Annotated in this window: 51 protein-coding genes (2 of these 51 cut by a window edge); 33 read left to right on the plus strand and 18 right to left on the minus strand. The window is 48.3% G+C overall.

Annotated elements, in window-relative coordinates; all coding sequences use genetic code 11:
* The 15 genes from WKR14_RS07120 to rfbA all read left to right on the plus strand — a co-directional run.
* Nucleotides 1-159, plus strand: partial view of an O-antigen polymerase gene (locus WKR14_RS07120; protein WP_339087550.1) — the final stretch only. The gene continues 1,056 nt to the left of window position 1, outside the view; the window shows 159 of its 1,215 coding nt (coding positions 1,057-1,215); the start codon falls outside the window, past its left edge; it ends in the stop codon at nt 157-159.
* Nucleotides 160-192: 33 nt separating this feature from the next.
* Entirely contained in the window at nt 193-1,503 is a 1,311-nt protein-coding gene (locus tag WKR14_RS07125; RefSeq protein ID WP_339087551.1) for a glycosyltransferase, read from the plus strand.
* 34 nt (nt 1,504-1,537) lie between these two features.
* Nucleotides 1,538-2,713 carry a glycosyltransferase family 4 protein gene (locus WKR14_RS07130; protein ID WP_339087552.1) on the plus strand — a complete coding sequence of 392 codons (1,176 nt, stop codon included), beginning with the start codon at nt 1,538-1,540 and terminating at the stop codon, nt 2,711-2,713.
* A 9-nt stretch (nt 2,714-2,722) separates the two neighbouring features.
* Complete coding sequence (gene gmd, locus WKR14_RS07135; RefSeq protein WP_339087553.1) at nt 2,723-3,841, plus strand: GDP-mannose 4,6-dehydratase; 1,119 nt, start codon at nt 2,723-2,725, stop codon at nt 3,839-3,841.
* Nucleotides 3,842-3,925: 84 nt separating this feature from the next.
* A complete protein-coding gene (gene fcl / locus WKR14_RS07140; RefSeq protein ID WP_109277568.1) occupies nt 3,926-4,885 on the plus strand; it encodes a GDP-L-fucose synthase in 960 nt (319 codons plus the stop codon).
* Nucleotides 4,886-4,891: 6 nt separating this feature from the next.
* The gene (locus WKR14_RS07145) at nt 4,892-5,410 is read left to right on the plus strand and encodes a GDP-mannose mannosyl hydrolase (protein ID WP_339087554.1); all 519 of its coding nucleotides are present in this window, start codon (nt 4,892-4,894) and stop codon (nt 5,408-5,410) included.
* 2 nt (nt 5,411-5,412) lie between these two features.
* Nucleotides 5,413-6,825, plus strand: coding sequence for a mannose-1-phosphate guanylyltransferase/mannose-6-phosphate isomerase (locus WKR14_RS07150; RefSeq protein WP_339087734.1), 1,413 nt, complete (start codon nt 5,413-5,415; stop codon nt 6,823-6,825).
* 3 nt (nt 6,826-6,828) lie between these two features.
* Nucleotides 6,829-8,247 (plus strand): phosphomannomutase, encoded by a 1,419-nt coding sequence (locus WKR14_RS07155; protein ID WP_339087555.1) that lies wholly within the window; start codon nt 6,829-6,831, stop codon nt 8,245-8,247.
* A gap of 32 nt (nt 8,248-8,279) precedes the next feature.
* Complete coding sequence (locus WKR14_RS07160) at nt 8,280-9,446, plus strand: nucleotide sugar dehydrogenase (RefSeq protein ID WP_339087556.1); 1,167 nt, start codon at nt 8,280-8,282, stop codon at nt 9,444-9,446.
* Nucleotides 9,447-9,819: 373 nt separating this feature from the next.
* Complete coding sequence (gene wecA, locus WKR14_RS07165) at nt 9,820-10,911, plus strand: UDP-N-acetylglucosamine--undecaprenyl-phosphate N-acetylglucosaminephosphotransferase (RefSeq protein WP_339087557.1); 1,092 nt, start codon at nt 9,820-9,822, stop codon at nt 10,909-10,911.
* A 40-nt stretch (nt 10,912-10,951) separates the two neighbouring features.
* Nucleotides 10,952-11,932 carry an IS5-like element ISEc68 family transposase gene (locus WKR14_RS07170; protein WP_000082736.1) on the plus strand — a complete coding sequence of 327 codons (981 nt, stop codon included), beginning with the start codon at nt 10,952-10,954 and terminating at the stop codon, nt 11,930-11,932.
* Nucleotides 11,933-12,034: 102 nt separating this feature from the next.
* The gene (gene wecA, locus WKR14_RS07175) at nt 12,035-12,970 is read left to right on the plus strand and encodes a UDP-N-acetylglucosamine--undecaprenyl-phosphate N-acetylglucosaminephosphotransferase (protein ID WP_339087558.1); all 936 of its coding nucleotides are present in this window, start codon (nt 12,035-12,037) and stop codon (nt 12,968-12,970) included.
* A gap of 153 nt (nt 12,971-13,123) precedes the next feature.
* Nucleotides 13,124-14,167 (plus strand): UDP-N-acetylglucosamine--undecaprenyl-phosphate N-acetylglucosaminephosphotransferase, encoded by a 1,044-nt coding sequence (gene wecA / locus WKR14_RS07180; protein WP_339087559.1) that lies wholly within the window; start codon nt 13,124-13,126, stop codon nt 14,165-14,167.
* Between the two features lie 71 nt (nt 14,168-14,238).
* Nucleotides 14,239-15,123, plus strand: a complete 885-nt coding sequence (galU, locus tag WKR14_RS07185) for a UTP--glucose-1-phosphate uridylyltransferase GalU (protein WP_251767141.1) — start codon at nt 14,239-14,241, stop codon at nt 15,121-15,123.
* Nucleotides 15,124-15,236: 113 nt separating this feature from the next.
* Complete coding sequence (gene rfbA, locus WKR14_RS07190) at nt 15,237-16,118, plus strand: glucose-1-phosphate thymidylyltransferase RfbA (RefSeq protein WP_251767140.1); 882 nt, start codon at nt 15,237-15,239, stop codon at nt 16,116-16,118.
* A 256-nt stretch (nt 16,119-16,374) separates the two neighbouring features.
* Here rfbA and WKR14_RS07195 read toward each other — a convergent pair whose 3' ends face one another.
* Nucleotides 16,375-17,544, minus strand: a complete 1,170-nt coding sequence (locus WKR14_RS07195; RefSeq protein WP_144167885.1) for a site-specific integrase — start codon at nt 17,542-17,544, stop codon at nt 16,375-16,377.
* Between the two features lie 514 nt (nt 17,545-18,058).
* A complete protein-coding gene (locus tag WKR14_RS07200; RefSeq protein ID WP_339087561.1) occupies nt 18,059-18,328 on the minus strand; it encodes a hypothetical protein in 270 nt (89 codons plus the stop codon).
* A 99-nt stretch (nt 18,329-18,427) separates the two neighbouring features.
* Here WKR14_RS07200 and WKR14_RS07205 point away from each other — a divergent pair, with 99 nt between their 5' ends.
* Both WKR14_RS07205 and WKR14_RS07210 read left to right on the plus strand, forming a co-directional pair.
* On the plus strand, nt 18,428-19,522 hold the full coding sequence (locus WKR14_RS07205; RefSeq protein ID WP_109248997.1) for an ISAs1 family transposase: 1,095 nt from the start codon (nt 18,428-18,430) through the stop codon (nt 19,520-19,522).
* Nucleotides 19,523-20,361: 839 nt separating this feature from the next.
* Nucleotides 20,362-20,553 carry a hypothetical protein gene (locus tag WKR14_RS07210; protein ID WP_339087562.1) on the plus strand — a complete coding sequence of 64 codons (192 nt, stop codon included), beginning with the start codon at nt 20,362-20,364 and terminating at the stop codon, nt 20,551-20,553.
* 245 nt (nt 20,554-20,798) lie between these two features.
* Here WKR14_RS07210 and WKR14_RS07215 read toward each other — a convergent pair whose 3' ends face one another.
* The 4 genes from WKR14_RS07215 to WKR14_RS07230 are packed head-to-tail and all read right to left on the minus strand — an operon-like array spanning nt 20,799 to nt 27,058.
* Entirely contained in the window at nt 20,799-22,055 is a 1,257-nt protein-coding gene (locus WKR14_RS07215; protein ID WP_339087563.1) for a hypothetical protein, read from the minus strand.
* 30 nt (nt 22,056-22,085) lie between these two features.
* A complete protein-coding gene (locus tag WKR14_RS07220) occupies nt 22,086-24,947 on the minus strand; it encodes a hypothetical protein (protein ID WP_339087564.1) in 2,862 nt (953 codons plus the stop codon).
* A gap of 1 nt (nt 24,948) precedes the next feature.
* The gene (locus tag WKR14_RS07225; protein ID WP_339087565.1) at nt 24,949-26,535 is read right to left on the minus strand and encodes a hypothetical protein; all 1,587 of its coding nucleotides are present in this window, start codon (nt 26,533-26,535) and stop codon (nt 24,949-24,951) included.
* The gene (locus tag WKR14_RS07230) at nt 26,528-27,058 is read right to left on the minus strand and encodes a hypothetical protein (protein WP_144167578.1); all 531 of its coding nucleotides are present in this window, start codon (nt 27,056-27,058) and stop codon (nt 26,528-26,530) included. Before WKR14_RS07230 ends, WKR14_RS07225 begins: the two co-directional genes overlap by 8 nt.
* A gap of 443 nt (nt 27,059-27,501) precedes the next feature.
* On the opposite strand from WKR14_RS07230, the gene WKR14_RS07235 reads away from it, so the two are divergent.
* The 3 genes from WKR14_RS07235 (at nt 27,502) to rfbB (ending at nt 31,400) form a co-directional block, all read left to right on the plus strand.
* On the plus strand, nt 27,502-29,013 hold the full coding sequence (locus WKR14_RS07235) for a Fic family protein (protein ID WP_107006252.1): 1,512 nt from the start codon (nt 27,502-27,504) through the stop codon (nt 29,011-29,013).
* Between the two features lie 93 nt (nt 29,014-29,106).
* Entirely contained in the window at nt 29,107-30,087 is a 981-nt protein-coding gene (locus WKR14_RS07240; RefSeq protein WP_000082736.1) for an IS5-like element ISEc68 family transposase, read from the plus strand.
* Nucleotides 30,088-30,272: 185 nt separating this feature from the next.
* Entirely contained in the window at nt 30,273-31,400 is a 1,128-nt protein-coding gene (gene rfbB, locus WKR14_RS07245) for a dTDP-glucose 4,6-dehydratase (RefSeq protein ID WP_335909216.1), read from the plus strand.
* Here rfbB and WKR14_RS07250 read toward each other — a convergent pair.
* Nucleotides 31,397-32,602 (minus strand): RNA-guided endonuclease InsQ/TnpB family protein, encoded by a 1,206-nt coding sequence (locus WKR14_RS07250; protein ID WP_165564833.1) that lies wholly within the window; start codon nt 32,600-32,602, stop codon nt 31,397-31,399. The genes rfbB and WKR14_RS07250 overlap by 4 nt on opposite strands.
* Before the next feature lie 45 nt (nt 32,603-32,647).
* Here WKR14_RS07250 and tnpA (WKR14_RS07255) point away from each other — a divergent pair, with 45 nt between their 5' ends.
* Nucleotides 32,648-33,064 carry an IS200/IS605 family transposase gene (gene tnpA / locus WKR14_RS07255; RefSeq protein WP_335909953.1) on the plus strand — a complete coding sequence of 139 codons (417 nt, stop codon included), beginning with the start codon at nt 32,648-32,650 and terminating at the stop codon, nt 33,062-33,064.
* A 356-nt stretch (nt 33,065-33,420) separates the two neighbouring features.
* Here tnpA (WKR14_RS07255) and WKR14_RS07260 read toward each other — a convergent pair whose 3' ends face one another.
* Nucleotides 33,421-34,797, minus strand: a complete 1,377-nt coding sequence (locus WKR14_RS07260) for an L-serine ammonia-lyase (protein WP_215774196.1) — start codon at nt 34,795-34,797, stop codon at nt 33,421-33,423.
* Nucleotides 34,798-35,093: 296 nt separating this feature from the next.
* Between WKR14_RS07260 and nagZ the strand changes: the two genes are divergently transcribed.
* The 3 genes from nagZ to WKR14_RS07275 all read left to right on the plus strand — a co-directional run bounded on the left by nagZ (nt 35,094) and on the right by WKR14_RS07275 (nt 37,322).
* Nucleotides 35,094-36,110, plus strand: a complete 1,017-nt coding sequence (gene nagZ, locus WKR14_RS07265; RefSeq protein ID WP_339087566.1) for a beta-N-acetylhexosaminidase — start codon at nt 35,094-35,096, stop codon at nt 36,108-36,110.
* 82 nt (nt 36,111-36,192) lie between these two features.
* Complete coding sequence (ycfP, locus tag WKR14_RS07270) at nt 36,193-36,753, plus strand: alpha/beta hydrolase YcfP (RefSeq protein WP_039035109.1); 561 nt, start codon at nt 36,193-36,195, stop codon at nt 36,751-36,753.
* Nucleotides 36,754-37,049: 296 nt separating this feature from the next.
* On the plus strand, nt 37,050-37,322 hold the full coding sequence (locus WKR14_RS07275) for an acylphosphatase (RefSeq protein ID WP_335910984.1): 273 nt from the start codon (nt 37,050-37,052) through the stop codon (nt 37,320-37,322).
* On the opposite strand, the gene WKR14_RS07280 is transcribed toward WKR14_RS07275, so the two are convergent.
* The 3 genes from WKR14_RS07280 to WKR14_RS07290 are packed head-to-tail and all read right to left on the minus strand — an operon-like array spanning nt 37,323 to nt 42,567.
* Nucleotides 37,323-38,453, minus strand: coding sequence for a CsiV family protein (locus WKR14_RS07280; protein WP_335910983.1), 1,131 nt, complete (start codon nt 38,451-38,453; stop codon nt 37,323-37,325).
* Nucleotides 38,453-41,917, minus strand: coding sequence for a transcription-repair coupling factor (mfd, locus tag WKR14_RS07285; RefSeq protein ID WP_335910982.1), 3,465 nt, complete (start codon nt 41,915-41,917; stop codon nt 38,453-38,455). Before mfd ends, WKR14_RS07280 begins: the two co-directional genes overlap by 1 nt.
* Nucleotides 41,918-41,970: 53 nt before the next feature.
* Nucleotides 41,971-42,567 carry a hypothetical protein gene (locus tag WKR14_RS07290; RefSeq protein ID WP_335910980.1) on the minus strand — a complete coding sequence of 199 codons (597 nt, stop codon included), beginning with the start codon at nt 42,565-42,567 and terminating at the stop codon, nt 41,971-41,973.
* 96 nt (nt 42,568-42,663) lie between these two features.
* Here WKR14_RS07290 and WKR14_RS07295 point away from each other — a divergent pair, with 96 nt between their 5' ends.
* Genes WKR14_RS07295 through lolE form a run of 3 tightly spaced genes read left to right on the plus strand, consistent with a single transcriptional unit; the run spans nt 42,664 to nt 45,861 of the window.
* Entirely contained in the window at nt 42,664-43,896 is a 1,233-nt protein-coding gene (locus tag WKR14_RS07295) for a lipoprotein-releasing ABC transporter permease subunit (RefSeq protein WP_071477435.1), read from the plus strand.
* Nucleotides 43,889-44,605 carry a lipoprotein-releasing ABC transporter ATP-binding protein LolD gene (gene lolD, locus WKR14_RS07300; protein ID WP_339087568.1) on the plus strand — a complete coding sequence of 239 codons (717 nt, stop codon included), beginning with the start codon at nt 43,889-43,891 and terminating at the stop codon, nt 44,603-44,605. Before WKR14_RS07295 ends, lolD begins: the two co-directional genes overlap by 8 nt.
* Complete coding sequence (lolE, locus tag WKR14_RS07305) at nt 44,602-45,861, plus strand: lipoprotein-releasing ABC transporter permease subunit LolE (protein ID WP_339087569.1); 1,260 nt, start codon at nt 44,602-44,604, stop codon at nt 45,859-45,861. The genes lolD and lolE overlap by 4 nt, the downstream gene beginning before the upstream one ends.
* 177 nt (nt 45,862-46,038) lie before the next feature.
* Here the strand turns inward: lolE and WKR14_RS07310 are convergent, their stop codons facing one another.
* Nucleotides 46,039-46,545, minus strand: coding sequence for a DUF2062 domain-containing protein (locus tag WKR14_RS07310; RefSeq protein WP_100142371.1), 507 nt, complete (start codon nt 46,543-46,545; stop codon nt 46,039-46,041).
* Between the two features lie 77 nt (nt 46,546-46,622).
* Between WKR14_RS07310 and WKR14_RS07315 the strand changes: the two genes are divergently transcribed.
* The 5 genes from WKR14_RS07315 to WKR14_RS07335 all read left to right on the plus strand — a co-directional run bounded on the left by WKR14_RS07315 (nt 46,623) and on the right by WKR14_RS07335 (nt 53,015).
* Nucleotides 46,623-48,974, plus strand: coding sequence for a DNA internalization-related competence protein ComEC/Rec2 (locus WKR14_RS07315; protein WP_339087735.1), 2,352 nt, complete (start codon nt 46,623-46,625; stop codon nt 48,972-48,974).
* Nucleotides 48,975-49,007: 33 nt separating this feature from the next.
* Nucleotides 49,008-50,807 (plus strand): lipid A export permease/ATP-binding protein MsbA, encoded by a 1,800-nt coding sequence (gene msbA / locus WKR14_RS07320; protein WP_101056686.1) that lies wholly within the window; start codon nt 49,008-49,010, stop codon nt 50,805-50,807.
* Nucleotides 50,808-51,836 (plus strand): tetraacyldisaccharide 4'-kinase, encoded by a 1,029-nt coding sequence (gene lpxK / locus WKR14_RS07325; RefSeq protein WP_251767129.1) that lies wholly within the window; start codon nt 50,808-50,810, stop codon nt 51,834-51,836. It begins immediately after the preceding gene.
* Complete coding sequence (locus tag WKR14_RS07330) at nt 51,826-52,005, plus strand: Trm112 family protein (protein WP_039035097.1); 180 nt, start codon at nt 51,826-51,828, stop codon at nt 52,003-52,005. The genes lpxK and WKR14_RS07330 overlap by 11 nt, the downstream gene beginning before the upstream one ends.
* Before the next feature lie 284 nt (nt 52,006-52,289).
* Entirely contained in the window at nt 52,290-53,015 is a 726-nt protein-coding gene (locus WKR14_RS07335; RefSeq protein WP_025888719.1) for a phosphotransferase, read from the plus strand.
* Nucleotides 53,016-53,055: 40 nt separating this feature from the next.
* On the opposite strand, the gene WKR14_RS07340 is transcribed toward WKR14_RS07335, so the two are convergent.
* From WKR14_RS07340 to WKR14_RS07355, 4 genes are all read right to left on the minus strand, one after another.
* Nucleotides 53,056-53,310, minus strand: a complete 255-nt coding sequence (locus tag WKR14_RS07340) for a hypothetical protein (RefSeq protein WP_234500867.1) — start codon at nt 53,308-53,310, stop codon at nt 53,056-53,058.
* Entirely contained in the window at nt 53,303-53,563 is a 261-nt protein-coding gene (locus tag WKR14_RS07345) for a hypothetical protein (protein ID WP_234500868.1), read from the minus strand. Before WKR14_RS07345 ends, WKR14_RS07340 begins: the two co-directional genes overlap by 8 nt.
* A complete protein-coding gene (locus tag WKR14_RS07350) occupies nt 53,556-53,942 on the minus strand; it encodes an MBL fold metallo-hydrolase (protein WP_234500869.1) in 387 nt (128 codons plus the stop codon). The genes WKR14_RS07345 and WKR14_RS07350 overlap by 8 nt, the downstream gene beginning before the upstream one ends.
* A 101-nt stretch (nt 53,943-54,043) precedes the next feature.
* Entirely contained in the window at nt 54,044-55,249 is a 1,206-nt protein-coding gene (locus WKR14_RS07355; RefSeq protein ID WP_339087570.1) for a transposase, read from the minus strand.
* 45 nt (nt 55,250-55,294) lie between these two features.
* On the opposite strand from WKR14_RS07355, the gene tnpA (WKR14_RS07360) reads away from it, so the two are divergent.
* Nucleotides 55,295-55,711 (plus strand): IS200/IS605 family transposase, encoded by a 417-nt coding sequence (gene tnpA, locus WKR14_RS07360; RefSeq protein WP_037426855.1) that lies wholly within the window; start codon nt 55,295-55,297, stop codon nt 55,709-55,711.
* 62 nt (nt 55,712-55,773) lie between these two features.
* On the opposite strand, the gene WKR14_RS07365 is transcribed toward tnpA (WKR14_RS07360), so the two are convergent.
* Together WKR14_RS07365 and WKR14_RS07370 are read right to left on the minus strand one after the other, a co-directional pair.
* Nucleotides 55,774-55,920, minus strand: a complete 147-nt coding sequence (locus tag WKR14_RS07365; RefSeq protein WP_335909954.1) for a hypothetical protein — start codon at nt 55,918-55,920, stop codon at nt 55,774-55,776.
* Nucleotides 55,917-57,671: the 3' portion of an efflux RND transporter permease subunit gene (locus tag WKR14_RS07370; RefSeq protein ID WP_339087572.1), read on the minus strand. Its footprint extends 1,494 nt past the window's final position; 1,755 of the gene's 3,249 nt are visible here — the last part of the coding sequence; its start codon lies beyond the right edge, outside the window; its stop codon occupies nt 55,917-55,919. Before WKR14_RS07370 ends, WKR14_RS07365 begins: the two co-directional genes overlap by 4 nt.

The following is a 57,671-nucleotide window of genomic DNA, read 5'->3' on the forward strand; positions in this document are numbered from 1 at the left end:
GCGCCACATTTGAGGCTTGCATTACTTTTATATATTAATGTCTCTCTCTTTTTTAGTCTTTTTCAGAGTGCGGTGTTTGAAATTGGCTTTCAATTTTCTCTTGTGATTATATTACTTTACTCATTTTTTTATAATTTCTATAGAAAGCGCAAGTTTTGATAGGTTTTTAATGAAATTTAATTAGGTAGATTTATGAGTTTGTTTAGTTGTAATACACCACTAGTTACGATAATTACCGCTTGTTATAATGGTGAAAATAGTATATTGAATGCAATATGTAGTATTGAGTCACAATCATATCCTAATATTCAGTATATTATTATCGATGGTGCGAGTACGGACCGAACGCTTGAAGTGGTCAATAATAAGCGTCATCTTGTTGATGTCCTAGTTTCAGAACCTGATAATGGAATTGCGGATGCTTGGAATAAAGGTCTAGCATTAGCTAAAGGTGAGTTAATTGGTTTTTTAAATGCTGATGATGTCTATGACAATGATGTTGTAGAAAAGGCAGTCAATACATATTTAGGTAGTAACCGAAATTGTTTGATTTATGCAAATTGTTGTTTTATAGATAATGGAGTTTACAAATCAACAAATTCTTCTGAATTTGATCCAGCTAGATTGAAGAAAGGGCTGGGATTTGGATTTGTGCATACTACCTGTTTTGTTCCAAAGTCTGTCTATGAGTCAATTGGATTTTTTTCAACTCGTTATAAAATTGCGATAGATACTGATTTTTTAGTTAGGTGTTATGTTAATAATATACAGTTTATAAAATCAAATTATACTGTTTATATGTCATTAGGAGGTGTAAGTGATAGGTATGCATCTAGAGCATATTCTGAGTTTTTAAATGTGTTAGAAAATCATAATATTATTCAGTCTAAAACGAAGCGATTTTATTTGTTTTTTTATAGTGTTTATTCTATTTTTAGACCAGTATTTAAATCTGAATTTTTAAAATTTAATTTGAGATGGATTAAGCATAATTTATGTTTTCTAATGAACTTTATTTATGCTGTAATACCAACTTTTTTCCTTAAGAATTGCTATTTGAAATTATTGGGTTTCTCAATTGGTAAATGTTCTTATATTTTAAAGGGTGTGAAGTTTTACCGCCCCGGTAACGTCGATATTGGCAATAATACTATAGTAAATAGAGATTGTCTTTTAGATAATCGTGGTCGGATAACTATTGGTAGTTGTGTTTCGATTTCTCACCATGTATCTATCTACACAGCAGGACATAGGATTGAATCTTTATATTTTGACTACTATCAAGAAGATGTTTTTATCGGTGATAAAGTATGCATTTTTCCTCATGTTTTAATTCAACCCGGTAGTACTATTGGTGAAGGTGCGGTAATTCTTCCTGGAGCTGTAGTTAGTGGTAACGTTGAAGAATATGGTATTTATGGTGGAGTACCCGCAAAAAAAATATCAACTCGCAAAAGAGATTTGAGATACAGCTTTAATTATCCATTTTGGCGAGCATTATGATAGTCGTTGCACTAATATTGTTTAAGGTTTCTAAATGTCAAAAAAGAAATTGTTAGTTATCACTTCAAGGTTTCCATTTCCTGTTGTAGGTGGTGAACGTTTACGTATTTACAAAGTTTGCGAAGAACTTAGTAATAATTTTGATATTACTTTACTCTCTTTGTGTGAGGCAAAAGATGAGTTACATTTTGATGTCGGCGATGATAAGGTTTTTAAAGAGATCAAAGTTGTTTATCATCCTAGGTGGAAAAGCTATTTTAATTGTATTTGTGCATTTTTTTCAAAAAAGCCTCTTCAAGTTGCATATTATCAAAGTAATGATTTTTCCAAGCTTGTGACTGATGTTGTTGATGATTTTGACTTTGTTTTGTGTCATTTAATTAGAATGTCGGACTACGTAAAAGACGTAAATAAGCCTAAGGTTCTTGAAATGACTGATGCAATCTCTTTAAACTATTCGAGAGTTAGAGATAAGCTTGGTTGGTCTAGCATAATGGGGGTTATTTACGGTTTTGAATATTCTAGAACACTACGTTATGAACAGAGTATTACAAAAAAATTTGATAAAAGTTTTTTAGTCTCTGATGTGGATTTTTCATATTTAGTAGAAAATGGTGTTGAGAGGGAACTGCTAGGTATTAGTTCAAATGGTGTTGATGATGCATTATTTAAGTTTGATTATAATCCAGATAAAAGAACTATTATTTTTATTGGTAATATGACGTCAGTTCAAAACTATGATGCTGCAGTTTGGTTTGCATCTTCTGTTATGCCTCTCTTACTTAAACATGGTGATTACATATTTAAGATTGTTGGCCGAATTGGAGAAAAAAAGAAATTACAACTTGAAAAGTTTTCTAACGTTGTAGTTACCGGTTCTGTTAATAGCATAATAGACAGTTGCGATGGTGCTTTTGTCGGTGTTTGCCCTGTGAGAATTGGTGCAGGCGTACAAAATAAAGTTTTAGAATATATGGCACTTGGAATACCTGCAATAACTTCAACAGTTGGTCTAGAGGGTATTGGTGCAATACCTGGTTATAATATTTTGACTTCCGATACGCCAGAGCAATATGTAGAGACTATTCTTAGTTTATTATCACACGATTACGCTTCTCAAATTGGTCTGCAAGGAAGACAGTATGTTATGACTAATCATGTTTGGTCTTCAAAAGTAGAGCCGATTACGAAATTTTTAACTATGAGATAAGAAGAAAAAATGAAAAAAATTGCTTTAATAACTGGTGTTACAGGTCAGGATGGTTCTTATTTAGCTGAACTATTATTGGATAAAGGTTATATCGTTCACGGCATTAAACGCCGCGCTTCATTGTTCAACACTGAACGCGTTGACCATATCTACCAGGATAGACACGAATCTAGTCCAAATTTCTTTCTACACTATGGTGATTTAACTGATACCTCTAATTTAGTGCGGTTGGTACAAGAGATTCAACCCGATGAGATTTACAACCTGGGTGCGCAGTCGCATGTGGCTGTATCGTTTGAGTCGCCGGAATACACGGCGGATGTAGACGCCATGGGCACCTTGCGCTTGCTTGAGGCTATTCGTATTTGTGGACTTGAAAAGAAGACGCGCTTTTATCAGGCTTCTACTTCAGAGCTCTATGGTCTGGTGCAAGAAATACCCCAGCGGGAAACTACGCCATTTTATCCGCGCTCCCCTTATGCAGTGGCTAAAATGTACGCCTACTGGATTGTGGTGAATTACCGTGAATCCTACGGCATGTATGCCTGTAATGGTATTTTGTTTAATCACGAGTCACCACGTCGCGGTGAAACCTTTGTGACCCGTAAGATTACTCGTGCTATTGCAAATATTTCCCAAGGGTTAGAGAAGTGTTTATACCTAGGTAATATGGATGCTCTGCGCGACTGGGGCCATGCCAAAGATTATGTGCGTATGCAGTGGATGATGCTTCAGCAAGATGTGGCCGAAGATTTTGTGATTGCCACGGGCAAACAAATTTCGGTACGTGAGTTTGTGCGTATGTCAGCGGCTGAGCTCGGTATTACCCTTGAATTTAGTGGTAAAGGGGTGGATGAAATCGCTACTGTTATTGCGATTGAAGGTGATAACGCTAAGGCACTTAAAGTCGGCGATGTGATTGTTAAAGTTGACCCTCGCTACTTCCGCCCTGCAGAAGTTGAAACTTTATTAGGGGATCCGTCAAAAGCTAAATCCAAGCTTGGCTGGGTGCCTGAAATTACGGTTGAGCAAATGTGTGCAGAGATGGTGCAAAACGATTTGGATAAAGCTAAACAACACGCCATCCTTAAGCGCCATGGCTATGATATCAGCGTATCCGTTGAGTAACTTAGCCTGATTGTATTTTGCTAAGTGATTGTGCTTTAGCAGAGATTATGATCTCAGCTTTTTTATTGTTTGGTGGGTTTAAACATGAAAAAAATATTTGTTGCTGGTCATCGCGGTATGGTTGGTTCTGCCATTGTTCGTCAATTACTTCAAAAAAGTGATGTTAATGTTGTGACTTGTGGCCGTGATGAGCTTGACTTGCTTGATCAAGCTGCGGTGCGGCATTTTTTTGCAGTTGAGAAAATTGAACAAGTTTACCTTGCAGCTGCAAAAGTGGGCGGCATTATTGCCAATAATACTTACCCCGCTGAGTTTATTTTTGAAAACCTCACTATCCAAAATAATATTATCCATAGTGCGCACCTCGCGGGCGTACAGGATTTATTGTTTTTAGGCTCATCCTGTATTTACCCCAAACTTGCTGTCCAGCCTATGACAGAGTCAGCATTGTTAACTGGTACTTTGGAGCCCACGAATGAACCCTATGCTATTGCCAAAATTGCTGGTATTAAAATGTGCGAGTCTTACAATCGCCAATATGGCCGCAATTATCGCTCAGTGATGCCAACCAACTTGTATGGCGAAAATGATAATTTTCACCCAGAAAACTCCCATGTAATCCCAGCATTACTGCGCCGCTTTCATGAAGCAAAATTGAAAAATGATTCACAAGTGGTGGCATGGGGCTCTGGTGCGCCGATGCGGGAGTTTTTACACGTTGATGATATGGCCGCAGCCTCTATTTATGTAATGAATTTAGACCAGGCGACTTATGAAGCCAATACCGAGCCTATGTTAAGTCATATCAATGTGGGAACTGGCGTCGATTGCACTATTCGTGAATTGGTCGAAACCGTTGCAAGAGTGGTGGGTTTTACCGGTGACATTGTATTCGATGCCACTAAACCCGATGGTACGCCGCGTAAGTTGATGGATGTATCACGCCTAAAATCTTTAGGTTGGCAGGCCTCGATAACCTTGGAGCAGGGATTACAGACAACCTACCAATGGTTCTTGGCTAACCAAGATAACTTTAGAAAGTAGGTCTGCATGTTTTTAGACCAACCTACTTTTTCAACTGTTATTGCAAGTACGCCTTTAGTGTCCATCGATTTAGTGGTTACCAACTCAAATGGACAAGTGTTACTTGGCCAGCGCTTAAATCGTCCCGCGAAGAATTATTGGTTTGTACCCGGTGGTCGCATATTAAAGAATGAACCACTTGCAGAGGCCTTTAAGCGTTTAACCCGTGATGAGCTTGGCCAAGAGTTTACTATTGACCAAGCGACTTTACTCGGCCCATTTGACCACTTTTATACTGATAATGTCTTTAGTGATTTTAGTGATAGCGTCTTCAGTGGCAATGTTTCCGCGACTGATAATACAACCCATTATGTTGCTATAGCGTATTATTTAAAGCTTGATAGTCAGTTAGATAATTTACCGCTGGCCATTCAGCACGGCGGTTATAAATGGTTTGATGTGCCCAGTTTGATGATTGATGATAACGTACACATTCATACTAAGTGGTACTTTGACAAAGCTTATACCGATTTAATTAAGGAATAATGATGATTTTACCCGTAATCATGGCAGGAGGCTCTGGCACACGTTTGTGGCCGCTGTCACGTGGCAATTTTCCTAAACAGTTTTTATCGCTTTCTGGCAACGCCACTATGCTGCAAAACACCATCAGCCGCTTAAATGGTATTGAGCATGCACCTGCGATGTTGATTTGTAATGAAGAGCACCGCTTTATTGCGGCAGAGCAGGTAAGGCTGTTAGGTGTTAAGCATAACGGTATTTTGTTAGAGCCTGTTGGCCGTAATACTGCGCCAGCGATTGCTTTGGCTGCTTTTAAAGCGGTTGAGTTAGGACAAGATCCTTTGTTATTGGTGTTAGCGGCCGACCATGTAATAGATGATGTTGCTGCATTTCAACAGTCGGTTAGTAAGGCCGCTGAGTTAGCTGCTACGGGGAAGCTAGTCACTTTTGGTATTGTGGGTGATAAACCTGAAACGGGTTACGGTTATATTAAGCGTGGCGATGCTTGTCAGCATGGTTATGTTGTTGATTGCTTTGTTGAAAAGCCAGATTTAGCAACCGCTAAGGCGTATATTGCCAGTGGTGATTATTACTGGAATAGCGGCATGTTTTTATTTAAAGCCAGCCGTTATCTTGATGAATTAAGAGTTTATCGTCCCGATATCTACGCTGCCTGTGAGCTTGCTATGCAAGTGCAAAATAATGACAGCGATTTTATTCGTATTGACAAAGCTGCGTTTGAAGCCTGCCCCGACGACTCTATTGACTATGCTGTGATGGAACACACTAAAGATGCTGTGGTTGTACCCATGGATGCGGGTTGGAGCGATGTAGGCGGTTTTGCGGCTTTATGGGAAGTCTCTAGTAAAGATGCCTCTGGTAATGTGTTCAATGGCGATGTTAAAGCTGTTGATACGAAAAACACCTTAGTATTTGGTGGCAATAAGCTTATCACCACAGTGGGGGTTGAAGACTTAGTTATCGTAAATACTAAGGATGCGGTATTAGTTGCCCATAAGGATCAATCACAACATGTAAAAGCGATTGTCGGCCAGCTTAAAGCGGAGCAGCGTAGCGAGGTGACTTTCCATCGTGAGGTATATCGCCCTTGGGGTAAGTATGACTCCATCGATAATGGTGAGCGTTTTCAGGTTAAGCGTATTACCGTAAAACCCGGCGCTAAGTTATCGGTACAAATGCACCATCACCGTGCGGAGCATTGGGTTGTGGTATCCGGCACAGCCAAAGTGACGAATGGCGATAAGGATATTCTGTTAACAGAAAATCAATCGACTTATATTCCAGTAGGTGTGATTCACGCGCTTGAGAATCCCGGCAAAGTTGATCTTGAGCTGATTGAAGTTCAATCCGGTTCTTACCTTGGTGAAGATGATATTGTTCGTTTTGAAGATAGATACGGACGAGTAGAAGGGAAGTAGTTTATGCCGAGCACTAGTTCAGTTTTATCGGAAAGTGTTATTGCTTTTGGTACTAGTGGTGCCAGAGGGTTAGTCACTCACTTTACGCCGCAGGTTTGCATGGCTTTTACTCAAGCCTTTGTTGGCGTGATGCAGCAGAATTTTACATTTGATAGTGTTGCTATTGCGATAGACAATCGGCCGAGTAGCTATGCAATGGCACAGGCTTGTGCCAGCGCCTTGATAGCATTAGGCGTGCAGCCCATTTACTTTGGTGTTGTGCCAACGCCTGCATTAGCTTTTATGGCAATGCAGCAAAACATTCCTGCCATTATGGTTACGGGGAGCCATATTCCATTTGATCGTAACGGCCTTAAGTTCTATCGTCCCAATGGTGAAATCACAAAAGCTGATGAGTTAGCTATTCTAGCTGCGGACTCTGAGTTGGTTCAGGCTGAGGTTTGCGATTTACCCGCCGTTTCTGATGTAGCTGTAACGTCTTACATTGGCCGTTATCTTGATTTATTTAGTCCTACTTTATTAGTGGGTAAACGTATCGGTATTTATGAGCATTCCAGTGCAGGGCGCGACCTCTATCCTAAGTTATTTCAGAGGCTAGGTGCTGAGGTTGTTAGTCTTGGTCGTAGCGATCAATTTGTACCGATAGATACTGAAGCTGTGAGTTCGCAAGATATTGAAATGGCACAGCGTTGGCAAAAAGAGTATCAATTAGATGCGGTTTTTTCCACTGATGGTGATGGTGACCGACCTTTGTTATCTGATGAAACAGGTACTTACCTTCGTGGCGACATTTTATGCTTACTCGCAGCTCAGTTTTTAGAAATCGAGGCGCTTGCTATTCCTGTTAGTTGCAATTCTGCAGTTGAAGCTTGTAATTCTTTTAAGCAAGTTTTACGTACTAAAATTGGCTCGCCCTATGTGATTGAGGCTTTTTCAGCATTGCAGACTCAATTCTCCCGTGTAGCTGGTTTTGAGGCTAATGGTGGTTTTTTGCTAGGGTCTGATATTGATTTAAATGGTGTGAACTTAAGTGCATTGCCTACACGTGATGCTCTGCTTCCTGCTCTTGCTGTGTTAGCGATGGCGGCTAATGCTCCTATCTCTAAGTTAATAGCACAGCTCCCTCCAATTTTTACGGCAAGTGATCGAATTCAGAATTTTGCAAGGGAGCGAAGCCTTGCGCTGATTGCACAGGGCATTGCATCGCCAAAAGACTTACTAACTAAGTTATCGCTCGGCCAATTTGAGGTACTATCAGTTAATACAACTGATGGACTTCGAATCACACTGACAAATGGGGATGTTGTCCACTTACGGCCTTCTGGTAACGCTCCTGAGTTACGTTGTTATGTTGAGTCAAATTCTAGCGAAAAGGCTATTTCGCTTGTTAACTTGATTTTGGGATGTGTAGTCGATATTTAAGTCGTCATCTTTTTTACGTATATGAGTTAAAAATGAAAATTGCTATTGCTGGTACTGGTTATGTGGGCCTTTCTAACGCTGTTTTATTAGCTCAGCACCATCAAGTTACTGCTGTTGATGTTATCGCGGATAAAGTGGAGTTAATTAACGCTCGCAAATCACCGATTGTTGATGCTGAGATTGAAGACTTTTTAGCGCATCGTGAGCTTAATTTAACTGCAACCTTGGATAAACAACTTGCGTATGAAGATGCTGATTTTGTAATTATTGCTACGCCAACGGATTACGATCCAAAAACGAATTATTTTAACACTTCTACTGTCGAGTCGGTTATTCAAGATGTATTAGCCATTAACCCTAAGGCGGTGATGGTAATTAAATCTACTGTGCCTGTAGGCTTTACTGCTAAGATCAAGCAAAAGTTTAATTGCGATAATATTTTGTTCTCGCCTGAGTTTTTGCGTGAGGGTAAAGCGCTTTACGATAACTTACATCCATCACGGATTATTGTCGGTGAGCGCAGCGAGCGCGCAAAGGTATTTGCTGATTTATTAGTGCAAGGTGCAGTGAAAAAAGATATTCAAGTGTTATTTACTGATTCTACTGAGGCTGAAGCGGTTAAATTATTCTCTAATACTTATCTTGCGATGCGTGTAGCTTACTTTAATGAGCTTGATACTTATGCTGAGACACATGGTTTAGATTCGCGACAAATTATTGAAGGTGTGTGTTTAGATCCGCGTATTGGTAACCACTACAATAATCCCTCCTTTGGTTATGGTGGTTACTGTTTACCTAAAGATACTAAGCAACTGCGGGCAAATTATGCTGATGTGCCAAATAGTATTATTGGTGCGATCGTTGAATCAAACACGACCCGTAAAGACTTTATTGCTGAATCTATTTTAAGTCGTAATCCTAAGGTCGTGGGCATTTATCGGCTTATTATGAAATCAGGCTCGGATAACTTTAGGGCCTCGAGTATCCAAGGGATCATGAAGCGCCTTAAGGCCAAAGGCATTGAGGTGATCGTGTATGAGCCCGTGCTGAAAGAGAAAACTTTTTACCATTCCCGCGTAGTAAATGATCTTGTTGAGTTTAAAGCCGTTGCCGATGTGATTGTGAGTAACCGTATGGCCAAGGAACTCGCTGACGTTGCAGATAAAGTGTATACACGCGACCTGTTTGGCTCCGACTAATTACCTTGAATAGGTAAACGTTGGTATTCACCTACCAATCGTCAAGTTATTGGGGTGTGATTGGTTTTATTCCTACAAATCAATAGCATGCTAAAGTTAGTGAGACAGTTTTGAGACACTATTTCGAGACTGTCTCACTTTCGTTCTTAAGTGCCTCTAATAGATTCTTTTATTTGTATTTTTATGGTGTCACCACCAACAGATCCTATTGGGGGTGTTTTCCTGCATTTCGCTTCGGATCAACGTGAAAGTGTCTCATTATCAAGTAACTAATTGAAAGATAAGTGATGTCATTTTTGTCCGAGATTGTTGTTGTTGTTGTGAGTACCGCTTTTCAATTATCATTTTGTTTTAGACTTCAATCGAGTTCAGTATGTCGGTAAGCTTATCGTTCGTCAGTGTATTTTTAAGTTCATTTATCTGTTTATTCGTGTTTCGTAAAATGGCTAAAAAAATTGGTTTGGTTGATAAGCCTAATGAGAGAAAACACCATACTGGTCAGATCCCATTAGTGGGAGGGATCTCGGTCTTTTGTACCATGATGTTGGTTTTGTTCCTGCATTCTGAATTATTGCTAGCTCCACAATTGTATGCCGGATGTACTTTTATCCTCGTAATTATCGGTGTGGTTGATGACCGCTATGATATTAGCTTTAAGCTGCGCTTAGTGATCCAAGCAGTGGTTTCTATTGCGATGATTGTGCTGGGTGAACGGAGTTTACATAATCTTGGCTACTTAATGGGTAGTGATGCGATACGAATCCCTGAAGTTGCTAGTTATGTGTTAACCGTGGTTGCAGTGATTGGTGCTATCAACGCGTTTAATATGGTGGATGGTATCGATGGTTTACTCGGTGGTTTAGCATCTGTCACCTTTGGTGGTTTGGGGATCCTTTTTTATTTGCACGGCATGGCCAATTTTGCACTTTTTTGTGCCTTATTAGTAACAGCCATGCTGCCTTATATCATGTTGAATTTAGGCTTTCCATTCGGTAAGCGTTTTAAAGTGTTTATGGGCGATGCTGGCAGTATTTTCATTGGTTTTACCGTGATTTGGTTGCTGATTGTGGCTAGCCAAGGTGAGCGGGCTACGGCTATTCGCCCTGTTACGGCACTTTGGTTAATTGCGTTACCACTTATGGATATGGTGTGCATCATGATCCGCCGTATTCGTAAAGGACAATCTCCTTTTAAACCAGACCGTGAGCATTTGCACCATATTTGTCAACGTCTTGGGTTGTCATCCCATATGTCACTCTTCGTTATTTGTACTGGAGCTGGCGTTATGGCGGCAGTTGGTATTTGGTCTGAACTTGCAAAAGTGAATGAAAATATTATGTTTTTAGCATTTTTAGCCACTTTTACATTGTATTTTACCGTTATAAATAACATTTGGCGGATAACCGCTTTTTTACATAGGCAACTCAATTTTACTAAGGAAGGTGCGAATAAGTCCGAGATGTGAGATCATCGTGTTGTAACCTGAACCCAGAATGAGTAACCGGATGAGCCAGCAACTGACTTTTGCCGACAGTGAGTTTTCCAGTAAACGCCGCCAGACCCGCAAAGAAGTTTTCCTTGGCAGAATGGATGACTTGCTTCCCTGGGACAAATTACTTGGCGTTATCGAGCCTGTGTATCCCAAGGCCGGTAATGGTCGCAGGCCCTATCCGCTGGAAACCATGCTGCGTATTCACTGCATGCAGCAATGGTACAACCTGAGCGATGAGGCCATGGAAGATGCCCTCTATGAAATCGCCTCCATGCGACAATTTGCTCGCCTGTCACTGGATAAAGCCATTCCAGACCGCACTACCATCATGAATTTCCGGCATTTGCTGGAGCAGCATGAACTGGCCCGCAAAATCTTCAGTACCGTTAATCACTGGCTAGCAGAGTGTGGCGTTCTAATGACCCAGGGCACCTTGGTGGATGCCACCATCATTCAAGCCCCCAGCTCTACCAAAAACAAACACAACAGCCGTGATGAAGACATGCACCAGACCAAGAAAGGTAACCAGTGGTACTTCGGCATGAAAGCGCACATTGGCGTGGACGCCAAAAGTGGCCTGACCCACAGTCTGGTGACCACGGCGGCTAACGAGCACGACCTCAATCAGGTTGGCAAGTTACTGCATGGCGATGAAGAATTTATCTCAGCCGATGCTGGTTATCAGGGGGCCGAAAAGCGCGATGAGCTCAGCGATGTCAGCGCAGACTGGCTTATCGCCAAGCGTCCCGGCAAAGTGAATGCATTGAAGCAACACCCGCGCAAGAACAAGCTGGCCATCCGTTACGAATACCTGAAAGCGAGTATCCGAGCGAAGGTTGAGCATCCATTTCGGATAGTAAAATGTCAGTTTGGTTTCGTCAAAGCCAGGTACAAGGGGCTGGCTAAAAATGACAGTCAACTGGCGATGTTATTCACCCTGGCGAACCTGGTTCGAGTTGACCAATTGATACGGGCACAGGCGAGATCTACCTGAAATGAGGAAATTGGCCTGAAACAGGGCCAAAATCAGCCACGAAGAGACGATTTTGGGCTGAAAATTGGAAAATTGAGCCACAGGACGTCGATAAAGGACGGTTTGGGGCGTCATATCGGGAGCTGCGGACCACTTAATCGCAGCTTCCTTAGTCCTACTTTGTTAATGCAACCTCTTTTGTATGCTGGTTGTGCTTTTATCTTAGTGGTTATCGGTGCAATTGATGATCGCTATGATATTAGCTTTAAACTTCGCTTAATTATTCAGGCTTTAGTGTCTATAGTGATGATAGTTATTGGCGAGCGTAGCTTACATAACCTTGGTTATTTGATGGGCGTTGAGGCGTTAAAAATACCAGAAGTCGCCAGTTATGTGTTAACTGTGGTTGCGGTTATTGGCGCGATAAATGCATTTAATATGGTCGATGGTATTGACGGGTTGCTGGGTGGTTTAGCCTCTGTTACCTTTGGCGGCCTAGGTATTTTATTTTATCTGCATGAGATGGCCAATTTTGCACTTTTTTGTGCCTTTTTAGTTACCGCTATGCTGCCTTATATCATGCTTAATTTAGGTTTTCCGTTCGGGCGACGTTTTAAGGTGTTCATGGGGGATGCGGGGAGCATTTTTATCGGCTTTACTGTAATTTGGTTGCTGATTGTGGCCAGTCAGGGTGAGCGAGCTACCGCCATTCGCCCGGTTACCGCATTGTGGCTAATTGCTTTACCGCTGATGGATATGGTGTGCATCATGTGGCGCCGCATCAAGAAAGGTCAATCACCGTTTAAGCCCGATAGAGAGCATTTGCATCACATCTGTCAACGTGTCGGGATGTCGCCGAGAGTATCATTATTGGTGATTTGTTTGATTTCGACCATGATGGCGGCTGTAGGCGTTTGGTCTGAGTATCTCGAGATTAATGAAACCGTGATGTTTGTCTCATTTTTGTTGGTGTTTGCTTTGTACTATCTCGCGATAAGTTACGTCTGGCGCATTACCGCATTCATGCATCGATGGTTTAAATTTACAAAGCCATTGTAAAATATGCCTGGCTTGAGGTACAAAGTTACAGTGTTTTATGTTGAACCGTTTTTACCTTGTCATATAGAGGTTATACTGTATGACTGGTAGTTGTTGGCGGTAGGGACCGGTATGGTTCCTCGTCATTCTATATGGGCTTAGGGAAGAGAGTTTATGGAATACTTTATACCGTTTGTGACGGTGTTTTGCTTAACGTGTGCAGCGATTAAGTTGTTTCACCCAATTGCGGAGAAAATCGGCTTAGTAGATTTACCCAATGAAAGGAAAACACATGTTGGTGCCATACCGTTAATTGGTGGGGTGGCAATATATTGTAGTGTCTTACTTGTTTCCAGTATCGTGTTTGAACAAAATCAGGTATTTTACCTTTACTTGATTTCTGCAGCGCTCATATTGTTTTTTGGGGTATTGGACGACAAATATGATTTGTCTGTCCGCGTTAGAATCGTGGCGCAAGTGATCACCGCTTCGATCCTGGTCTTTGGTGCTGGGTTTTATCTTACATCACTGGGTCATATCACTTATTTCTTTGAGTTAAAGCTAGGATATTTAGGTGTTTTTGTCACTATACTGGCCGTTATCGGTGCAATAAATGCCTTTAATATGGTGGACGGTATTGATGGCTTAGCCGGGATGTTGAGTCTCGTCACCTTTACGTCTCTGGCATTGCTGTTTTACGTTGCCGGTAATGATTGGTTTGTTCTTCCTCTACTTTTCATCGGCGCAATAATTGGTTATTTGATATTCAATTTGAGATGGCCTTTTGAAACCGTTCAAAAAATCTTTATGGGCGACGCAGGAAGCATGTTGATTGGGTTGACAGTAGTATGGCTGCTCGTATTGGGTGTTGAAGCTGACGTTCGGGTATTTGCCCCCGTTACTGCGCTGTATCTGATTGGTATTCCGTTAATGGACATGGCTGCAATCATGTACCGCCGAGTTAAAAAAGGGATGTCACCTTTTAAGCCTGACCGGGATCACCTCCACCATATATTTGAAAGAGCGGGTTACAGTCGAAAACAAACGCTGGTACGGATCTCTTTTGCCTCTATAGTGCTAGCTGCACTAGGTATTTCCGGAGAATGGATGCATGTGCCTGAATGGATCATGTTTTTGGGTTTTGTCGCGATTTTTGTGGCCTATAATTGGGCATTAGCACACATTTGGCAAATATTAACCTGGCTTCGTAAAGCTTAGCTTATTGAGTTATTGGGGAAAAATCCTCTCATGAGGATTTTTTTTGTGCGTTTTATATTATCGGATTGTTTATGAAAGTTGTTATTCCCGTAGCGGGTCTTGGTACCCGTATGCTTCCTGCGACTAAGGCTATCCCGAAAGAGATGTTGCCGCTTGTTGATAAACCACTTATTCAATACATAGTTAATGAATGTGTAGCAGCCGGTGTGAAAGAGATTGTGCTGGTGACTCATGCCAGTAAAAATGCGATCGAAAACCATTTTGACACCTCATATGAGCTTGAGTCGACGCTTGAGAAGCGAGTAAAGCGTCAGTTGCTCGATGAGGTGCAATCAATTTGCCCTAAAGACGTGACTATTATGCATGTTCGTCAGGGTGAGGCTAAGGGGCTTGGTCATGCGGTGCTTTGCGCAAAACCTTGTATAGGCAACAGTCCTTTTGCGGTTGTGTTACCTGATGTGATTTTGGATGAGTATAGTGCCGATCAGAGCTCTGAAAACCTTGCGGCAATGATTAAACATTATAAAGCGACTCAAGCTAGCCAAATCATGGTAGCGCCAGTGGCGCTAGATGAAGTAAACAAATACGGGATTGTCGATTGTGGTGGAGTGGATATCGAACCTGGTGAATCATCAGTCATTAAGGCTATGGTCGAAAAGCCAGCCATTGGTGAAGCCCCATCTAATCTTGCTGTTGTAGGTCGTTACGTTTTGTCTGAAAAAATCTGGGACTTGCTGGCTAAAACCCCCGCTGGTGCAGGGGATGAGATCCAATTGACAGACGCGATTGATATGCTTATTGAATCTGATACTGTCGAAGCCTTCAATATGACAGGTAAGTCTCATGATTGTGGCGACAAACTTGGTTATATGACGGCTTTTGTTGAGTATGGCCTGCGTAATGAAAAGCTGGGTAAAGAGTTTCGTCATCAGTTAGAGAACTTGCTCGGACAATAATCTAGGTCCGAATTTTAATGCCCACTTTGGCTTGTCGAAGTGGGCATTTTTCATTTCAGGGTAATGTATTATCTAATGAGAGCTTTAAGCTAAGACTAAATGAGAGCGATATAGTGAAAGGTATTTTATTAGCCGGTGGTACTGGCACGCGGTTATATCCCATCACACGTGGCGTATCTAAGCAGCTGCTACCTGTGTATGACAAGCCGATGATCTATTATCCGCTTTCTGTTCTTATGCTGGCGGGGATCCGCGATATTTTGATCATCACGACCCCTGATGAACAGATGTTGTTTCAGCGCTTACTCGGTGATGGTAGTGATTTTGGTATTTCGCTTGCCTATCAAGTACAGCCAAAACCTGAAGGGATCGCACAGGCCTTTATCATTGCCGAGGAGTTTATTGGTACCGACAGCGTGTGTTTGGTGCTGGGAGATAACGTTTTTTATGGGCAGGGTTTCAGTCTCACGCTGAAACAGACTGTAGCTGAACTCAGCAATGCAGATTCGGTAGGGGCGACTATCTTTGCCTATCAGGTCGACCAAGCAGAAAGATTTGGCGTGGTGGAGTTTGATGCTGATTTCACCCCCTTGGCAATCGATGAAAAGCCAGTTTTACCCAAATCTAACTGGGCGGTCACCGGACTCTATTTTTATGACAATCAAGTCGTCGACATCGCTAAAGGATTAACGCCCTCAAAACGTGGTGAGCTTGAAGTCACGGAAATTAATCAATCCTATTTAAAGCGCGGTGAACTTAAAGTCGAATTATTGGGACGTGGTTTTGCTTGGCTAGATACCGGTACGTTCGACAGTCTGCAGCAGGCTTCATCTTTTGTTCAAACCATAGAAACTGTGCAGGGTCTAAAAGTGGCTTGTCTTGAAGAGATAGCCTGGCGTAATGGCTGGCTGACCAATGAGGATATTCATCGTCTTGCCAAGCCTATGCTGAAAAACAGCTATGGTCAGTACTTACTTTCACTGGTGACCCCATAGGGCTTAGTAAAGGAAAGCTGTGCTAGGTTTGTATTAGTCATGAGGGAGCTGAGAAAGCGACTGGCTAAGACTGCTGACAATGGATATTAGTGCTTGCTTCAATGTTTTGCATAGGACTCGTTGAACAGTCAGCTTTGTCGGTTGCGCCACCCAAGTACAAGCCACTCATTTAGTGTTCGGTGGGAGAGGGGAACCAACTGGAACAATTGCCCACTCAATTTCAGTGAGCAATTGAATAAACCAGTTGATTGCGGATTTACGACGCGACGGCTTCTGAGCTCATGAGTTGATCAAAAGCGTTGCCGTCATTGCGAGACGCATTTACGACATAAGGGGCGTAGACGTCAAACAGTAACCGTGTATCACTGTGGCCCAGCAGCTGCGATATGTAGAGTGGATTTTCAAGGGCAGCGATATGTAATACCGCAGCCGTATGACGGGTTTCATAGGGGCGGCGCTTTTTTAACCCCGCGCTTTTCAATGTCGGGTACCATAATTTTCGACTGACATAGTGGGTTTGCAGTGGTGTACCTGAAGGCCCTGTGAACACAAAATTACTGCCTGAGCGATTGGCGGCTTTGATCCGCTTAAATGCATCATACACAGTGTCGCACATTTTCAGATCTCGACGCGATTTCGGTGTTTTCACATCACATACCACCCCGTTGACCCAGTTTTGTCGAATACGGATCAATCGGTGCTCAAAATCGATATGTTCCCATTCCAATCCATGCACCTCACAGCTTCGCATTCCAGTCCAAAACCGAATAATGAAATAGTCTTTCCACTGTTTAGGAACCACAGAAAGAAAGCAGCGCACTTCGGCAATGGTCATGGGGTAAGACTCTGCTTTTTCTTCTTTCAAGGAGCGGTAACGCCTCAGTGGGTAATCAAACTTAAACTCTTCAGATGCTAGGCTGGTAATGGCGATGAGTGGCCACAGAATGTTATTCACGCGGCGATTGGAGAGTTGCCTGGTACCATCTTCCTTCTTTATATCCAGTAATTTCTGACGAAAGAAATCAATTTGAGTCAGACTGACTTCATTGACTAAGGTATTGCCAAACTCTGGGATGAGATATTTTGTCAGCGCTTTCCGAACACTGCCTTGATAACTTTCTTTCCACTTGGCCTTTTGGCGTTCAAACCATTGGTTGGCGTAGTTATCAAAGAAAGGGTACTGACGGTCGGGATGTCGCGTCCGTTGCAGTTGTTCAAACAGTGCGACCTTTTTACTGTTGGGGAAGTAGTCTCGGTACTGAAAGCTACCTAAGTCTATCTCAGCATTCATCTGCTTTAGGGTGGTTTTAGCACTGGCTAAGTTTTTCGGGGTGGCCATCATTTTGGTGCCTTCACGAAAGCGTTGGCCGTAGAGGTGTAGGTCGAACTGAATACGCCCATTAGGGCGAATACGAATATGAGCCATAATCGTCTCCATCAAATAGATCTGTCCCTATCCGATGGAATTCGTTAAGATCTCGCCATCGGCTGGGTCTCTGTTAATAGCTAGTGCAGCCGGTACGGGGCAGGGTGGTTGCCGCCATCCTGTCCCAACTGCTTCTTTATCAGGTTAACCGGGTTATTAAAACCCGCAACTGCACCTGAAACGCCTCATTTCCCAATAGTCCGCACATTGCAAGTATTGGTTAAAAAGACAGCTTTCAATATATCAACTACTGGTTGTTTGTCCAGTAGTTTCTGCTTGAATTAATCACTTAATAATGACTTTTCTAATACCGAAACGGTGCGATAGATCAGCGCTTGAAAATAAGCCTAAGCAAACACCCTTCGATGACTTCAGTACTGGCTTGCAGACCCTAACAGAAGCGATCAAGTGCCACTTACCCTCAATCATGACCCTATCGCTGCTGCAATTTAAAGCAACGAAGGGATGACGTTTCATTTCTGAGCGGTAAACGCTGATCAACTAGCATCTGATTTTATTCTTGCTTGTGCAGTACACTCGCTGGTAAACCGTATACCGCAATCACATCCAATACTTTAAGGGAGTACTTGGTTTCATATACTGCCCTACCCATCAGTTTGCCGTACATGGTGCCAGCCTCATTGGAAGATAAGCCGCTTTTTGAGAAGTCGAAGTTATTGATGGGCATTTGTCTTATTTGTTCGATATAAAGCTGGTCTATCACTTTTTGGCTTTCACTGCGTAGGTCCTCTTTTTTATAACCCCAGCTTTCTTTTGCTATCACGCCAACGGGTAGGTTGGATCAGGGCGGGATCCCACTTTAAATTGAACTTTTACGGTTGGTCATGATCTGATCTGCCTTGCCCTTAATCCACAGATGACCATGACCCTTTTGAAACAACTAGAACAGATTACCGATCCCCGTAAGGACATCAATCTAAAGCATAATTTAGTGGATGTGGTGTTCCTGACACTCAGTGCTATCCTCAGCGGTGCGACTGGGTGGAAGTCCATTCAGGAATTCGGAGAAGAACAGCTAGATTGGCTCCGTCTGTACCGAAAATTTGAAAATGGCATCCCTAAAAGGCATTGTATCAGTAATATAATCAAAGCATTGGACAGCGAACTGCTCCTTCAAGCCATATTTGGCTGGATCAATGAGCAACGGCAAACGGAAGGGAAAACCGTTATCGCGCTGGATGGAAAAACCCTGCGCGGGGCGTGGAGTGAGGATGCTAAGAATGCACTCCATGTTGTCAGCGCATTTGATGTCGGCAACGGCATTACACTTTACCAAGACAGTTCACATTCTAAAGGGAAAGAAGCTGAAGTCGCCCGCAACATGATTGATGCTATGGCACTGGATAATGCCGTTCTGACGCTGGATGCACTGCATTGTCAGGTGTCTACCATGAACAAAATTAAACAGGGGAACGGTGATTTCATTATTCAGCTCAAGTCGAACCAGCCGGGATTATTTGAAGCAGTCAAAACCAGCTTCAGTAAAGCGTATGAGCAGCCAGAACTGGCTATATTTGAGCAGTTCAACATGGGTCATGGCCGCAGGGAGCGCCGAACAGTCATGCAGATAGAAGCAGAATTATCAGCGGAACTTAAGAAAAAGTGGCCGCACATCACCTCATTTATCGAAGTTGCCAGTGAACGGACAGTCGATGGAATAACATCATGTTCTTCACGCTGGTATGTCAGTTCCTTACCGCTCAATGCCGAAGAGGCCGCGAGGACTATTCGAGAGCATTGGGGGGTAGAAAATCAGCTCCATTGGGTGCTGGATGTGGTCTTCCGCGAAGATGCGCTGAAGGTAACGGATCCTGATGGCGCAAAGCATCTCGCCCTATTTAACCGAGCGGCTCTGAGTGCGATAAGGCAGCACCAAGGCAAAAAAGACAGTCTGGCAGGTAAGCGCCGCCGTGCTGGTTGGAGTCCTACATTTCGCTCAGAGTTGTTATTTGGTTAAGATATAAGCAAAGTGGAATCCCGCCCTGTAGGTTGGATAGGTCGTAAATTTTACTATCTCTAAGAAAGATCTCTGCTTGTTTCAATTTATAATCGCGGTGTTCATAGTTGAGTGGTATAGCACCGTTCATGAGAGCGTTCGCTAAAATGACTGTGGCTAGACTGAGCATGGTAGGATCCTTTTAAGCTGATAAACATTGCGAACTCAATCATAGAGGCAAGTCAAGATCCGGCAACTGTGTGGAAAGTCAAACGGGTAGGCTTCTCTTTATTCTGTTAGGTTGGAAGGATAGGTCAGGGGTAATCCAATCCCCTCTATTAACCATTTAAAGTAGTACTACCATGTTGCTCCCATTCTAAGCGTGTGTATAATTAACCCAGACCGTACATGTGCTCTATGGTCGTTAAAGAAGATATTGATGAAAATCAATGAGCCCGAGCGTGCACCGTCAAGCGAGGTCAAACCATAAGGGTTAAATATCGCTATGTTAGGCATCGGCTAACACCATAAAGACATTAAATTGCAAAAGCCCAGACGTTCCTGGGCTTTTGGTTATCTGCGCATTGTACCAAAGCCTTTCGGTGTGCTCTGTTAGAGCTCCTTTCATCAATAGCGTGTCCAAGTTACATTAGTCGCATTTACCGCCGCGGTGGGTAAATGGTGGGTAATCAAATCGGTGGAATCAAGCTAAGGCTGATTCCCTATATTTAATTTCGTGATAACCGAATGTATGTGAAGCACATTGTGGCTCATACTGAATATGCGATGTTGACCCACCAATACAGGTGAAATAAGGAGTACCTGATGACGTCTCGTGGTGTGAACTTATCAGAGAAGCTTTGATAGATGCTCCCTACTTTGCTGAAGTTCGTAACCAGGCGGACTGCGATCGTGCCCTGAATACCATGGACGAAATGATAGATGATTATGACGCCAACGCCGGGGCAATTACTCTGTTGGCGAGGGCTATCGAATATTGGGAAGATCAAGCAGACGAATTTGTTGAGTTTAACCGTACGATTGCCCAGTGAGATAACGGGATCGTATTGGTTAAAATGTACTAGCTCAGATCAGGTCTGAGCTAGTACAAATAAGTTAGATCTCAGTACCACTATATTTAGCATTTACTCATCAAGAAAACGTCTACAGCTTTGGCAATCTTCCCCTGATCCAGTGACATAATCTAGGGCTGCGATTGCTCATGTCCCTATCTGAACTAGCCGCAGCACTATTTCACTGACTGCTCTTATGGTGGGCGGTTGAAAAGTGTACAGCGCTATACATCCCCAAAGCCAAACATATCACCTTGGCTATCTTCATCGCCTGCTGCATCTTGTTGTTTTAACTTTGTTTCTAACTTGTTTTTTGATTGCTGTACCAGATCCATTTTGGGGGAGGCGTATTCGATATCAGTGATACTTTGACAAGGAGCAGTATTATCTCGGTTGTTATAAAAACCCAGCTTTAGATCACCTTGACCATTCACAAGTACCGCGATTTTCATGTGGTCAGCACTGGTAATATCTTTGATCTTCACCTTACTCAGCTGGCTCAGATTGATACTGTATAACATGGGCTTATCACATTCGATATGCTTAGTACGGATAAAACGGTTACTACCGGTTTCTTCAACTAAACTGGCAAGCATGACATAGTCTTCATTGACATAGAGTAGGGCTTGATTGGCTTTTTTTAACGGCGTAATTGACAAGTATTTTTCGAGATCTTCCTTAAAATCATAAATGTTGATGGTCATTTTCGCCTCTGTGCGATATGAGGTTGCTTTTTTTAATCGATATTCGCGTAACGATGCCAGTGAGCTTGAGCTCACGAAGTTGTCGTTACTAAATATCGCACGCTCATCATCAAGGTAATACAGGATCTGTTCTGCATCAGTGTTGTGGCAGATCCTATCTAGTTGTAGCATGCTTTGTTTGTTGAGCAATATCCCATCGGTTACTTGCATATTCTCAGGCAGTGCACTGATTTGAATGTTATTGTCACGCTCAATGCGGACTTTTTGTTGTTCTTTATTGAGCTCAAACACGTCGAAAGGTCGATGCGCATCAGCTACCTCAAGGATCATCCTGGCGGAATTTGTGGGTAAAGCTTGATAAGCTAGATTTTTATGTTGTTCAAGAAAGGTGAGATGTTTCTCTATTGGTGGTTTAGCTTGAATATATAGAAGTGATACTTGTGCCATGAGACCGTTGATCAAAGGTAACTTTGGCTGTTTACCGTATTCAACTTCAAGGTTCATTGGCGGGTGGTCTTCGGTGTTTTTTAGCTCAGCCAGCCACCAAGTCTTAAAACTACTGGCACATAATGACCATTGACCCTTTTTGAGCACCCAGTCGCTGTTAAGGGGTAACTTAACTAGCATGGGGAAGTCGCTCGGGCCACCGATCAAATAGCCTTCCTCTCGGCTTTCTATCACAACCGTGACATACGCAATAGGATCTTTATGGCTGATCGCATCGACGAGGTAGCTTATGCCTTTTTTACTGTCAGCATGAAATTCAAGTTTTGCCATGATGGTTTCCTTTTAAACGTCGATAGTTAATCAATCTGCAAAATACTGGGCGAGTGGACGCTGAAATATTGCTGCGGATAAGGGAGTGTGCAGTGTGATGTTAAGGCTGGTGTCACCAGTCGGTATCACGTTATGCAACACGGTGTCTTGTTTGCGAGCAAAACAGCTTTTAACTAATGCGAGCTTATGACTATTAAGACTTTTCCGGTTGTGGATTAAAGTCAGTGTCGCAGCGAAATATTTAAGTGGGCCGTGATGGCATAAAGTCTCAAATGCTTTAAGCGTGCGTTGGTTACAAGGGCAGTTAAATACAATATCTAGCTGGCGTGGTTCGGTGCGCCTTGCCGCGTTTTCACTCGTGAGCGCTTCAACGAACGTTGCTCCGCCAAGATGATTAATCGCTGTACGCTGCTTTTTATTAACAACCAACCCCTGATGTCGTCCTAAGTCTTGCCACGCTTGGCTAAGGGCCTTCATCGTAAGCTCACCAGTTGTTAGCATGCGCAAAGCCTGTGCATTCATAAGTTGAAATGTTTGATCGCTATACCATTGCTTCGGTGTGTGAGTTGTCCATTGCTTCAACCACTCATCGTCACTCCAATGCTGCTTATGACGAGACACAGGTAGATTGGGAACGATCCTTTGCAGTAGTTGCGCCTCGCTGAAGCAGGGTTGATAAGACTTTTTGTCTTGTTCGGACAATGCTGCATAGTCCGGGCTGAGCTCCGCAAGCACTCTGGATACATCATTAGAGCCTGCAGGCATATCCAACAGATAGCGCAACTCGTCGCGGCTATAGTGACGTTTGTGGGGTTTAAACAGTGGAATGATCCGTTCAAGCCCGTGCAAATAATGGCGACGTGTGGTTGCATAGTGTGCATGACCGAATTGAGCGCTGATCACATCAAGAAGCAAGCTGTCGTTGACCTGGCTAAAATCGCGGCCCTCGAGCCAAAATTGAAAGCGTGCCAAGCAACTCGTTTTAGTCAGCATGGTTTGCATCGCTTTGTCATCAAGTATTGAAGCCAAATGGTTATCTTCCCGTTCATATGCCAAATGCAACCCTTGCAGGTAAGTAAGTTCAACACCTGAGTGACGTAAATGATGAAAGCGTACTTGTTGTCCGAACAACCCTTTGAGTACTTGAGTCACGGGGTATAAATAGTGATTTGCGCGTGAAGTGATAGACTCACCGCATAATGCCAAAAGCGGTTGGGCATTATCACTCTCTGCATGCACCTTTAGCACAATACGTATAAGTTTTGCCGCAACTTCGGGCATGACGACATATAAGTGCCGTGTTTTCCGGTCTTTTGTTTCCCCCTCTATCGTCCCGGTGATCGTCAGCTGAAAATGGTTTGCCTGATTGACGACTTGACGAATATCCCCCACTCGAAGACGTAATACCTCTCCTCGGCGTAAGGCGCCGTAAAATCCGAGTAACGCGGCGACACTGGCAAACAGTCTTTGCAAAGGATGACCATTGCTAGATGACAGTAAATAGTCGACAACGTGATGTACCTGCGAGACGCTGAGTCTGAAAGCGTCAATTCGTGCGGGTAAACTTGGCTTTTCAAATTGACTCAAATCGAGATGATCGGTTAAAGGCTGCTGTGCCACACTGCGTAAAAATTGGTAGAAATGCCACTGCTGAGAATCTTTGGTCTCAAGTGTTTCAAAAGCTTGCTGTGCCCAAAGCGCTAATTTTTCCGGCTCACAGGCTGTCTCATAGGAGAGCGGAGCAAGGTTTTTATAGAAGTTGCTGTAACGATCGACGGTATTAACCGGTAGGTTGTCACGTTTAACCCCGCCTTCGATGAACAACGACTCACAAAAGTGAAACAGCAGTTTGGGCAGGATGTTATCTTGACGCCAACAGGGCTCCGCTGGCACTACGTCAGATCTGTTGTTTTTACTGCGGTAATACTTGATTAAATCTTTGTGTGGCCAATGAGTTTTGCCAGAGTTTGATTGACTACCGTCCTGGTTTTCTTGCGTATGGAATACGATCGGTTGATAGAGTGTTTTTTTGATTGCGAGTGGCAGCTTGGGGCTGCAATGTTGAGGTAACGTGGCGACATGCCGTTGCGGATCGGAAATATCGCGCAGCAACTCGACTGGTACTTGATACTGGTGGTGCCACAGTGATTGAAATGTGCGCTGCCATTTCGCCGCTGTGCGTGCAGCGAGATAATAAGGCTGTGCTGATAATGCATGATTTAACGCTTGTAACAGTGCATTCGTCGTTGGCCCTTGGGTTTGCTGCTGCATATATTGGTGTAATAGTCGATAAGCAAACAGCGACAGTGGCAAGCGAGTAAAACTTGGCTGAGTGTTGTTAGCAAAGGCGGCGATAGGTGTTGGGTGCGGTACCTTAAGGGTATATTGACCTTCGAAAAACTCAATCGGCTCAGCACTACTGAGAACCGCTTGCCAGTAGCTTAATGGCAGCGGCGCGACTTCGATATAGAGCACGGTAAGTAACCAAGCAAGGTCATTTTTAAGTTCGTTTTTGGGGTCAACGATAAAGTGTTGGCGAAGTTGTTGGTAGCTTCGTAGTAACTTGCCGGCATCGTCGTTGAACACTTGTATTTCGCGGTTCCATTTGAGTGCACTATCTTGACAACGTGACTCTTGCTTTGATGGCAGGGTCCAATCACAGACATCAAAAAGATATTGTAAGACTTGATCTCGTGCTTGCTTAAGTCGACGTTGTCGCCCTGTGGGAATGTTGCTTATCGCATGATTAATTTGCTTGAGACTTTCTTCACTGAGTTGGCGTTGGCTTGAGTGTTGCTCAAGTTGTAGACATACCCATTTGATATCAGTGCGAGCTGCTATCGTTAGTCCTTGGTCGTCAAGATAGCGTTGTAGCGTGTTGTGATCGAGCATATCAGTAGTCCGTGGTGAGCGGTATTAGCTGTAAGAAATCACTAATGCCGTTTAGGTGCTTAGTGAGCTTTTTTTGTGATGCAGGGAAATGCATGTCACTGCCGAGATGTTCACCGAAAGAAGAATGCCCCATGAGTTGATCTACATCTTGAGTCGATAACACGGGATCGAGCGCCGCTCTCGCATGCTGCGCAAAAAAGTGCCGCAGTTGGTATGGCACCACATGATCGTTTGGGAAGCATTCAGACCAGTGTTGCATCATAAATTGACGTAGTGATTTTGCGTTGAGTGGCTGCGGCTCCCCCTGGCTATTGATTTGAAACCACTGCAAAGACGGGGGAGTATGCTTGGGGAAAAGTTGAATAACTTGATGTTTGAGTTGTTCAAAACGCTCAATTGCTTGCTGCAGATAGTGCGGTAATGTCACACTTCGCCAGCGGCCTTTGTCTCTAACAATAGCGTGTTGAAAGTTAAAGCAATAAGTTTGTTCAAGCGTAATAGCATGAGTCGGACGAACGCCTGTTAATACGATGAACAATAATGCGAGTTCATTTGCACGAAAATTAACTAACTCGCGCAAGGTTGTTGCGCTGAACTGTTCGTGACTCAGTTGCAACCCGTGTTGATGTAAATGCCGGAAAAACTGCCGCAGATGGCCCACATCTAGCATACGCTGTGAGCCAATCTCGAGCGCTGAGAGTTTGACATAAGTTTTAGTTGCTTTAGTCAGATCGAGATGGAATGCCGGAATTCGACCAGCTACCTGTAAATGCTCCGGCAATGGATCATTTTTATGTAACAGTGAACGTTCATTTGCTGTGATTGGAAGTGGCACGTTGAGCATCGGTGCGAGTTTTGGGTCCATTAGTACTTGACGCAGTCTGTCTAGATATCGCGTTTGTGCGTGAAAGATCTCATAACGTAGTTGATCGCTGTCTTGAGATTGATAAGCGCTGGCTGAGTGATGATGCAAGCCTTCTTCACCGAGCAGTACCCGTTTACTAAGTGTTGACAGACTATTATCAAGATTGGCCAAGGTGTTGAAGTAGCCAAAAAGTCCATCACGACGTATGCGGTATCGGCCTAATAACGAGGTTGGTGTACGCCATTTTGTCGTTAACCAATCAATGAAAGCCACTTTTTCTTGGATAGACAGTTCCCAATGCTCGGTAGACTGGGTTAATGCATGGCTAAAGTAGGCATTGAGTCCATTGGGCAAGGGTTGCCATTGCCACTTCAAGCCCTCATGAGTGTCGTGCGCCAATGCATATTCGACCCAGGAAATATTATTCATACGGACTCGTCGCAGTGCATTGGCTTGGCACGGTTCACTGCCCGTGAGGATGGCTATTGTGGGGATATCTGCAGTAGTTCGGCAATCAACAAGCTCGCCTTTTAGCCAGAGATAAACAAAATAAAACAGGTGTCGATCGTACGAGTTAATCTTTTTGCTAATGCTCTGTTTTACGTGCGACTTTAATCGCGACAAAGCAGTAAGTAGTGTTAACGCTACGCTCATAGCCTCTGGGTATACACCGCCGCTATTACGGTGTCGCGCTTTACGTTTGATGGCACTTAATTTACTCATGCTTGTCCTCAACTTTACTGTTAGCTAACTTGCTGTTGTCAAAACGGATTGCCGTTGGTGATACCCCAGCGAATAATGCTAATAGGTTTTTTTTAGGGAGCGATTGAGTGGTTAGCTTAGGGCTGGATTTAGCCGCAGAGAGCCGGGCGGCAAGCGTTTTTAGCGTTGAAGATTGATAGTTATATTGTAGAGCTGGGAACTTGAGCATTAATGTCAGAATAATCTGCTCAATATTATCTGCTGAATCGTGATGCTCACAGAGTCTGATTTTTTGTTTTTGAACAAAGGGATGTTGTCGAAGTCTTGCAAACAGTGGGTCAGGCATTAAAAGCAGATAGCGCTCTGGAGCCGTAGGTATGACATGAAGAGTGATTGTCTGCAGTAAGAGCTGTATTTCGTCCTGCTGAAAATGTTCAAACACAATGGGGTTGAATTCTAGGGTTATCTCTTCGCTGAGCAAATGAGCAACTAGCGGGTGATACTCGAGGGTAAAACTGCAAATCAAACGTTGTGTTGTTTTCATATCTAGAGCCTAAAAATTACTGATTGCCCTCGATTGTATATTTAGAAAATTTTGGAATTTTGATTTTCAATGTACATTTTGAGCATTGAAAATATTTTTTCTGAGTTAGTAGGATTGGTGGAAAACATGGGGGTTGTATGATGAAAAGTCAGTGATTTTGATAGGTAATCACCCGAAATGACAGAAAGGAGATTCGAGCGATAGGGCGGTGAGTAGTCACTAAGTGCTCGCCGGTTATAAATCTGTACTTTTTTGGAAGGCTTATGGCCGGAAAGCTCTGTTTCTTGTATGCCTTTTCAAGCTAATGAGCATTAAAGCCTAAAAACAACAAATCATTAAAACCTATAAACTAATCGACATCAAAACCTATAAATGATATAACACTAAAACTTAGAGGTGAATGTAATAACTGGTAAGTATCATAAGTAATGGTTAGAGCGAGCATGAATGACATATCACAAAAACTAGCAGATTCGCTTGAGCAATTACAGCAGCTTCAAGAGTCAGGGGCTGTTGCTATCCAGTCAAAACGACTCGGTCGAGTGCATCGAGAACGGCTCTTAAAGCATGGGTTTATTCGTGAAGTTATTCGGGGTTGGTACATACCGGCGATGCCTGATGAAAAGCCTGGCGACAGTACATCTTGGTATACTTCTTTCTGGGATTTTTGCGGTGCATATTTATCGGAACGTTTCGATAAATCCTGGTGTCTCTCACCTGAGCAATCACTTAGTCTGCATATCGGTGATAGAACCGTACCTCAGCAATTGCTCGTGCGCTCGCCCAAAGGCAATAATAAGCCCACCGCCTTCCTACACAATACCTCGATTTTTGATGTCAGGTTGAAGATGCCCGCCGCAGAACACATTGAAAATCTGGAAGGGCTCAATGTATACAGCTTAGCGGCAGCACTTGTTTATTCTTCGGTGAATCAGTTTCAAAATGCCCCCATCCAAATGCGTACTGCCTTATCGATGGTGACAGATGCATCCGACGTATTGTCCGTTTTACTCGCCGGTAATCACAGTGTGATTGCCGGCCGATTAGTGGGGGCTTTTAGAAATATTGGCCGAGATTTGATTGCTGACAATATATTAAAGGGCATGCAAGCGGTCGATTTGAAAGTGCAAGAAGAAGACCCTTTCGCCGAGAAAGTACAGATTAGCTTTGGCCGTCGTGATGTCTCGCCCTATGTTAATCGCATGCGGTTAATGTGGGCGCAAATGCGTGAAAGTGTTATCGCGAATTTCCCTGAACAAATACAACAAAGCGTCGATATCGAAACCTACATGGCCGAAGTGGAAGACAAATACGTCACAGATGCCTACCACTCACTGTCCATTGAAGGCTATCGGGTAACTCGCGAATTGATTGAACTGGTTCGCTCTGGTAACTGGCAAGCTGAAGGTTCAGACGAGAGTAAAAAGCATTTAGATGCTATGGCAGCCAAAGGCTACTGGGATGCGTTTCAGGAGGTTAAAAAAGCGGTTCTATCGGTGTTAGAAGGTAATAATCCTGGCGATGTTTTGGAACAGACGCACAGCGATTGGTATCTCGCCTTATTTGGCCCAAGTGTGGCCGCCGGTATTATTAAACAATCGGACTTGGCCGGTTACAGAACAGGGCCTGTCTATATTCGCCAGTCTATGCATACCCCACCTAATAGGGACGCGGTTCGCGACATGATGCCGACACTCTTCGACTTGCTCGCAGAAGAAGAAAATGCAGCAGCCAGAGTGGTGCTGGGTCACTTCATTTTCGTCTACATCCACCCATACTTTGATGGTAACGGCAGAATGGGAAGATTCATCATGAATTTAATGATGGCCTCAGGCGGTTACCCTTGGACAGTCGTACCCGTCGAACGACGAGATGAATATATGCAAGCATTGGAAGCAGCCAGTGTCAAACAGGATATTGTCCCTTTTACACAGTTCTTGGCATCGCTACTTTAACAAAGGGCTGACGGCATATTACTAAGGAAGGTGCGAATAAGTCCGAGATGTGAGATCATCGTGTTGTAACCTGAACCCAGAATGAGTAACCGGATGAGCCAGCAACTGACTTTTGCCGACAGTGAGTTTTCCAGTAAACGCCGCCAGACCCGCAAAGAAGTTTTCCTTGGCAGAATGGATGACTTGCTTCCCTGGGACAAATTACTTGGCGTTATCGAGCCTGTGTATCCCAAGGCCGGTAATGGTCGCAGGCCCTATCCGCTGGAAACCATGCTGCGTATTCACTGCATGCAGCAATGGTACAACCTGAGCGATGAGGCCATGGAAGATGCCCTCTATGAAATCGCCTCCATGCGACAATTTGCTCGCCTGTCACTGGATAAAGCCATTCCAGACCGCACTACCATCATGAATTTCCGGCATTTGCTGGAGCAGCATGAACTGGCCCGCAAAATCTTCAGTACCGTTAATCACTGGCTAGCAGAGTGTGGCGTTCTAATGACCCAGGGCACCTTGGTGGATGCCACCATCATTCAAGCCCCCAGCTCTACCAAAAACAAACACAACAGCCGTGATGAAGACATGCACCAGACCAAGAAAGGTAACCAGTGGTACTTCGGCATGAAAGCGCACATTGGCGTGGACGCCAAAAGTGGCCTGACCCACAGTCTGGTGACCACGGCGGCTAACGAGCACGACCTCAATCAGGTTGGCAAGTTACTGCATGGCGATGAAGAATTTATCTCAGCCGATGCTGGTTATCAGGGGGCCGAAAAGCGCGATGAGCTCAGCGATGTCAGCGCAGACTGGCTTATCGCCAAGCGTCCCGGCAAAGTGAATGCATTGAAGCAACACCCGCGCAAGAACAAGCTGGCCATCCGTTACGAATACCTGAAAGCGAGTATCCGAGCGAAGGTTGAGCATCCATTTCGGATAGTAAAATGTCAGTTTGGTTTCGTCAAAGCCAGGTACAAGGGGCTGGCTAAAAATGACAGTCAACTGGCGATGTTATTCACCCTGGCGAACCTGGTTCGAGTTGACCAATTGATACGGGCACAGGCGAGATCTACCTGAAATGAGGAAATTGGCCTGAAACAGGGCCAAAATCAGCCACGAAGAGACGATTTTGGGCTGAAAATTGGAAAATTGAGCCACAGGACGTCGATAAAGGACGGTTTGGGGCGTCATATCGGGAGCTGCGGACCACTTAATCGCAGCTTCCCTAGCATGGCTAAACTCATCAAATCTGGTAGTGAAAAATGAAGATACTGGTCACTGGTGGGGCTGGATTCATTGGCTCTGCAGTTGTTCGTCATATTATCAACCATACTCAAGATAGCGTAATTAATGTCGACAAGTTAACTTATGCAGGCAATATCGAGTCTCTTGGCAGCGTAGAGAAAGATAAACGATACGCTTTTGAGCAAGTTGATATCTGTGACCGAGCAGAATTAGACAGAGTGTTTGATGAGCATAAGCCTGATGCAGTTATGCACTTGGCAGCAGAGTCTCATGTAGATCGCTCAATAACAGCTCCTGCTGATTTTATTCAAACAAACATAGTTGGTACTTACACCCTCCTAGAAGCGACTCGTGCATATTGGCACGAGCTATCTGATGATAAGAAGAGCGCTTTTCGTTTTCACCATATTTCTACCGATGAGGTTTATGGTGACTTACCTCATCCTGATGAAGTACAAAATTCAGGCGAGTTACCCCTATTCACTGAAGTCACACCTTATGCTCCGAGTAGTCCGTATTCGGCATCGAAAGCATCCAGTGACCACCTCGTTCGCGCTTGGTTGCGTACCTATGGTTTGCCAACAATAGTGACCAATTGCTCAAATAATTATGGCCCTTTCCAATTTCCTGAAAAACTGATCCCACTTGTGATTTTAAATGCGGTGGAAGGCAAGCCTTTGCCTGTTTACGGCAAAGGTGATCAAATTCGTGATTGGTTATATGTAGAAGACCACGCTCGCGCTTTGTATAAAGTTATCAAAGAAGGAAAAGTCGGTGAAACCTATAATATTGGTGGTCACAATGAAAAACGAAATTTGGAGGTGGTAAAAACAATATGTGCGATTTTAGACGAATTGATGCCTAAAGCTACTCCGTACGCGGAACAAATTACTTATGTGACAGATCGACCTGGTCACGACCGTCGCTATGCCATCGATGCTACCAAAATGAGCAAAGAGTTAAATTGGGTCCCTGATGAGACCTTTGAAACAGGGTTGCGGAAAACCGTGCAATGGTATCTTAACAATCAGGCTTGGAGTCAGCGAGTTCAGGACGGCTCTTATCAAAGACAACGCTTAGGTTTAATTTGTAACCTAATTGACATCCTCCTCGCCGTAAACGACGAGGATTCCTACTGCGGTTAGGCGCGAACGCCGGACTCGCTTCGGTGGGTTCCTGCTGCTGGCGGCATTGTTGCACCACTCACTTCACAGGCTAATCGGGCGTGTCCCGCCCTTAATACATTGATCGCGCCGACGACATCGGCGTTTTCTTCAAAGCCACATTCCACACAGGCAAACCGAGCTTGCGTGGCGCGGTTATCCTTCGATATGTGACCACAGCACGGACACGTCCGGCTGGTGTTTTTCGGTGGAACGGCGATCAGGTGGCCACCATTCCATGCCAGCTTGTAATCGAGCTGGCAACGGAACTCAAACCAGCCTTGATCAAGAATGGCTTTATTCAGGCCTGACTTCGCCCTAACATTCCTACCCTGTTGCTCGGCGGTTCCTGCCGCTGATTTTGACATGTTTTTGACCTGCAAATCTTCAATACAGACTATCGCGTGGTTTTTGCTAATGTCGTTTGAGATTTTATGCAGGTAGTCACGGCGGCTGTTGCCGATATTGGAATGAATGCGCTGAACTTTGGCTTTGGCCTTTTTCCAGTTATTGCTGAATTTTACCTTGCGGCTCATGGCCTGCTGCGCCTTGCGCAAAGCGGTTTCGTGCCGTTTGAAACTGTTGAGCGGGGCGTAAAAACGGCCATCGGACAGGGTGGCAAAGCGGGCAATGCCCATGTCAATGCCGATGGCATCGCCCTGATGCACGGCAATTTCAACTTCCCGCTCGGTCTGGATCGATACATACCACTTACCACAAACCTGACTGACCGTGACGTTTTTAATCTCACCTTCCACCGTCCGGCTGTTGCGGTAACGCAGCCAGCCGAGCTTGGGCAGGAAGAGTCGATTATTGCCTTGCTCCAGTTTCACCCCTTGTGGATAGCGAAAGCTATCTGACTGACCCTTCTTTTTGAAGCGCGGGAAGTCTGCTCGTTTGGCAAAGAAATTTTTGTACGCCCGATCTAAATCTTTCAGCGACTGTTGCAGCGTTTGAGAAGGTGAATCAGACAGCCATTTTGTTTCTGGCTCTGCTTTCCATTGTGGTAACAGATTATTCAGTTCAAAGGCCGATAGTTTCTTTTCACCCTGCTCATGTCGTTCTTTTTGCAACGCCAGCGCCTTGTTATAGACAAACCGACAAGCACCGGAGAAGCGGCGCATCTGGCGCTGCTGCTCTCCAGTGACAATCAGTTCGAATTTGTAGGCTTGCAGTCGTTGCATGGCTTGCTCATACTGTGTCAATACAACTCAATTATAGATTGGTCTATGGAAATTGAAAACGATTTAAGGCATGGCAGGCATTGCGTTTTTAAAATGCACGTTCATTTGGTCTTTGTAACAAAATACCGACGAAATGTCTTTACCAAAGAAGTGCTGGATGATCTAAAAATCTTTTTTGAAAAGGTCTGTCTTGATTTTGAATCAGAGCTGGTTGAGTTCGACGGTGAAGACGACCATGTGCATTTGTTGGTGAATTACCCGCCGAAGGTGGCCGTGTCGAATCTGGTTAACAGTCTCAAAGGTGTATCCAGCCGGATGATCCGAAAAAAGAATTACCCTTCGATCAAAAAGAAACTCTGGGGAGGTGCGCTCTGGTCGCCCAGTTATTTTGCGGGGAGCTGTGGTGGTGCGCCAATTGAGATCATCCGGCAGTATATTGAGCAGCAACAAACTCCGGCGTAGCCCTCAGAACGGCTTCGCCGTTGCGCTATTCATCCTCGCCCTGAACGGCGAGGTTTTCCGCGCTATCCGATAAACAAGATCTATTAAGGGTTGTAAAACCTATGATGAATAGTGATTATGGCCAGTACTTGCATAAGCTATGCCTGAAAGTTAATTAATAGCTCAGGATAAAGTGTTATTGCCTGGGACTGTGTTCGAAATACTGTGTCAGATCAATAATCATCCACTGATGTAGGTTTCGGGAGTCCTTTAAAATGAATAAGTTTAAAAAAGAAGAGCGCCAAATTTGGCGCTCTTCTTTTATCGGGAAGATAGTCCTGTTTTTGGTGGGACTACTGGAGAGATTGATTTGGTAATCAACACTCGACGATATTAACTGCCAGGCCGCCTTTGGCGGTTTCCTTGTACTTGCTGCGCATATCTTTGCCGGTATCCATCATGGTCTTGATCACCTTATCCAGGGAAACCTTGTGATTACCATCGCCGCGCAGTGCCATGCGTGAGGCGTTGATGGCCTTGACAGCGCCCATGGCGTTTCGTTCGATACAGGGAACCTGCACCAGGCCGCCGACAGGATCGCAAGTCAACCCCAGATTGTGTTCCATACCGATTTCTGCCGCGTTTTCAACATGCTCGACCGTACCACCCATGATTTCGGTCAGTGCGGCGGCGGCCATAGAGCAAGCCACGCCGACTTCGCCCTGACAGCCAACCTCGGCTCCGGAAATGGAGGCGTTTTTCTTGTACAGAATCCCTATGGCCGCCGCCGTCAACAGAAAACGGCAACAGACATCTTCATCCACTTCCTGAACAAAGGTGTCGTAGTAGCAGAGCACGGCAGGGATGATACCGGCGGCGCCATTGGTGGGCGCCGTTACCACCCGATCGCCGGCGGCATTTTGCTCATTCACAGACAGGGCAAACAAGTCCACCCAATCCATGGCATTGAGGGGATCGATATTGTTGCGGCCTTCGGCCTTGAGGCGGCGATGCAGCGCCGGGGCGCGGCGGCGCAGTTTAAGGCCACCGGGCAAAATGCCTTCTTTCTGATAGCCTTTTTCGACGCAGGCTTTCATGGTTTGCCAGATATGCCACAGTTTGGCTTTGACTTCATCTTCTGGGGCTATGCTGAGCTCATTGGCCATCATCAGCGAAGAGATGCTCAGGCCATTGTCGCAGCAAAGCTCCAACAGTTCGCTGGCGGTATTGAAATCGTAAGGCGCCTGGGCGATGGGAGTCGCCGGAGAAGCGTTACGCTGCTGAATTTCATCTTCATCGAGAATAAAACCGCCGCCGACCGAGTAGTAAGTGCGTTGATACAAACACTCTCCGGCCTTGAGGGCGTAGAGTGTCATGGCGTTGGCGTGTGCCGGCAGTGTCTTGCGCCTGTGGTAGGTGATACCATCTTCGCGGGTAAACTTAACCTTACGGCCATCGCTGAGCGTCAGTGTCTGGCTGTCGGCTACTTCTGCCAGAATCGCCTCTATGCTGTCGGTGTCGACGGTTTCCGGATCTTCCCCCATCAATCCCAGAATCACTGCCTTGCCGGTACCGTGGCCCTTGCCCGTTTGTCCAAGAGAGCCAAAAAGTTCTGCCTGCAGTTCGTCGACCTGTCCAAGTAAGTCATCTGCAGCCAGTTGTTCGATAAAGATTTTGCCCGCTTTCATCGGACCCACGGTATGGGAACTGGAAGGCCCTATACCTATCTTGAACATATCGAATACGCTAATCATTTGGTTAACCCTGTTGCTGTTTCGTTGTTATTTTAGTCATTGGGAGGCGCATTGCTCGCGCATGCGCAGGTTTCGGAGTAACCTTGACCCAAGTTACTCTGCCCATGGGCAAGTATCCCATACTTTTGGCCTGGAATATCATTAGTTATTCTTATTAAGCTAAGGTTGCATTAGCCTTGCTAACAAAGGGATTGACCCTGGTTGCGCTTTCCTTGCTGCCATACCTGTATCGGGGCTAACACCATTTCGTACCTTTTTCAGTCGCTTTCATGCGCGGTACCCTGTTGGAGATGTTTATGAGTCACTTAATGCTGGATCTTGCCTCTGTCGAGTTGACCCAAGAGGAGGCGTCTGTCCTGCAACATCCGGCCGTTGGCGGCCTAATTCTGTTCAGCCGTAATTACCAGGACAGAGAGCAGCTGATAGCCCTGATCCGCGCGGTTCGTCGGGTGCGTCCCGAACTGCTAATTGCCGTCGATCATGAAGGGGGCAGGGTACAGCGTTTTCGCGAGGGATTTACCCAAATCCCAGCCATGGGCGATATATTGCCGGCCGCATCAGGTTCGCTTCAGCTGGCGTCAACCTGGGCCAAAGAGCTGGGCTTTTTGATGGCCGTTGAGCTCTTGGCCTGCGACATAGATTTAAGCTTTGCCCCTGTGCTCGATCTCAATGGCATCAGTCAGGTGATAGGCACCCGCAGTTTCGCCTCAAAGCCCGAGCAGGTCACCGCGCTGGCAGCGGCCTTTATTGAAGGCATGACTGAGGCCGGTATGGCCGCAGTGGGCAAACATTTTCCCGGCCACGGCAGCGTCGAGGCCGACTCCCATATTGCCCAGCCGGTCGACCCGCGCAGTTATCAAGAGATTGCCGAGTGCGACATGCAGCCTTTTTCACAGCTGATCGCCAAAGAGATGCTCCAAGGCATTATGCCGGCTCATGTGATTTACCCCGAAGTAGACCCAAACCCCGCCGGATTTTCATCTTTTTGGCTCCAGCAGGAGCTGCGCGGCAAACTGGCCTTTAATGGAGTGATTTTCTCGGACGATCTCGGCATGAAAGGGGCGGCGGTAGCAGGAGACTATCAGGCCAGGGCCAGAGCGGCACTGGATGCCGGTTGTAACATGGTATTGGTATGCAATGACCCTGAGGGCGCCAGAAGCCTTCTGGGGGACTTTTCTTGGCCCGAGAGCAATCCTTTTCCGGCTGCAACATTGAGGGCCGATTCTGCTAAGGTGATGCAAGCATTGCAGGATGAAGCGCGCTGGGAGCGAGCCCGCGAGCTGGCGGCAAGGATTTCATCCACAAAAAATTGATTTGGCACAATATAGGCGCAACCTAACTTGGTTAGTTTGAAACCTGTATAACCATGACTGGAATGAGACTTGAGGAAACAAAATGATTTTGTATTTTCACGGATTTGATGCCACCAGCCCGGGTAATCATGAAAAAGTCAGGCAGTTACAGTTTATTGATGATGATGTGCGTCTCATCAGCTACAGTACCCAGCATCCCAGACACGATATGCAGCATCTGCTGAATGAGGTCAGTAAGCAGCTTAAACTCACTGATGATCCCAAGCCATTGATCATAGGTGTGGGGCTGGGGGCCTATTGGGCCGAGCGGATCGCTTTCCTGTCCGGGCTCAAGGCGGTATTGGTCAACCCCAATCTTTGGCCGGAGGAAAACATGCCCGGCAAGATAGACAGGCCGGAAGAGTACGCCGATATTGCCAGCAAGTGCGTGACCGATTTTCGCAGCAAGAACCGTAACCGCGCCCTGTGCCTGCTGTCGACCGAGGATGAGGTCTTGGACAGCACCCGCAGCCATGCCTTGCTAAGCCGCTATTATGAAGTGATTTGGGACAAACAGCAGAGTCATAAGTTTGCCTCGCTGGCGAGCCATTTGACTCAGATTAAAGCCTTCAAGCAGAATGAGGGTGTAGAGCGCGTCGGTTAAACAATCTTCTATGCGGTAAAGAGAGCCCTTTTTGTGATCAATGTCACGAGAGGGGTTTCGGGTTGTTGTTCTGTATGTTGCGCTGGTTGCATCGGGCCTGTAGCTGTGTAAAGTTACCTTTTATGGTGGTTTTGATACAAAGTGTTACGCTTTGTGGTTGCAAAATTACCGGACATTTTGCGTATGTCGCCCGATGCAGCTAACACTCTTTTGTTAGCTGTTTTTTTTTGCTTTTTTGTTAATCAACTGCTTGATTTATAAGCATAGCAAGATAATGAAGCCACAAGGAGACGCCCATGAAGCGGGTGCTGCTGACTGTGAAAGGCAAGGTGCAGGGAGTCTGTTTCAGACGTTTTACCCAGCAAAAGGCTCAGTCACTGGGGGTGACGGGGTATGTGCGCAACAAAGAAGATGGTTCGGTTGAAGTGTTGGCGCAGGGGGCTTATCCGGCCGTCGATCACTTAATAACCTGGTGCGAACAGGGGCCACCTCAGGCTCGGGTCGATGGAGTGTATGTAGAGGAAGACGAGGCAGATGAGATCTACCTCGACTTCTCTATCAGTGATTGATCAGAGTTCTTCGCCACCATCGACTTGAGTTTGGCTGCCTGGCTGGGCCATACGCCTTACCTGTAGGATCATCCCCATTCTTGGATGATCGAAGTAGTGTATTTCCCCGCTGCGAATACGGCGATTCTGTTCCATGGGAATGCTGTAAAGAAAGGGGGTTTGCAGCTCAGGCTCACCTTCCTGGGTGGCCAGAGATTTATAGCCGGCCTCCCTCAAATTAAAGCGGGTTTCCACATAGAGATAATGGCTGAGATAGATATTTAAAAGCCCATCGAACTCCCACACCGCCTTGGGTGTTTTGGGGACCATCAAGCTCCCAAGCGCTGCGTATTCCTCACTGCCCATTGGATTTGGTTCACTTAGGCCATTGTCCAATGCTTGCTCAGGCAGTTTTTCTTCAGATAAGTCTTCTGATAAACCATTCAAAGATGAGTTCGAAGCCGTGTCCAACTGGCTCTGGGGCAAGCCTGAAAGCTTGAAGTCTGAGCCAAAGTTACGGCCACCGAAGAGATGCAGTGCCTCGGCTCTGTGGCGGGGTTTCATCTGTTGCTGCCAGGTGAGATGCAAAAGCCCTTTCAAACCGCGTTGCCGCTTGAGGGCATTGATAACACCGCCAAATTGGGCCTGACTTTCACTGAGCAGCAGGGCGCCGGGTTGGCTGGCTGTGCTGCTGTCTCTGGGACTGATATTCACAGGCAACTGCTTGGGCATACGGATTTCCGCTTGCCGCTGTTGGCAAGGCAAAGCGGCGGTATCCGTTTGAGTCGTGTTATCGGCCTGGGCCAGAGATATCACTTGGCCTGCCTGAAGGGGGCGGCCGCGCTGCGAACCGGAGGCATCGTTATTGAGAGCCTTATCTGCTGCGTTGTCTGCGGATTGAGATTGCCATTGCGGATCACAGTCTCCCACAGCCATGCTGCCTGAGCTGATTTCGGTGGCGACCTGGGGAGTGATCAAGTCTATGGTCTTGTTCAGCTTGAGCTCCAGCGGCGTATCCGGCCACTTTTCCGTGCTTGGCCCGGGGCGCTCAAACAGGTATACCTCGACTTCGTACCAAGGATATTGTGCCGCCTGCAATACAGGCGAAAGTGTCAGCCCCAGAGCCAGGGTTGCCAGCATATTTCGATACACTATTTTTCTCCCACAGTGTGTTGTGCCAGTTGTTGCAGCAGTAGACCCACCATATCCAGGCGTTCTTTACTGCTTTCGGCCGCCAGGGTGAACTTTAACTTATTCGGTCCATCCATTCGATAGATTTGTGGCTGGGATTGCAACAGGCCAATGATAAAGCCGGGATCGATAATATGATCGTCACCGAACTCGACACTGCCGCCGCGGGCGTGAAAATCGAGTTTTTTCAGCCCGAGCGCGGTGGCCTGATGTTTGTACAGTGTCAGTTGCATCAGGTTACGGGTGGCTTCAGGCAACAAACCGAAACGGTCAATCAGTTCCACCTTGAGTTCATCCAGTGCCGCTTCCGTAGTGCAGTTGGCTATCCGTTTGTAGAGCGACAGGCGAATATTGACATCGCCCACATAGTCTTCCGGCAACAGCGCCGGGATCCTCAGCTCGATTTCGCACTGCTGGTTGAGCATCTGCGCCAGGGATGGCTCCTTGCCTTGTTTCAGCGCCTTGACCGCCGACTCCAGCATCTCCATATAGAGGCTGAAGCCTATCTTGGAGATATGGCCGCTCTGCTCATCCCCCAGCAATTCACCGGCGCCGCGGATCTCCAGATCCTGAGTCGCCAGCATAAAGCCGGCGCCGAGATCCTCCAGGGCGTCAATCGCTTCCAGGCGCTTGCGGGCATCTGAGGTCATGCGTTTCGGATGCGGGGTCATCAGATAGGCATAAGCCTGGTGATGGGAGCGGCCAACCCGGCCCCTGAGCTGATGCAGCTGCGCCAATCCGAAGGTGTCGGCCCGCTCTATGATGATGGTGTTGGCGCTCGGTACATCAATACCGGTTTCAATAATGGTGGTACACACCAACACGTTGTAGCGTCTGTGGTAAAAATCTGACATTACCCGCTCCAGCTCGCGCTCGCGCATCTGGCCGTGGGCCACTACCACTCTGGCATCGGGCAACAGCTCGCGTAGCTCCTCGGCGCGTTTCTCTATGCTCTCCACATTGTTGTGCAGGTAATAGACCTGGCCGCCACGGAGGATCTCCCGCTCTATGGCCTCACGGACACTGGCCTTGTCGTATTCGCGCACAAAAGTTTTCACCGCCAGGCGTTTGGCCGGCGGGGTGGCGATAATCGACAGATCCCGCATGCCGGACATGGCCATATTCAGGGTGCGGGGAATAGGGGTCGCCGTCAGGGTGAGAATATCCACATTGGCCCTGAGCGCCTTGATCTTCTCTTTCTGCCGTACCCCGAACCTGTGCTCCTCATCTATGATAAGCAGGCCGAGGGCGTCAAATTTCACCTCGCTGTTGAGCAGCTTATGGGTGCCGATAACAATATCCACCTTGCCGTTTGCCAGGTCGGCAATCACCTGTTGCTGCTCTTTGGCGGTGCGAAAACGGGACATGACTTCAATCTGCACCGGCCAGTCGGCGAACCTGTCCTTGAAGTTTTCATAGTGCTGCTGAGCCAGCAGGGTCGTGGGCACCAACACCACCACTTGCTTGCCGGCGTTGACGGCAACAAAGGCGGCGCGCATGGCCACTTCTGTCTTGCCAAAGCCCACGTCACCACAGATCAGACGGTCCATAGCCACCGGTGACTGCATATCGGCGAGAACGGCGGCGATGGAAGTTTCCTGATCCACTGTCTCTTCGAACGGGAAACCCTGGGCGAACAGGGCGTATTCGGCCTCATCCAGTTCACAGGCCTCGCCGGGGCGGGCCTGACGGCGGGCGTAAACATCCAGCAGCTCGGCGGCCACATCGCGAATGCGCTCTATCGCCTTCTTCTTGGCCTTGGCCCAGCTCTCGTTACCCAACTTGTTGAGGTTGGGGGATTCATCCGGTGCCACGGCGTAGCGGCTGATGAGGTGCAGCGATGACACAGGCACATAGAGTTTGTCGCCACCGGCGTATTCCAGCTTGAGGTATTCGGCCACCACGCCGCCGGTATCCAGGGTTTCCAGCCCCTGATAGAGGGCGACCCCGTGCTCCAGATGCACTATGGGTTGGCCGACCTTGAGCTCGGCGAGGTTTTTAATCAGGGCATCGCTGCTGATCTGGCGCTGTTTTTCCCGCCGCCTCTGCTGGGAGATCCGCTGACCGAAGAGCTCGGTTTCGCAAATAATGCTCAGCTTGGGCTCATGGAGTACGCAGCCCTTGGCAAGGGGCGAGACGATTAACCCCAGCTGTGCATCCGAGTCGATAAACGCCTTGAGATGCGGGAACAGTACCGGGCGCAACTCTATCTTGGCCAGCAACTCCATCAGCGCCTCGCGGCGGCCTTCGGATTCGGCGCTGAGCAGGACTCTGCCCGCCGAGGCGATATAGTCGGCCAATGCCTGCATGGGCTGCTTCAGCTTATGGTTGACCGAGATATCCGGCAGCGCGCTTACTGCAGCCAATTGCTGCGATTTTTGGGCATCCACCTGGCTCAGTTGCAGTCTTGGCCAGCGCTTGAAGGCGGCAAACAGCTGCTCGGTCAACAGATATAAGTCGGCCGGGGCCAGCAAGGGCCGCAGCGGATCGACCCGCCTGTCTTCATAGCGATTGCGCACCTGCGTCAGATGTACATCGGCGGCCTGCTGCAGGTCGCCCAGCGTCAGCAGTTGCACATCGCCGGCAAAATAGTCGAATAGGGTCGCGGTTTCATCAAAGAACAAGGGCAGGTAGTTTTCGATACCGGCGGGCATCAAATGGCGGCTGACCTGCTGATAGATGGACTCGGGCTCTTTAACCAATACTTCAAAATAGCGCCGATAACGCTGGCGGAAGCCTTCTATGGCCCGTTCATCTGTGGGGAACTCCTTGGCCGGCAGCATTCGTATCTGCGACAGGGGTTCCTTGGATAGCTGGGTTTCAGGATCGAAATGGCGAATCGATTCCACTTCATCATCGAACAGTTCAATTCGCAGCGGCTCGGCTGAGCCCATGGGAAAGATATCCAGAATCGAGCCGCGAATGGCAAATTCGCCATGTTCATAAACCTGGCCGACCAGATGATAACCGGCGCTGACCAAGTGCTCGCGCATCTGTTGCAGGCTGTAGTTGTCGCCCTTATTCAGCAACATCACATTGGCCGACAGGAAAGACTTGGGCGGCAGTCGCACCATCAGGGTGTTGATAGGCACTATTACCAGGGCGCGCTTGGCACTTGGCAACCTTGACAGGGTTTCCAGCCGCTGGGAGATCAGATCCTGATGCGGCGAAAAGCTGTCGTAGGGCAGGGTCTCCCGATCGGGAAACAACCACACGGGCAGGGTATCACCCAAAAGGTATTTGAGTTCGGCTTCCAGTGTCAGGGCGGTTGGCGTATCCGCTGTCACCAACAGGCTGACACCTTGATGTTGGCGGGCGAGGTTGGCCAAGGTCAGCGCGCGCTCCACGCCTTCGCCGAGACCAAGATGGCGGATCTCGCCGGCCTTTGGGGCACCCGCAGGCGCCAGTACAGAAAACTTATTCATTGAAGATGTGATAACAGATTCATTCTGAATGGATTGCGCACCATTGTAGAGATTTAGGATGGCTCATGCCAGTTGGGATCCTGACTGGCTTTACGCCTTTTGAGCTGCTTTTGTTGCACGCTGAGACTGGCCTTGACCAAGAGTTCGATATCGGCATCCTGGATCACCCGATAGTCGAGATCGGCCAGAAACTGGCCTTCATGGCCTGGGTCGGCGCGGCATTCCCGCACCGAGGCGATACACTGCAAGGACAGGATTTCATCGCGAATAAACAGGGTCAGCTTGCAAAATGTACCGGCGTCCAGTGCTTGGGGTAACAGTACCCGCACGCCGCTGCCGCCAAATTGCACCCCGGGGCAGTGTTGGCCTTCGCGGCTCTCCTGCTCCAATACGTGCTGTAACACCAGATCTATCTTACGGGACTGGAGTTTGAGGTAGTCGACTATCGCCCGGCCCTCATCGCCGAGTTGCCTGAGCTGCAACAAACAGCCGGCTTCCAGCGCCTTGACCTCGCTCATCAGTTTCAAGCCGGTGGATTGCATCGTCAGCAGTTGGCTCTCGGTCGGCAAGGGAGTGTCCTTGGGCCAGAGGCTGAGATAGACATCGAAGGCGTGGGGCACGCTGAAGTATGGATTGGATTCAGGAAACAAGGTCCCGCCTCTTGTATTTACCCGGTCAATCCACCTATTATCGTGCCCACTTCATTGATTTAGCAAGCGCAGCGCACAGGACATGCTATCCCTCTCATGAATCCGGGACTCTCATTTTACATAGGTTATCGTTACTGGCGTGCCCGCAAGGCCAACGCTTTTGCTTCCTTTATTACCTTCTTCGCCGTCAGCGGGATTTTTCTCGGGGTGGCAGCATTGATTATTGTCAGCTCTGTGATGAACGGCCTGGAAGGCCAGCTCAAGACCCGTATCCTGGGGGCCATTCCACAACTGACAGTACATACAGACCACTCTTTTGATGACTGGCAAAGCTTTAAAGGTGATTTACAGCAATTGCCCGGCGTGCTTGGGCTGGCGCCCTCTGCGACCACCCAGGCGATGGCCCAGTCGGCCGATAATATCAGTGCGGTGCAGCTCTATGGCATCTACCCCGAGGCCGAAAAAAATCTCTCGGTTGTAGCCAAACACGCCTATCTGGATGCCTTCGATTCGCTCCGCAGCGGCAGCTACCGGGTGTTGTTGGGCTCAGAGCTGGCACGGCGGCTCAATGTTGCCACCGGTGACAAGCTGCGTCTGCTCAGCGGTGATGGTGTGGTGTACTCGCCGCTCGGGCCTGTTCCCAGCCAGCGAATTTTTGAAGTGGCGGGTATTTTTGAGATGGGTTCTCAGGTCGATGCCGGAGTGGCTTTTCTGCATTATGAAGATGCCCGCCGCTTGATGCGTCAGTCGCCAAAGCAAATTCAGGATCTCAGACTGTTTCTGAGCGACCCCTTCAGCGCCCCGGCGCTGGCGCCCAAGGTTGAACATTTGTTCGAAGATAAGGGCGTTGAGGTGAGCGTCAGCGACTGGCGTGACAGTTATGGCCATCTGTTCGCCGCGGTGAAGATGGAAAAGAACATGATGTCTTTGATGTTGAGCCTGATTGTCGCGGTGGCGGCCTTCAATATCGTCTCGGCGCTGGTGATGATGGTAGTGGATAAAACTGCCGATGTCGCCGTGCTCAAGACCCAGGGGCTGGGCAGGCTGGATATCATGACCATTTTTATCTCCCAGGGCTCCCTCAATGCCCTGATAGGCTTGGCGCTGGGCCTCGGGGTTGGCATAGTGGCTACCCTCAATATCAATCCGCTGCTGTCGACCCTGGGGATCGCCGTATTGGGCGCCGGGCAGAGGTTACCCGTGCAGCTGGAACCACAGCAACTGGTGCTTATCGCCATCGGCACTCTGCTGATGACTCTGGCCGCCACCTTGTACCCGGCCATTCGGGCCGCCCGGGTAGAACCTGCGACTGCACTTAGATATGAATAAGAGAATGAATACCATGCAACAAGCCGCGCTCCTTGAAGCCAAAGCCGTCAGCAAGAGTTATCAGGAAGGCAAACTCAGCACCAAGGTGCTCGAGCAGGTCGACCTCAAGGTGTATCCGGGGGAGCAGTTGGCGATTGTCGGCAGTTCGGGCTCGGGCAAGAGTACCTTGCTGCATATTCTTGGCACCCTGGATAAGCCCTCTGCCGGTCAGGTGTTGCTCGAAGGCGAGGACTTATACAAGGCCTCGGCTTCCCGCCAGGCACAGCTGCGCAATCAGGCGATGGGCTTTATCTATCAGTTCCATCATCTGTTACCCGAATTCAATGCCCTGGAAAACGTGGCCATGCCGGGGCTGATTGCCGGTCGCCCCAAGGCGGAAGTGCGAGCGCAGGCCAGGGCCTTGCTCGAAAGAGTGGGGCTGGGACATAGATTGGATCACACCCCGGCGGAACTTTCCGGTGGTGAGCGTCAGCGGGTGGCCATTGCCAGGGCCTTGATAAACAACCCCAAGGTGGTACTTGCCGATGAACCTACGGGTAACCTGGATGCCCACAGCGGCGAGGCTGTCTATGAGCTTATCCGCGAGCTGGCCTCACAACTGGGCACGGCTTTTGTGGTGGTGACCCATGATCATCAATTGGCGGCCAGGATGGATAGGCAGCTGCAGATGGTCGATGGTCGTTTGTCGGCGCCGGAGGCGGGCCAATGACGGCGCATCCCGCCTTGCTGCCCCTGGTCATCGGCTGGCGCTTTTACCGTGCCCGCCAGAGCAGCAGTTTTATCAGTTTTATCTCTTTTGCTTCTACCGCAGGTATCGCCCTCGGGGTTGCCGTGCTTATTCTGGTGCTGTCGGCGATGAACGGCTTTGAGCGCGAGTTGGAGCAGCGCCTGCTCGGGGTTGTGCCCCAGGGGGAGTTGAGCCAGGTCCGCGAACCTATTCATGACTGGCGTCAGATAGTGTCGGACGCCGAGCAAATCGACGGCATCAGCGCCGCCGCTCCTCTGGTACGTATGCAGGGCTTGGTGCAAAAGCCGGGCGGTTTTGTCGGTTTGTCTGTGGTGGGGGTTAACCCCGAGGCCGAAGCGCGGGTTTCGACCCTGAGTCAGTATCTGACACAGGAAAGCTGGCAGAGCCTTGAGGGCGACAGCAATCATATCGTGCTGGGCCAGGGGATGCTGGACAAACTGGGACTTAAGGTGGGTGATCGCCTGACCCTCTATCTGCCATCACCCCATGGCCAGGGCAGTGGTCAACTGGCGCAGGCCCGCAGTCATTCGTTGTTGATAAGCGGCAGTTTTCGTCTCGGCGGCGAGCTTGAATACACCACGGCTTATGTGCCCATGGCCTATGCCCAGCGCCTGCTTGGGCTTGCAGACGGGGTGACCGGGGTGAGAATCAAGGTTGAGCGGGTATTTGAAGCGCCGCGGCTGATTCGCGAGCTGGGTTATGCCCAGAGCCAGACTTTGTATCTCAATGACTGGACCCGCACCCAGGGGCATCTCTATCAGGACATTCAGCTGGTGCGCACCGTCATGTATCTGGTGCTGGCATTGGTAATAGGTGTGGCTTGTTTCAACATAGTCTCCACCCTGGTAATGGCGGTGCGTGACAAGGCTTCGGAAATCGCCATCTTGATGACCATGGGACTTAAGCGCGGCGCCGTGATGCTGGTATTTATTGTCCAGGGCGCGCTCAATGGTGTGCTGGGCTGCGCCATAGGAACCTTGCTGGGGGTATTGCTGGCCAAGAATCTCTCGGCCATCGCCAAGGGGATTGAGCAGTTGACCGGGCATAAGTTGCTCTCGGGGGATATCTATTTTATCGATTTCTTGCCATCCAGGCTTGAGCTCACCGATGTGTTGGCCGTGGTGGCTATGGCGCTGCTGATGAGTCTGCTGGCTACCTTGTATCCGGCATTCAGGGCCAGTCGAATAGCCCCGGCAACCGCCCTGGCCGGGCGTTGATAAGCGACAGGCAGATCCTAAATAGCAAGAACCCGGCCATCGCCGGGTTCTTGCTATTTGTTGGTTGAATGCGCTTTGGGTTGCCAAGTTTGGTTAGCGCTAAGACTATGTATCCCTGAAGTACTCCTGAAGTATCCCTGAATTGTGCCGCTCCAGTGACGTTACTGCCAGCAGCAGTTATTTACGTCGTTTTTGCCACTGCAGATAGATGGAGTACTGCCAGGCACTCTTGATCACAAAATATCCCGTCAGGGCGCTGATCACACCCAATACCAAACAACCGAACAGGAAAGGTGGGCCTATGGTGCTGATGGAGGATTCTATCCAGGCCCAACTGGCTTCAAAGACAAACTGCTGCGGCGGGTGATTGAGCAGCTTGGCACCTATCAAATAAGCCAGATAAAACATGGCCGGCATAGTTACTGGGTTGGTAATCCAAACCAAGGCGACCGACACCGGCAGATTGACATGAAAATAGATTGCCAGCGCCGCCGCCAGCACCATTTGAAACGGCATTGGCATCCAGGCAACAAACAGGCCTATGGCGAAGGCGCCGGGGGCAGAGCGGCGATTCAGCGCCCAAAGATTGGGTTTGTTCAGCAGGCTGCCGAAGATCTTGAGGTGTTTATGATTCCTCAGTTTCTCCGGATCGGGCATGAATCTCTGAATGATCTTTTTTGGCATAGGCTCAGATTGCTGTCTTAAATTACTCAATGATGAATCAATGCTTATCGGGCTTTGGCATCGCCGTACTTTCGGCCATGCTTTGGCCTTGGATACCGCCCTTATTCTCATTGCCAATTATTGCAGTGCTGCTGGTACTGTGCCTCAGAGTCTGGAGCGGGAGCTGGGTTCCCAAGGGAAGTGCTTTGCTCTATGGTGCTTTGGGCGGCGTGCTGTGGGTCAGTGTTTACTGTCAGTTAGTCATTGATATTAAAAGCCTTACTGACTCATCATTCAGCTCTGAAACGTCTGTTAATCAGACACTGCGGGGCGAAATCATATCACTAGTTTCTGCAAACGGCGACTGGATCCGCATGGATATTCGGCCAATTGATGATAATTCTTTAACTCTTTGGGCGCCCCTGGCTCCAAAGTGGCGTTTGAGCTGGCAGGGAGATGCATTGCCATCGCCGCAATTGGGTGAGGTGTGGCAGTTTGAAGTCAAACCCAGATCCTTTGCCGCCGTGCTTAATCAGGGCGGCTTCAATCGTCAGCGTTATCTGCTCGGTGAGCGGATAACCGCCAGAGGCCAGGTAATATCCGCCGAGCGGCTGTTGCCATCAACTGGTCTTCGGACACGTTTGGTCACAGAGTTAACTCCAGTATTGGCCGAAATTGAGGGCGGCGATCTGCTGCTGGCGCTGACCTTGGGTGAGCGGTCACTCTTCTCCGAGGCGCGCTGGCAAGAGTTGCGCCAGTCCGGCAATGCCCACTTGGTGGCGATTTCGGGGTTGCATCTTTCGGTTGTCGCCTTCTGGTGTTATCTGCTGAGTTTTGGAGCGCTCAAGCGTTGGGCACCTGTCTATGGGCGGCGCAATCTGGTACTGGCATCTTTGGCGGCGTTGCTGATGGCACTCTTTTATGCCTATCTGGCTGGTTTTGCCATTGCCACCCAAAGAGCCTTGTTGATGCTGTGTTTGCTGGTGTTATCGACTTTAATGATGCGCTATACCTCGGCCTGGGAGCGGCTGTTGTGGGCACTGGCCTGCGTACTCTTGATAGATCCCTTGGCCAGTCTCAGCGGCGGCTTTTGGTTGTCATTTTCGGCGTTGGCGTTAATTTTGTTGAGCCTTAATTATCAAGTTCATAATCCTAAGGTTCTGGAGCAGGAGCAAGTACTGACCCACTGGCCAGCCAAGCTCAAGCGCTGGGCCTTGGCATTCTGGGCAATACAGTGGCGCCTTTGTCTGGGGCTGTCGCTACTGCAGGCGATACTCTTCGGCGCCGTGACGGTTCACAGTTTGTGGCTCAATTTGCTGCTGGTGCCTTGGTTCAGTTTACTGGTGATCCCCCTGGCGCTGCTGGCACTGCTGCTGTGGTCGATATTTTCAGCTCTCGGCATGGATGCAGTGGCACTCATGCCTTGGCAATTGGCGTCTTTCAGTCTCTGGCCGGTACAAAAATTATGGCAGTTCAATAGTCAGCTTCCCGGCGGCTGGCTCATGTTGCCGCAGGCTCTCAGCGCCGCGGCGCTATTGTTGTTTCCGGCATGGCTTTGCTGGCGTATGTTGCCCAAGGGGCGGGGAGTGGCGATGCTGCTGATAATACCCTTTGTACTGCAGCTCGGGCTATGGCTTGGCCTGCTCAAACCCAAGGGCTGGCAAATGCATATGTTGGATGTAGGCCAGGGGCTGGCTGTGGTGGTACAAAAGGGGCCACATGCCTTGCTTTATGATACAGGTGCGGCCTTTGGCGAGCGTTTCAGCTACGCAGAGCGGGTGATAGTGCCTTTCCTTGGTGCCAAAGGTGTGACCAAACTCGATTACCTGATTATCAGCCATGGGGATAATGACCACGCCGGTGGCACTCAAGTGCTGATGCAGGCCTTTGACAAGGCAGGGTTGATAACCGATGTTTCTGAGCTACAGAGCCGTCATTCAAAGCGTTGGCACAGGGGCTGCCGTCCGGGGATGCTTGATTGGCAAGGGATAGAGCTTAACTTTCTTGGCCCCAAAGTGCCTGAGCCAGGCAACAACGGCTCCTGCGTACTGCAACTCTTCGATGGTCATCATAGGGTGCTGTTGCCGGGGGATATAGAATTGGCCGGTGAGGTCGCCTTATTGCATGGAAAAGGCTCACTTGAGAGTGATATTTTACTGGCGCCCCATCATGGCAGCCGTACTTCATCCCATCCTGAGTTTATCGGCGCAATCGCACCCGAGTGGGTGTTGTTTGCTGCCGGGCATGGCAATCGCTGGGGATTTCCCAAGGAGGAGATACGCTTGAGGTATCGGGCCATCGGCGCCCAAGCCTTGATTTCCGGGGAGCTGGGGCAGGTGAGTCTCCACTTTGATGGCCAGGGTTACACAGTGCACAGTTACCGCGAGGATCTGGCGCCATTTTGGTATAACCGCTTGTTTGGGTTTGGTATGGCAGGGAATCCAGAGTAGAATGGCGACTTTGTCATAAATATAGTTTCGCTGATGAGCACATCTCAACAACGTGAAGTCTGGACAGTTTTCAGACGTTTGCTGACCTACCTCAAGCCCCTCAAAGGGGTATTTGTCATCTCGATTCTGGCGTTGATCACCTATGGGGTTGTGGACGCTACTTTTATCGCTTTTGTGAAACCTTTTATCGATGAAGGGTTTGCCAATAATTCGGTCGTTGCCGGCGTCGAGCTGGGTACCTCCAAGGGGTTTAATGCCAGCTCGGATGTGTTGACCATGGCTCCCTTTGTGGTGGTGGGGCTGTTCAGTCTTCGGGGGGTGGCCAACTTTGTCTCTACCTATGGCATCTCTTATATCAGCGCCAAGCTTATTCAGGACATGCGTCAGCAGGTGTTTGAACACATACTGTCGCTGCCGGTCAGCTATATGGACAGGGAAAACACAGGTTCCTTGATCTCCAAAGTGACCTTTGACACAGAGCAAATCGCCAGAGCCTCCGGCAGTGCGCTGATCACCTTGGTGAGAGATAGCGTTACTGTCATAGGCATGCTGGGATTGATGTTCTATTACTCCTGGAAACTGTCGCTGTGTATTCTGATCATTGGTCCTTTCATCGGGGTGGTGATTGCCGTTGTCAGCCGCCGCTTCCGTAAAGTATCGCGGCAGATCCAGGGCGCCATGGGGTCAGTGACTGCTGTGACCGAGCAGATGATCAAGGGCCACAAGAACGTATTGTCTTTTGGTGGTCAGAAGACAGAGGCCGATCGCTTTGCCAAGGTCAACGATCACAACCGTTATCAGAATATGAAATTGGCTGCGGCCCAGGCCATCAGCCAGCCGCTTATCATGATCATCGGCTCCTTTGCATTGGCCTTTGTACTCTATGCTGCCAGTTTTGACAGCCTGAAGGATGAACTGACGGCGGGTACCTTTGCCACTATCCTGGGCGCTATGCTGGCCATGTTACAGCCTATCAAGAACCTGACCCGGGTCAACGCCGAGTTTCAACGTGGTATCGCCGCCTGTACCACAGTGTTTGAGCTGCTGGATACTCCCGGGGAATCCGATAGCGGCACTCACACAGTAGAGCGGGTTGAAGGCAATCTGCGTTTCGATAATGTCAGCTTTGGTTATCCGGGACAGGAACGTCTGGCGCTTGAGAATATCGACTTTGAAGTGCGTCAGGGGCAGACACTGGCGCTGGTGGGCCGCTCAGGCTCGGGTAAGTCGACCATCGCCAGTCTGGTAACCCGTTTCTACACCGGGCTCAAGCAGGGGGAGATCACCCTGGATGATGTCAGCATTTACGACTATTCACTCAAGTGTTTGCGTAGCCAGGTTGCGTTGGTGTCGCAGCAGGTCACCCTGTTCAACGACACCATAGCCAACAATATCGCTTATGCCTACCCAGGCGAGGCGACCCGCGAACAGATAGAAAACGCCGCCAGATTAGCCTATGCGATGGAGTTTATCGAAGCCTTGCCCCAAGGACTGGATACCGAGATAGGTGAGAACGGCGTGATGCTGTCTGGTGGTCAGCGCCAGCGGATCGCCATTGCCAGAGCCATCCTCAGAGACGCCCCTGTGTTGATCCTCGATGAGGCAACCTCGGCACTGGATACCGAATCCGAGAAGGCGATTCAGAAGGGGCTGGATAACCTGCGCCGCAATCGCACCTCGATTGTGATTGCCCACAGACTGTCGACCATTGAAAGTGCCGATCAGATATTAGTGGTCGATCAGGGCAAGATCCTCGAGCGTGGCACTCACCAGAGTCTGCTGGAAAAGGATGGGACGTACGCCAAGCTGTACCAGATGCAATTCGGAGGTTAAGTGGAAGCTCTGCTTAACCGTATCTGGTATCACAAGCATTGGGCAAGGTGGCTACTTTGGCCGCTTTCCTGGCTGTTTGCTTTGCTCAGTGGCCTGAGACGCCTGGGGTTTAAACTTGGCCTCAAGGCCTCGCAAACTCTGCCTGTACCTGTGATCATAGTCGGTAATATTACCGTTGGCGGCAGCGGCAAGACGCCAACCGTCATCTATTTGATTGAGCTGCTCAGGCACTATGGCTATCGGCCCGGAGTAATAAGCCGTGGTTATGGCAGTGGTCAAACTGAACCTAGGCTGGTGCCTCCCGGGGCCAATCCAAGCGATTTTGGTGATGAGCCGGCGATGATAGTGGCCCGTACTCAAGTGCCCATGGCCGTGGGAGTGGATCGTATCGCCACCGCCGAGTTACTGCTTACCTCCAACACTGTGGATATTATTATCAGTGATGACGGTTTGCAGCACTATCGCTTGGCGCGGGATATCGAAGTGGTGGTTGTTGATGCCAGGCGCCGCTTGGGCAACGGTATGTTACTGCCGGCGGGCCCTTTGAGAGAGGGAGCCTGGCGTTTGGAAAAGGCTGATTTTGTAATCCACAACGGCGAAGCCTGTGATACTGTCAGAGAGTTTGGTATGCAGCTCATTCCCGGCGCTGTGCTGAGTGTTGCTGGGGAAAACCAGGCTCAGGCTCCTACAGCGCCTATGGCGGTCAAAGCCATGGCAGGTATCGGTAATCCGGAGCGTTTTTTTGAAACCCTCTCTCTGATGGGGTTCAAGCTCGAAGCTCAAGAGGTCTTTGCCGATCATCAGGCCTACAGTCTGGAGGCCTTGGCGCCACTTGGCGATGAACTGCCGCTGCTGATGACAGAAAAAGATGCGATCAAGTGTCGCGAATTTGCAAAACAACACTGGTGGTATTTGGCCGTCAATGCCAAGCTATCACCCCAATTCGATGCCCAATTGCTGACTCGAGTACGGGAGGCAATGGCAAACAAACAAAAGGCAAACCAAAAAGGACAGTCTGATGGCGTTTGATAAGAAACTATTGGAAATCGTAGCCTGCCCGGTATGTAAAGGCAGACTGGAGTATGACAAGCAGGCACAGCAACTTATCTGTAAGGCAGATAGGCTGGCTTATCCTATCAATGATGGGATCCCTGTGCTGCTGGCTGACAAGGCCGAGCCTTGGCAGGAAAAGCAATAACAGCCCCTGTCCGATCCCCCCAATCCGCAACAGCGGATTGGGGTCTACATTTCTACTTCCCTCCCTGGCATAGTTTCCCTCTTTTGTATTAGTTGTTGTGTTTGGAAATTGTTAATTTCATTCATCAATTGTTTTTATCATTAAGCCTCTGTGGTATTAGTCTCTGAAAATGCGTTAAATAGCAGGGTTTTAGCCTAAGTGAATTTGCTTTAATCGCCATTCCCTAAGATACTAATAAGAATTTTCTGTGAACCACCACCAATTCTTGGAAGGGAGTCCTGTCCATGGAGCAACCTAAATTCAATCAATATGTTCTGCGGGTGCTGGAAGCTCATCCCGGGGAGCGTATTTGCTCGTTTGAATATGAGGGTAAAAAATATTGGCTCAAACAGGCAGAGACTCTTCAGGGGGCCATGCGGGTGTTGAAACCCAATCCTCAACTGGCGCTGGAAAAAGAGAAACAGACTCTGGAACATCTGGCCAGCCGCTCAGCTCCTGTGCCGCGCATTGTTCAGGCCGATAAGGGCTACTTTGTCGTGGAAGATGCCGGTGTGACAGTCAAAGACTGGTTGGCACTCAAATCGCAGGATCAGCAAGGCATGCAGCAGATCCTCAATGACAGCGCCGCTGCTTTGGCGGGTTTGCACAGTATGGGCTTGGCCCACGGCCGTCCGGCACTCAGGGATATCAGTTGGCAACAGGGACAGGTTACCTTTATCGACTTTGAAGCCAATCAAAAGGGTAAAGACATGCTGATGCAGCAGATAAGGGATCTGCTGGTGTACATTCACAGCTTATACCGCTACATGGGGCCGGCCAACGAAGCGATTGCCCAAGCGATAGCCAGTTATCGCCAAGCCGGTGGTGAAGCTATCTGGCATGAGACCAGAAGTTTCCTGGTCAGTTGGCAGTGGCTCTATCTGTTGCTGAGGCCGTTTCGCGATATAGGCGGCCGTGATCTCAAGCCCATCTATTGGGTGTTGTGGCATTTTCGCAATATTCCTGCCTGAACCTTGCCGAGTCAATAAACGCCAATAAGTGAGAGGGGCGTTATTCCTCGGTTAATCCGTGATACAGGGTTTTAACCCAGCGCTCCTTGGGGATGAACTGCCAGCCCCATTCCCGCCATGCTTGAGGGAGTTCCATTGCCTGCATCTGCTCGAGAGTCATGCCGCGCTGCTTGCCCTCTTTCATCCAATTGATGCAGTCATCCAGCATATGTTTGAACCTCAGGAGATCGGCCTTGTTGGCCAGTTCACCATGACCTGGAATAACCAAGGTATCCTGATCTATGAGTTCAAGCACGGCCGCGACATTGTCTCTGTAGCCGATGACCGAGCCGCCGTGGTCGAGATCGATAAAAGGCAAACCTGTCTTTAAAGAAGAGATCGCCCATATGCACCAGTTTGCGATCCTGCCACAGCACCAGGGTGTCACCATCCGTATGCCCTGGGCCCAGATGAATAAGTTCCAACACCTGGTTGTTGAAGTGAATTTTCAGTCCCTTGTCATAGGTGATAACCGGTAGCGCCTTCTTTTGGGTTGCTTTCTCATTCAAGCGCTTGAGCACATTCTCGTGGGCAAGAATGTTGGCGTTTTGGCCAAAGTACAGATTGCCCCCCGGTATGATCGCCGTGAAAATGGGTATTGATGACAAAAGCCGGATGGCCCGGTTTAAGACCCTGTAATGCCGCAGAAATCTTCTCTGCCAGCGGCGCAAACTGGTCGTCTATGATGAGCAGTCCATCCTCCCCGGCACTGACACCTATGTTGCCGCCGGCGCCGGTCAACATGTAGCGACCTAGCAGCAGTTCATGAGTGGTTATCTTGACCTTGGCATAGGGATTCTCGGCATAGGAATTATTTTCCGCCGCGACAGCCAAGCTGACAAGTGTAAACAGCACGAGTGATGTAAAGCTTTTACGCAAACCTGGCATGAGAACTCCAAATAGTTGAGTGCTGGGATAAAGCTAGTTCGCTATTGATGTCCGGGCATTGACATCCTCCTCGCCGTAAACGACGAGGATTCCTACTGCGGTTAGGCGCGAACGCCGGACTCGCTTCGGTGGGTTCCTGCTGCTGGCGGCATTGTTGCACCACTCACTTCACAGGCTAATCGGGCGTGTCCCGCCCTTAATACATTGATCGCGCCGACGACATCGGCGTTCTCTTCAAAGCCACATTCCACACAGGCAAACCGAGCTTGCGTGGCGCGGTTATCCTTCGATATGTGACCACAGCACGGACACGTCCGGCTGGTGTTTTTCGGTGGAACGGCGATCAGGTGGCCACCATTCCATGCCAGCTTGTAATCGAGCTGGCAACGGAACTCAAACCAGCCTTGATCAAGAATGGCTTTATTCAGGCCTGACTTCGCCCTAACATTCCTACCCTGTTGCTCGGCGGTTCCTGCCGCTGATTTTGACATATTTTTGACCTGCAAATCTTCAATACAGACTATCGCGTGGTTTTTGCTAATGTCGTTTGAGATTTTATGCAGGTAGTCACGGCGGCTGTTGCCGATATTGGAATGAATGCGCTGAACTTTGGCTTTGGCCTTTTTCCAGTTATTGCTGAATTTTACCTTGCGGCTCATGGCCTGCTGCGCCTTGCGCAAAGCGGTTTCGTGCCGTTTGAAACTGTTGAGCGGGGCGTAAAAACGGCCATCGGACAGGGTGGCAAAGCGGGCAATGCCCATGTCAATGCCGATGGCATCGCCCTGATGCACGGCAATTTCAACTTCCCGCTTGGTCTGGATCGATACATACCACTTACCACAAACCTGACTGACCGTGACGTTTTTAATCTCACCTTCCACCGTCCGGCTGTTGCGGTAACGCAGCCAGCCGAGCTTGGGCAGGAAGAGTCGATTATTGCCTTGCTCCAGTTTCACCCCTTGTGGATAGCGAAAGCTATCTGACTGACCCTTCTTTTTGAAGCGCGGGAGGTCTGCTCGTTTGGCAAAGAAATTTTTGTACGCCCGATCTAAATCTTTCAGCGACTGTTGCAGCGTTTGAGAAGGTGAATCAGACAGCCATTTTGTTTCTGGCTCTGCTTTCCATTGTGGTAACAGATTATTCAGTTCAAAGGCCGATAGTTTCTTTTCACCCTGCTCATGTCGTTCTTTTTGCAACGCCAGCGCCTTGTTATAGATAAACCGACAAGCACCGGAGAAGCGGCGCATCTGGCGCTGCTGCTCTCCAGTGACAATCAGTTCGAATTTGTAGGCTTGCAGTCGTTGCATGGCTTGCTCATACTGTGTCAATACAACTCAATTATAGATTGGTCTATGGAAATTGAAAGCGATTTAAGGCATGGCAGGCATTGCGTTTTTAAAATGCACGTTCATTTGGTCTTTGTAACAAAATACCGACGAAATGTCTTTACCAAAGAAGTGCTGGATGATCTAAAAATCTTTTTTGAAAAGGTCTGTCTTGATTTTGAATCAGAGCTGGTTGAGTTCGACGGTGAAGACGACCATGTGCATTTGTTGGTGAATTACCCGCCGAAGGTGGCTGTGTCGAATCTGGTTAACAGTCTCAAAGGTGTATCCAGCCGGATGATCCGAAAAAAGAATTACCCTTCGATCAAAAAGAAACTCTGGGGAGGTGCGCTCTGGTCGCCCAGTTATTTTGCGGGGAGCTGTGGTGGTGCGCCAATTGAGATCATCCGGCAGTATATTGAGCAGCAACAAACTCCGGCGTAGCCCTCAGAACGGCTTCGCCGTTGCGCTATTCATCCTCGCCCTGAACGGCGAGGTTTTCCGCGCTATCCGATAAAGATCCGCGGTATCTCTATCCCGGGGAACATCTCCAGCGGCAGCAAGCGGCTGGCGGCCAGACCAAAGAGCAGAATGGCCACAAAGAACATGCTGGTGGTCACCGGGCGCTTGAGCGCCAGTTTGGTCAGGTTCATGCGCCTTCTCCCATGGTGGCCGGCTCGGCGTACTGTTTGCGGTCGAACAGGGCATAGAGCACAGGAATAACCACCAGAGTCAGCAGAGTCGACAGGCTGAGGCCGAAAATCACAGTGATCGCCATGGGGGCACGCACTTCACTGCCGTCCCCCAAGCCTATTGCCATGGGCAGCAGCCCCAGATTGGTGGTCAGTGTGGTCATCAGTATGGGGCTTAAACGCGATGCTGCCGCTTGCTTGATGGCGTCGAGACGTTGTTTGCCGCTTTGCCTGAGCTGATTGATCCTGTCTACCAATACTATGGCGTTATTGACCACTATCCCGGCGAGCATGATAAGGCCGATAAAGACGATGACAGACAACTGGGTGCCGGTTATCGCCAGGCCGTAGATACTGCCGCTCAGTGCCATGGGTACAGCCATCAGGATAAGCAAGGGGTGCAGCAATGACTCAAACTGACTGGCCATCACCAGATAAACCAGGAATACCGCTAAGATCAGCGCTATCTTCAGCGATTGGAACGAATGCTCCATCCCTTCATTCTGACCGCCGAATCGGCTTTGCACCAAGGCGGGTAGTGTCAGTTGGCTGAGAATGCGTTTGGCACTAGCCACCGCCTGATTAAGATCGCCATAGGCCAGATTGGCCGACACTATGGCTACCCGCTGCTGGCTGATGCGATTGATTGCCGAAGGTCCGAGAGTCAACGAGACATCGGCCACGGCGCTCAAGGGGATGGGCTGCGGGCTGGATGGGTTGATCAGCATGGCATCGATATCGCTTATCTGATTGCGTTCATCCAACTCGCTACGCACCAGAATATCTATCTTGCGCTCCCTCAGGGTGTATTTGCTGGCTACGGTACCGCCAACCCGCTGGGCTATGCTGGTGGCCACGGTTGGCGCATCCAGGCCAAGGGCGGCCATTCTGGCGTGATCAAAACGGATACTCAGCTCCGGCTGACCGTCACGCAGGCTGCTGCTGATATCGACAAAGCGGGGATCGCCCTCCAGCGCCTTAACCAGTGAAGCGGCCGAGGTTTTCAACTGTTCCAGTTCATAGCCGGACAACTCTATCTCCAGCGGAGTCTTGAAGCTGAACAGCTCGGGATATTGGATCTGCGCTTCCAGCTCGGGAATAGTGCGCAAAGTGCTGCGCAGTTTGGCGGCAACTTGGTCAAACGCGCGGTGATCGGCCAGCACCAACTGCAGACGCCCCCAGTTTTCGCCGCCGCGCCGGGTATCCGAGGTCATAAGACCACCGCTGCCGGCCTGGCTGTATGCGTGTTTCACTTCCTTTCTGTCTTTGATAGCCAGCGCCAGACGCTGCAATACGGCATCGGTTTGGCTCACCTCACTGCCGGGAGGCAGCAGGATTTCCACATAGAATTCGCCTTGATTCATCGGTGGGATCAGCTCCATTCCCAGGCGGCTCATCAAGACGCCAGAGATGGCGGTGACCGCAATGGCCAGCACCAGAGTGATGCCTCGGAACTTGAGTGCCAGGTTCAGCAGCGGCTGATAGCCATCGGCCAGCCAGCCGTAGCAAAGGTTAAACAGTCTGGACAGCGGCTTCATCACCAGGGATACCTGCCACACCAGCAGCCGGGTGACGATTAACACCAGCGTCAGCAGCAATCTTGGCAGATAGCTGAGCAGCAACAGGAAAGGGAAGGTAAACACAGTGGCGCTGTAATGCTTGAGCTTGCCAAGCTTACCCGCCGGAGGCTGCGGTTTGTCCCGCTTGACCAG

It is taken from the genome of Shewanella chilikensis, from assembly GCF_037953065.1.
GTDB classification, from domain to species: Bacteria; Pseudomonadota; Gammaproteobacteria; order Enterobacterales; family Shewanellaceae; genus Shewanella; species Shewanella chilikensis.

Excerpts from the sequence above, each read along its gene's own strand:
- lolE (WP_339087569.1), top strand. The coding sequence starts at position 44,602 with ATGACGGCGCATCCCGCCTTGCTGCCCCTGGTCATCGGCTGGCGCTTT.
- WKR14_RS07335 (WP_025888719.1), top strand. The coding sequence starts at position 52,290 with ATGGAGCAACCTAAATTCAATCAATATGTTCTGCGGGTGCTGGAAGCT.
- gmd (WP_339087553.1), top strand. The coding sequence starts at position 2,723 with ATGAAAAAAATTGCTTTAATAACTGGTGTTACAGGTCAGGATGGTTCT.
- ycfP (WP_039035109.1), top strand. The coding sequence starts at position 36,193 with ATGATTTTGTATTTTCACGGATTTGATGCCACCAGCCCGGGTAATCAT.
- tnpA (WP_335909953.1), top strand. The coding sequence starts at position 32,648 with ATGGAAATTGAAAACGATTTAAGGCATGGCAGGCATTGCGTTTTTAAA.
- WKR14_RS07155 (WP_339087555.1), top strand. The coding sequence starts at position 6,829 with ATGCCGAGCACTAGTTCAGTTTTATCGGAAAGTGTTATTGCTTTTGGT.
- wecA (WP_339087559.1), top strand. The coding sequence starts at position 13,124 with ATGGAATACTTTATACCGTTTGTGACGGTGTTTTGCTTAACGTGTGCA.
- galU (WP_251767141.1), top strand. The coding sequence starts at position 14,239 with ATGAAAGTTGTTATTCCCGTAGCGGGTCTTGGTACCCGTATGCTTCCT.
- WKR14_RS07350 (WP_234500869.1), bottom strand. The coding sequence starts at position 53,942 with ATGCCAGGTTTGCGTAAAAGCTTTACATCACTCGTGCTGTTTACACTT.
- WKR14_RS07220 (WP_339087564.1), bottom strand. The coding sequence starts at position 24,947 with ATGCTCGATCACAACACGCTACAACGCTATCTTGACGACCAAGGACTA.
- WKR14_RS07365 (WP_335909954.1), bottom strand. The coding sequence starts at position 55,920 with ATGAACCTGACCAAACTGGCGCTCAAGCGCCCGGTGACCACCAGCATG.
- WKR14_RS07145 (WP_339087554.1), top strand. The coding sequence starts at position 4,892 with ATGTTTTTAGACCAACCTACTTTTTCAACTGTTATTGCAAGTACGCCT.
- WKR14_RS07235 (WP_107006252.1), top strand. The coding sequence starts at position 27,502 with ATGAATGACATATCACAAAAACTAGCAGATTCGCTTGAGCAATTACAG.
- WKR14_RS07225 (WP_339087565.1), bottom strand. The coding sequence starts at position 26,535 with ATGAGTAAATTAAGTGCCATCAAACGTAAAGCGCGACACCGTAATAGC.
- WKR14_RS07215 (WP_339087563.1), bottom strand. The coding sequence starts at position 22,055 with ATGGCAAAACTTGAATTTCATGCTGACAGTAAAAAAGGCATAAGCTAC.
- WKR14_RS07295 (WP_071477435.1), top strand. The coding sequence starts at position 42,664 with ATGAATCCGGGACTCTCATTTTACATAGGTTATCGTTACTGGCGTGCC.
- WKR14_RS07315 (WP_339087735.1), top strand. The coding sequence starts at position 46,623 with ATGCTTTGGCCTTGGATACCGCCCTTATTCTCATTGCCAATTATTGCA.
- WKR14_RS07160 (WP_339087556.1), top strand. The coding sequence starts at position 8,280 with ATGAAAATTGCTATTGCTGGTACTGGTTATGTGGGCCTTTCTAACGCT.
- WKR14_RS07205 (WP_109248997.1), top strand. The coding sequence starts at position 18,428 with ATGACCCTTTTGAAACAACTAGAACAGATTACCGATCCCCGTAAGGAC.
- fcl (WP_109277568.1), top strand. The coding sequence starts at position 3,926 with ATGAAAAAAATATTTGTTGCTGGTCATCGCGGTATGGTTGGTTCTGCC.
- wecA (WP_339087557.1), top strand. The coding sequence starts at position 9,820 with ATGTCGGTAAGCTTATCGTTCGTCAGTGTATTTTTAAGTTCATTTATC.
- WKR14_RS07230 (WP_144167578.1), bottom strand. The coding sequence starts at position 27,058 with ATGAAAACAACACAACGTTTGATTTGCAGTTTTACCCTCGAGTATCAC.
- WKR14_RS07195 (WP_144167885.1), bottom strand. The coding sequence starts at position 17,544 with ATGGCTCATATTCGTATTCGCCCTAATGGGCGTATTCAGTTCGACCTA.
- nagZ (WP_339087566.1), top strand. The coding sequence starts at position 35,094 with ATGAGTCACTTAATGCTGGATCTTGCCTCTGTCGAGTTGACCCAAGAG.
- WKR14_RS07330 (WP_039035097.1), top strand. The coding sequence starts at position 51,826 with ATGGCGTTTGATAAGAAACTATTGGAAATCGTAGCCTGCCCGGTATGT.
- rfbB (WP_335909216.1), top strand. The coding sequence starts at position 30,273 with ATGAAGATACTGGTCACTGGTGGGGCTGGATTCATTGGCTCTGCAGTT.
- WKR14_RS07150 (WP_339087734.1), top strand. The coding sequence starts at position 5,413 with ATGATTTTACCCGTAATCATGGCAGGAGGCTCTGGCACACGTTTGTGG.
- WKR14_RS07240 (WP_000082736.1), top strand. The coding sequence starts at position 29,107 with ATGAGCCAGCAACTGACTTTTGCCGACAGTGAGTTTTCCAGTAAACGC.
- tnpA (WP_037426855.1), top strand. The coding sequence starts at position 55,295 with ATGGAAATTGAAAGCGATTTAAGGCATGGCAGGCATTGCGTTTTTAAA.
- WKR14_RS07250 (WP_165564833.1), bottom strand. The coding sequence starts at position 32,602 with ATGCAACGACTGCAAGCCTACAAATTCGAACTGATTGTCACTGGAGAG.
- mfd (WP_335910982.1), bottom strand. The coding sequence starts at position 41,917 with ATGAATAAGTTTTCTGTACTGGCGCCTGCGGGTGCCCCAAAGGCCGGC.
- WKR14_RS07170 (WP_000082736.1), top strand. The coding sequence starts at position 10,952 with ATGAGCCAGCAACTGACTTTTGCCGACAGTGAGTTTTCCAGTAAACGC.
- WKR14_RS07310 (WP_100142371.1), bottom strand. The coding sequence starts at position 46,545 with ATGCCAAAAAAGATCATTCAGAGATTCATGCCCGATCCGGAGAAACTG.
- WKR14_RS07260 (WP_215774196.1), bottom strand. The coding sequence starts at position 34,797 with ATGATTAGCGTATTCGATATGTTCAAGATAGGTATAGGGCCTTCCAGT.
- lolD (WP_339087568.1), top strand. The coding sequence starts at position 43,889 with ATGAATAAGAGAATGAATACCATGCAACAAGCCGCGCTCCTTGAAGCC.
- WKR14_RS07275 (WP_335910984.1), top strand. The coding sequence starts at position 37,050 with ATGAAGCGGGTGCTGCTGACTGTGAAAGGCAAGGTGCAGGGAGTCTGT.
- WKR14_RS07125 (WP_339087551.1), top strand. The coding sequence starts at position 193 with ATGAGTTTGTTTAGTTGTAATACACCACTAGTTACGATAATTACCGCT.
- WKR14_RS07355 (WP_339087570.1), bottom strand. The coding sequence starts at position 55,249 with ATGCAACGACTGCAAGCCTACAAATTCGAACTGATTGTCACTGGAGAG.
- msbA (WP_101056686.1), top strand. The coding sequence starts at position 49,008 with ATGAGCACATCTCAACAACGTGAAGTCTGGACAGTTTTCAGACGTTTG.
- WKR14_RS07130 (WP_339087552.1), top strand. The coding sequence starts at position 1,538 with ATGTCAAAAAAGAAATTGTTAGTTATCACTTCAAGGTTTCCATTTCCT.